The organism is Streptomyces corchorusii (assembly GCF_001514055.1).
Taxonomy (GTDB): domain Bacteria; phylum Actinomycetota; class Actinomycetes; order Streptomycetales; family Streptomycetaceae; genus Streptomyces; species Streptomyces olivaceoviridis.
Window position 1 is genome coordinate 1 of the sequence record NZ_KQ948363.1, and the last position, 55,851, is coordinate 55,851.

Consider the following 55,851-nt stretch of genomic DNA (forward strand, 5'->3'; position numbering starts at 1 on the left):
GGCCCCGTCCGCCCAGGCCTCGTGGGACGTCCATGCGAGCAACGCGCGGGTGCTGGTGAACGTGTGTTCCGTGCCGGTGACCGGGTCGGTGAACTCCAGCCTGCGGGCGAGCAGTTGCAAGGGGCGGCGGAAGTCGCCGGCCGGTACCGGGGCGGTCACCTCGGGGTACAGCGGGTCGCCGAGGATGGGCACGCCCAGTGCGGTCAGGTGCACCCGGAGCTGGTGGGTCTGCCCGGTGGTCGGCACGAGCCGGTAGCGGCCGAGCCCGGCCCGGTGCCCGGCCAGTTCCACCCGGGTCTCCGCGTTCGGCTCGCCCGGCACCTCCCGCGCGGCCGGCACCCCGCGCTCCTTCACGATCCTGCTGCGCACGGTCCGGGGCAGGACGAGCGCCGGATCGTACGGCGCCACCGCCTCGTACTCCTTGCGCACCCGCCGGTCCCGGAAGAGCGACTGGTACGCGCCCCGCTCCTCGGGCCGCACGGTGAACAGCACCAGCCCGGCGGTCAGCCGGTCCAGCCGGTGCGCCGCCGTCAGCGCCGGAATGCCCAGCTCACGCCGGAGCCGGGCCAGCGCGGTCTCGGCGACGTGCGCACCGCGCGGGGTCGTGGCCAGGAAGTGCGGCTTGTCGGCCACCACGATGTGCTCATCCCGGTACACCACCTCCACCGGGAACGGCACCGGCGCCTCGGCGGGCAGCTCGCGGTGGAACCAGACGAACATCCCCGGCCGGTACGGCGCGTCCGGCGCCACGGCCCGCCCGTCGGCCCCGACCACCAGCCCGGCGGCGAACATCGACTCGACCACCCCGGCCGGGGCTCCCGTCAGCCGCTCCACCAGATGCTCCCGCACGGTGGCCCACGCCCCGTCCACGGGCAGCCGGACGCGCACGGGGTCCACGCCCTCGCGCTGGGGGAGCGGGGCGGGCGGGGGCGGGGTACGGCGTCTCATCGCCGTCAAGGGTACGGGGGCACGGTCACCCCGGTGGCCGCCGGGAAGAGGCGGTGCGCCGGTCCCGCACTCGGCAGGATGGGCAGCATGCCGTTTCTCACCAGCCCCGTCCTGACCCCCGGCGCCCTCGCCCGTGTCCCGCAGCCCGCCCTCCCCGCCGCCGGCGGCACGCTCCTGCGCCCGTGGCGGCCCGAGGACGCGCCCGCCGTGCACGCCGCCTTCGAGGACCCGGTGCTGCGCCAGTGGCACGGCCGGTCCTGCGAGTCCGCGGAAGAGGCCGCCGGGTGGATCGCGCAGTGGCGCGGGGGTGGGCGGACGAGCGCGACGCGCAGTGGGCCGTCGTGGACGAGGGCACGGACGAACTGCTGGGCCGGGTCGCGCTGCGCCGGATCGTGCTCGGCGACGGCGTCGCCGAGATCGCGTACTGGACGGTGGCGGGGGCGCGAGGCCGGGGCGTCGCCCTGCGCGCCGCGACGGCCCTGACCCACTGGGCCTTCGAGGAGATCGGCTTCCACCGCCTGGAACTCATGCACGCGCTCGCCAACCCCGCTTCCTGCCGGGTCGCCGGCAAGGCCGGCTTCGCCCTGGAGGGCACCAAGCGCAGCGCCTACCTCCACCAGGACGGCTGGCACGACATGCACCTGCACGCGCGCGTACGGGGCGACTGACCCGGCGGGGCTCCGCGGGAGCGGGGGGAACCGGGCGTACGGAAGCGGCGGCACCCTGTCGGATGCCGCCGCCCTCCGCTCGCTCAGGCAGCCGCCGCCGGGCCGCCCTCCTGCTCCGCCTCGATCCGGGCGTTCCACTCCCGCTTGGACGCCTGCCAGCCGTCCTCGTTGTGGCCGAGCCGCCAGTAACCGGAGATCGACAGGTCCTCGCGCGGGATCTGGCGCTCGACCCGCAGCATCCGGCGCAACTCCTTCACGAAGCTCGCCTCGCCGTGCACGAACGCGTGCGGCCGGCCCTCCGGGAACTCCAGCCCGCGTACGGCCTCCAGCAGGGCCTCGCCGACCGGCCGGTCCCCGCGGTGCAGCCAGACGACCGGCACCTCGGTGTCGATCTTCTGCTCCTCCTCGGGGCCGGAGACCTCGACGAACGCGTGCGCACGGGCACCGGCGGGCAGCGTCTCCAGGGCGCGGGCGATGGCGGGCAGGGCGCTCTCGTCCCCGGCGAGCAGGTGCCAGTCGGCATCGAGGTCGGGCGCGTACGCGCCGCCGGGGCCCATGAAGCGCACGGTGTCGCCGGGCCGCGCGCGCAGCGCCCAGGGGCCGGCCAGGCCCTCGTCGCCGTGGATCACGAAGTCCAGGGTCAGCTCGCGCTGTCCGGGGTCCCAGGCGCGCACGGTGTAGGTCCGGGTCACCGGCCACTGCTCGCGCGGGAACTCGGCGCGGATCCGCTCCAGGTCGAAGGGCTCCGGGTAGGTGACACCGGCGGCGCCGAACAGCAGCTTCACATAGTGGTCGGTGCAGGTGTCCGCGGCGAATCCGGCCAGGCCCTCACCGCCGAGCACCACGCGCTGCATGTGCGGGGTCAGCCGCTCGGTGCGCACCACCTGGGCGGTATGGGGCTTGCGCGGCTTTCGTCCCGGACGCTCTGCCATCACGGCCTCCTGCGGAGTCGGTTAGGGTTACCTAAGTTAGCACCTCGCGCCGCTTCACCACCTCTTCGATGAGCGTTCGATGAGATCCCTTTGCCGGAACATGGGTCTGCCTCACTCCCCGATATGAGCCGGCCTCACTCCGCGAGCGTGGTCAGCAGCCGCTGCAAGGAGCCGCCGAGGCCCCACCGGTGCGTCAGCGCCTCCAGTGCCGCCGGGTCGCGCGGGGCGTGCGGCAGGGCCGTGTCGACGTCCGGCAGCGGCACGTCGTCGGCGACCCGCACCACCTTCGGCGCGACCGCGAGGTACGGCCGGGCCTCGGTGAGCCGCTTGCGCTGCGACGGCGTGAGCTTCGCCCGCGGGTCGTCGACCGCCGCCATGATCCCGGCCAGGTCGCCGAACTCGGCGAGCAGCTTCGCGGCCGTCTTCTCGCCGATGCCGGCCACGCCCGGCAGTCCGTCGCTCGGATCGCCGCGCAGCAGCGCCAGATCCGCGTACCCCCGCCCGTCGACGCCATACTTCTCGCGCAGCGCCGCCTCGTCGGTCAGCTGGAGCGTGCCGACGCCCTTCACCGGATACAGCACCCGGACCCCGCGCTCGTCGTCCACGAGCTGGTACAGGTCGCGGTCGCCGGTGACGATGTCCACCGGGCCCGCGGCCCGCGCGGTGAACGTGCCGATCACATCGTCCGCCTCGTACCCCGCGACCCCGACGCGGGCGATCCCGACCGCGTCCAGCACGTCCTCGATCACCGGCACCTGCGGGGCGAGGGTGTCCGGCACCTCCTCCGCGTCCGGCGCCCCCTCGTGCTCCTCGGCGACCCGGTGCGCCTTGTAGGTGGGGATGAGGTCCACCCGCCACTGCGGGCGCCAGTCGGCGTCCATGCAGGCCACCAGGTGCTCCGGGCGGTGGTCCTTGACCAGCCGGTCGATGAAGTCCAGCAGCCCGCGCACCGCGTTGACGGGCGTGCCGTCCGGCGCCTTCACGGAGTCCGGGACGCCGAAGTAGGCGCGGAAGTACAGCGAGGCGGTGTCGAGAAGCATGAGTCGTCCGGTCACGCACGCATCATGCCGCACGGCACCGACAGCGGCCCCGCCCCCGGAACGCGTTGCGTCACGCGCATCGCCGTGAACCCGGCCACTCGCGCGTTTGCCCCGGCCCGGTCTGGGGAGGCGCGGCCTCTGTCCTGTCCCCGAAGACGAGAGGTCCGCGTGTCAGCCAGGCTTGAGGTGGAGCACCTGTACAAGGTGTTCGGCAGACGACCCGACGAAGCTGTGGAACGCCTCCGCGAGGGCGCCGACCGGACGGAGCTGCGCGCCGACGGCACGACCGCCGCCGTGATCGACGCGTCCTTCCGTATCGAGGCCGGCGAGATCTTCGTCGTCATGGGGCTGTCGGGCTCCGGCAAGTCCACTCTGCTGCGCACGCTCAACGGGCTGCTGGAGCCGACCGCGGGCACCGTGCGCTTCGACGGCCAGGACCTGACCGCGCTCACCGGCCGGGCGCTGCGCGAACTGCGCTCCAGGAAGATCAGCATGGTCTTCCAGCACTTCGCGCTGTTCCCGCACCGCAGCGTCCGCGACAACGCCGCCTACGGCCTGGAAGTGCAGGGCGTGCCCCGCGCCGAGCGCGAGCGCCGCGCCGACGAGGCGCTCGCCCTGTGCGGCCTGGCCGGCTGGGAGACGTCCTGGCCCGACGAGCTGTCCGGCGGCATGCAGCAGCGCGTCGGCCTCGCCCGCGCCCTCGCCACCGACGCCGACGTGCTGCTGATGGACGAGTCCTTCAGCGCCCTGGACCCGCTGATCCGCCGGGACATGCAGGACCAGCTGCTGGAGCTCCAGAAGACCCTGAAGAAGACCATCGTCTTCATCACCCACGACCTCAACGAGGCCATGCGGCTCGGCGACCGCATCGCCGTGATGCGCGACGGCCGCATCGTCCAGACCGGCACCGCCGAGGACATCCTGCTGCGCCCCGCGAACGACTACGTCGCCTCCTTCATCCAGGACGTCGACCGGTCCCGGGTGCTGACGGCGGGTGCCCTCATGGACACCTCGGTCACGGCCGACGCCCCGCTGTGCGGCTGTGAGACCGCGACCCGCGAGACCCCGTTCACCGAGCTGTGCGCGATCAGCGCCCGGTTGTCCCACCGCGTCTCGGTCGTGGACGAGGCGCACCGAGTCGTCGGTGTCGTCCCCCGGCAGCGCCTGGTCGGCTTCCTCGGCGAGGAGACGGCCGGTCCCGCGCCCTGTGACAACCCGCGGGGGGAGCTGATCGGCCGTGCCTAGGATCCACCTCGGCGACTGGGTCGACTCCGGTGTGAACTGGCTGGTCGACCACCTCTCCTGGCTCTTCGACGCCATCAGGGCGGTCATGGAGGGCATGTACGACGGCATCGACGCCGTGCTCGCCGCCCCGGCGCCGCTGCTGATGGCCGGCATCCTCGCCGTGCTCGCCTGGTGGCTGCGCGGCCTGCTCGCCGGTGTCCTCGCCTTCGCCGGGTTCGCGCTGGTCGACTCGCTGGACCTGTGGGACCGGGCCATGTCCACCCTCGCCCTGGTCCTCGTGGCGACCGTGATCGCCCTGGTGATCTCGGTCCCGCTGGGCATCTGGGCCGCCCGGTCCAGGGCGGTCGGCGCCGCCGTACGGCCGGTCCTGGACCTGCTCCAGACCATGCCGTCGATGGTGCTGCTCATCCCGGCCATGCTCTTCTTCGGCCTGGGCACCGCCGCCGGTGTCGTCGCCACCCTGATCTTCGCGCTCGCCCCCGGCGTCCGCATGACCGAACTGGGCATCCGCCAGGTCGACGCCGAACTCGTCGAGGCCGCCGAGGCGTTCGGCACCAGCCCGCGCGACATCCTGTGGCGCGTCCAGCTCCCGCTCGCGCTGCCGACCATCATGGCCGGCGTCAACCAGGTGATCATGCTGGGCCTGTCCATGGTCGTCATCGCGGGCATGGTCGGCACCGGTGGCCTCGGCGGCGCCGTGAACGAGGCGATCGGCCAGCTCGACATCGGCTACGGCTTCGAGGCGGGCGTCGCCATCGTCGTCCTCGCCATCTACCTGGACCGCGTCACCGGCGCGCTCGGCACCCAGCTCTCCCCGCTGGGCCGCAGGGCCGCCGCGAAGGCCCGCACGCGCGCGTGGTCGTACCGCCCGCGCCCGGCGGTCGCCGTCGTCGGCGTGGTCGTCCTCGCCCTGGTCGCGGGCGGGCTCGGGATCTTCGGCTCCTCCGCCGGCACCTCCGAGGCCTCCGGTGCGGACATCGGCAAGGGCAAGGAGATCCGGATCGGCTACATCCCGTGGGACGAGGGCATCGCCTCCACCTTCCTCTGGAAGGAGCTGCTGGAGGAGCGCGGCTTCAAGGTGACCACCACGCAGTACGCGGCCGGCCCGCTCTACACCGGCCTCGCCACCGGCCAGCTCGACTTCCAGACCGACTCCTGGCTGCCCACCACCCACGCCGAGTACTGGGCGAAGTACGGCAAGCGGCTGGACGACCTCGGCAAGTGGTACGGCCCCACGTCCCTGGAACTGACCGTCCCGTCGTACGTGAAGGACGTGAACTCCCTGGCGGACCTGAAGGACCACGCGTCCGAGTTCCAGGGGAAGATCATCGGCATCGAGCCCAGCGCCGGGATGATGGGCCTGCTGAAGAGCAAGGTGCTGAAGGAGTACGGCCTCCAGGGCGGCTACGACGTGGTCGACGGCTCCACGCCCGCCATGCTCGCCGAACTGAAGCGCGCCTACGCCAGGAAGCAGCCGGTCGTCGTCACCCTGTGGTCACCGCACTGGGCGTACAGCGACTACGACCTGAAGAAGCTCAAGGACCCCCGGGGCGCCTGGGGCGAGGGCGACGGCGTGCACACCCTCGCCCGCAAGGGCTTCGCCGCCGACAACCCGCAGGTCGGCCGGTGGCTGAAGGACTTCTCGATGACCGAGGAGCAGCTGACCGGCCTGGAGGCGCGGATCCAGAAGGCCGGCAAGGGCAACGAGCAGGACGCCGTCCGCGCCTGGCTGCGGCAGCACCCCGGCCTCGTCGACAGGTGGGCCCCGGTCGCCAAGGAGGACGCCACGAGCCAGGCGGCCGGGTGACCTGACCGTCCCGGACCGCCTCCCGAGGGGCGGGCGCCGCCGGACGCCGACCCGCGTCCGGTGCCGCCCGCCCCTCGCGGTCTTCCCGGGTCGCCCCTGGCGGCCTGTGCCCTACGGGATGGTTCAGGCCAATCACTCACCGTGAGGAGGGAGGGCCCGTGCCCGGACACCCGGCCCAGCTGGACGGCGTGTTCATCCTCCAGGGTGACCGGGTCCCGGAGCGCCCCCGGGCCCCGAGCGCTGGCGCGAACCGTGGGGGTCGGGGATCACGGAAGTGTCAGGGATGTGACAGGCACGTGAAACGGTTTGCCGAACATGCGTAGGGTGCAGAGAAGTCATCGGAAGAGGTGTGCCCCACAGCGGGCACCCGGAGAGCGGCACGACGAGCGAGGGAGGGAGCCGGAGCGATGGGCGACCACAAAGAGCAGCAGCCCGTGCGGGTGGGCGCGGCCGTCCGGCGGCGCCGTCGTGCGCTGGAACTGACCCTCGCCGTCGTGGCCGAGCGCAGCGGCCTCTCGGTGCCCTTCCTCAGCCAGGTCGAGAACGACCGGGCCCGCCCGAGCCGCACCTCGCTGGAGAAGCTGGCCGACGCCCTGCGCACCACGGCCGTCGAACTCCTCGCCGCCGCCGACCCGGCCGCCAGCGTGGACGTCGTCCGCGCCGAGGCCGTCGCCGACGGCGACTTCGACCCGCGCACCCGCTCCCTCGTGCGCGGCCACCACCAGCTGCACGCCTCCGAGTTCACCGGCGACCACGACGCCGGCCGCGAGTTCCAGCACCGCAACGACGAGCTGATGTACGTCGCCGACGGCGCGGTGGAGATCGAGGCCGAGGGGCGCGCGTACCGACTCGGGCGCGGCGACACGCTGTACCTGACGGGCGGGGTACGGCACCGGTGGCGGGCGACGGTGCCGGACACGCGGGTGATCGTGGTGGCGGTGGCCGAGCACATCGAGGCGGTGCAGGATCGCACACGCTGAGCGCCCACCGGACGGGCCCGTGCCGGACCACCGGCGTCCGCGCGTCCGTCGTGGCCGGTCGCGCGGTTCCCCGCGCCCCCTCGGCGCACGCGTCGTCTCCCTCGTCCCCTCACTGACCGAGGCGGTGGCGCGGACGCTCCCCGGAGCCCTCGTCGGCGCCACCGGCTGGTGCAGTCGCCCGGAGGAGCTGGACGTCATCCGGATCGGCGGTACGAAGAACCCGGACGTGGAGCGGATCATCGCGCTCGCCCCCGACCTGGTGATCGCCAACGAGGAGGAGAACCGCGCGCCCGACCTCGACGCCCTGCGCGCGGCCGGACTGGACGTGCTGGTCACCGAGGTGCGCAGCGTGCCGCAGGCCGTCGCCGAACTGGACCGGGTGCTCATCGCGTGCGGCGCGGCCGGCCGGCCCGGCTGGCTGGCCGAGGCGGCGGAGACCTGGGCGGCCCTGCCCGAGCCGGCGGAGCGAAGGACAGCGGTCGTACCGGTCTGGCGGCGCCCCTGGATGGTCCTCGGCCGGGACACCTTCGCGGGTGACGTCCTCGCCCGCCTCGGCGTGGACCACGTGTACGCCCACCACCCCGAGCGCTATCCCCGCGTCCCCCTGGACGAACTGCGCGCCCGGGAGCCGGACCTGGTGGTCCTGCCCGACGAGCCGTACCGCTTCACCGCCGACGACGGCCCGGAGGCGTTCCCGGGGCTGCGCTGCGCCCTGGTCAGCGGACGGCATCTGACCTGGTACGGCCCGTCCCTGACGGAAGCGCCACGGGTGCTGGCCGGGGCGCTGCGGGCAGCGCGCCGCTGAGCAGACCGCGCACGGTGCCGCGCGCCGCCGTGAGCCAGGCCGCCACCAGGACGCCGTACAGGCCGACCGCCAGGGCGTCGTACACCATCAGACCGGTGTGCCGGGCGAGGGTCGCGGCGCCGGTGACACAGGTCCCCACCGGGAAGGTGAACGCCCACCAGGTCAGCGTGAAGCCCATGCCCCGCCGCCGGGCCCGCACCACGTGCGCGGTCGCGAGCGCCAGCCACAGCAGCGCGAACCCCGTCACGGGCACCCCGTACAGCACCGCGAAGACGGCGAGGCCGCGGTCGTAGGGGGCCGCCACGACGCCCGGAGCGGCGTCCGCGATCAGCCCGAGGGCGGTGGTGGACTGCCCGAGCGGGCCGAGGACCAGGAAGAGGGCCGGGGTCAGCGCGAGCGGCAGCGGCCCGGTGGTGATCAGCCGGGCGAAGACCAGCGGCAGCGTCAGCAGCACGGCCAGCAGGCTCAGCCCGAACAGCGCGAGGCAGGCCAGCAGCAGGGTCGCCCGGGGCTGCCCCGGCGGCAGGCAGGGCACCAGCGGCGGACCGGCCGAGGCCGACACCATGGGCGCGACCAGCGGCAGCAGCCACACCGGGGAGGCCTGGGCGGCATCGACGCGGTGCCGTACGGCCATCAGGTACGGCACGGCCACGGCCGCCCCGAGCCCGACCGCCGTACCGGCGGTGAACAGCACGGCGTCCAGGGCGACGGCCGTACGCGTGCCGATCAGCTCCCGGCCGGCCGTCAGGGCGCCGCCGCCCACCGCGAGCAGTGCCATGGCCAGGCAGCCGTAGAACGGGGCCATGGCCGGGTCGAGGAGATGGGCGCGGGCCTGGTCGCGGTGGCGGCTCCAGTGCAGGGCCCGGGCGATCAGCAGGGCCGTCAGCAGGAGCAGGGACAGCGCCCAGAAGCCCGCGAGGACAGCGCGCGCCCCGTGCGCCGGGCCGGGCAGCGCGGCACCGGCCGAACCGACGATCGCGGTGCCCATCACGGAGGCGTACCAGTTCGGGCCCAGGTGACGGAGCCGGGCGGTGCGGGGCAGGGGCAGGGGCTGGGCTGCGGTGACCATGCGTCCAAGATCCCGCCGGCCGGCCGCCCGGACCAGGGAGCAGGGGTCTATGAGGGCATAAGCTGGTCTTATGAGCGAGTCGGAGGGGCTACGCACGGAATCGCTGGCGCACCGGGTGCCGGACCTCGCCGCGCTGGAGCTGTTGCTCGCGGTGGCGCGGCTGGGCAGTCTCGGCGCGGCGGCGCGCGAGGTCGGCATCACCCAGCCGGCCGCCAGCAGCCGGATCCGCTCCATGGAACGGCAGCTGGGCGTGGCCCTCGTCGACCGCTCGCCGCGCGGCTCCCGGCTCACCGACGCCGGCGCCCTGGTCACGGACTGGGCCCGGCGGGTGGTGGAGGCGGCGGCGGCCTTCGACGCGGGCGCGCGGGCGCTGCGGGACCGGCGGGACTCACGGCTCCGGGTCGCCGCGAGCATGACCATCGCCGAGTACCTGCTGCCCGGCTGGCTCCTCGCGCTGCACGCCGAGCGGCCCGACACGGCGGTCTCGCTGCTCGCCGGGAACTCGGCGAAGGTCGCGGAACTCCTGCTGGCCGGCGAGGCGGACCTGGGCTTCGTGGAGGGGCTGACCGTGCCCACGGGCCTGGACTCCACGGTCATCGCCCGCGACCGGCTGATCGTCGTCACCGCGCCCGCCCACCCGTGGGCCCGCCGCCGGCGGCCCCTGACGGCGGCGGAACTGGCCGCGACCCCGCTCATCCTCCGCGAGCGGGGCTCCGGCACCCGTCAGGTCCTGGACGCGGCCCTCGGCGGCCTGGCCCGCCCGCTGATCGAGCTGTCCTCCACGACGGCGGTGAAGGCCTCCGCCGTCAGCGGCGCGGGCCCCTCCGTGCTCAGCGAACTCGCGGTGGGGGAGGAGCTGGGGATGCGGCGCCTGGTCAGCATCCCGGTGGAGGGCGTCTCCCTGCGCCGGGACCTGAGAGCGGTATGGCCGACGGGCCACCGCCCCACGGGCCCAGCCCGGGAACTGCTGTCCCTGACCCGCGGCTGAGGCGCCCCCGCGCGTGGGCGGACCCCGGCCACGAAGCCGCGGGGGGCGCGGCCGAAGGCCGGACGGCGCTCAGCCCGCCGCAGCGACCAGCGCCGCCATCACCCGCACGTCCTCGCCCATCTCCGGATGCCACTGCACCCCGAGCGCCCACCCCCGCTCCGCCGGCAGTTCGACGGCCTCCACCGTGCCGTCCGCCGCGTAGGCCGACGGGACCAGCCCCTCGCCGAGCCGTTCCACCGCCTGGTGGTGGTACGTCGGCACCGTCACCTCCTCCGGCACGATGCCGGCGTACACCGTCCCCGGCACCGGCTTCACCGGGTGCTCGCCGAACGCGCCGACCACCTCCGCGTGCCCGTCGAGGTGCTGGACGAGGGTGCCGCCGAGGGCCACGTTCAGCAACTGCATGCCCCGGCACACCCCGAGCAGCGGCACGCCCGCCGCCAGCGCCGCGTCGATCAGCGCCAGCTCCCAGGCGTCCCGCTCGGGCGCCGGCGGTCCGGTGCGCGGCGAGCGCTCGGCGCCGTACCGGGCCGGGTCGACGTCCGGGCCGCCCGCGACGACCAGCCCGTCGAGCCGGGCCACCGCCGCCGCGGCGTGTTCCGGCGCGTCCGGCGGCAGCAGCGCGGCCAGCCCGCCCGCCCGCTGCACCAGCCGCGGATAGCCGGCCGCCAGCAGCACCGCGTCCAGCTCCCACACCCCCCAGCGCACGCCGGACTCCAGATACGTGCTCACACCGATCAGCGGCCGTACGGTCATGCTGCCCTCCTCGACGTCAAAGGTTCAGCAGTACACCTTTCCAGGGCGGACTCACGCCAGGAAACCCCGCAGCAGCGCCGCCGTACCCGCGCAGTGCTCGCGCGCGATCTCCCGCGCCCCGTCCGCGTCCCCGTCCAGCACCGCCTCCACCAGCGCGGTGTGCTGGCGCTGGGAGTGCTCCAGGTTGCGCACCAGCAGCGGGATGCAGTCCAGCAGGTCGTTGACCGCGGCCCGCACCGCCGCGTACCGCGCGGTCAGCGACGGCGAACCGCACAGCTCGGCCAGCGTCAGGTGCAGCAGCGTGTCCGCCCGGCGGTAGTCCGTCAGCGGGGCCTCGTGCGTGCGCTCCAGCGCCTCCCGCAGCCGCTCCGCCTGCTCCGGTGCCAGCCCGTGCGCCGCGCACAGCCCGGCCGCGCCCACCTCCAGCACCTCGCGGAAGCGCAGCACGTCCTCGATGTCGACCTCGGCGGTCCGGCGCCGCAGTTCGTCCTCGCCGCCCGCGTCCGGGCGCGGCAGCACAAACGTTCCGCCGTACCGCCCGCGCCGCGCCTCCACCAGGCCCTGGTCCTGGAGCACCTTCAGCACCTCGCGCAGCGTCACCCGGCTGATCCCCAGCCGCTCCGCCAGCTCCCGCTCGGCCGGGAGCCGCTCGCCGGCCGGCACCAGACCGAGCCGTACGACCTGGAGCACCTGCTCCAGCGCCTCCTCGAAGCCGTTGCCCGCCCGCACCGGCCGCAGCACCGCGGCGAGCCGGTCGTCCACCGTTCGCGCGTCCGCCTCCCGCGACATCCGGGCGCACCCCCTTCCCAAGCAATGGTTCGCGGCAATACCTTATGGCTCCCGGCCCGGCCGAAGAAGCGCGATGGCGCCGAAGGAGGCTCTCCCGTGGCAGACCGCACACCCCCGCTCAGCGTCGAGGAACTGCACGCCCTGGTCGCGAGCGGTGAGATCGACACTGTCGTCCTGGCCTTCCCCGACATGCAAGGGCGCCTCCAGGGCAAGCGGTTCGCCGCCCGCTTCTTCCTCGACGAGGTCCTGCACCACGGCACCGAGGGCTGCAACTACCTGCTCGCCGTGGACACCGAGATGAACACCGTCGACGGCTACGCGATGTCCTCCTGGGAGCGCGGCTACGGCGACTTCGCCATGCACCCGGACCTCTCCACCCTGCGCCGCGTCCCCTGGCACCCGGGCACCGCGCTCCTCCTCGCCGACCTCGCCTGGAACGACGGCTCCCCGGTCGCCGCCGCCCCCCGCCAGATCCTGCGGCGCCAGCTCCAGCGGCTCGCCGAGCACGGCTACACCGCCCAGGTCGGCACCGAGCTGGAGTTCATCGTCTTCAAGGACAGCTACGAGCGGGCCTGGGACGCGGGCTACCAGGGCCTGACCCCGGCCAACCAGTACAACATCGACTACTCCATCCTCGGCACCGGCCGCATCGAGCCCCTGCTGCGCCGCCTGCGCAACGACATGGCCGGCGCCGGTCTCACCGTCGAGTCCGCCAAGGGCGAGTGCAACCCCGGCCAGCACGAGATCGCCTTCCGCTACGACGAGGCCCTGCGCACCTGCGACCAGCACGCCCTCTACAAGACCGGCGCCAAGGAGATCGCCGCCCAGGAGGGCGTCTCGATCACCTTCATGGCCAAGTACAACGAGCGCGAGGGCAACTCCTGCCACATCCACCTCTCGCTCGCTGACGCCGACGGCACCAACGCGATGGCCGGACCCGACGGCATGTCCGAGGTGATGCGGCACTTCCTCGCCGGACAGCTCGCCGCGCTCCGCGACTTCTCCCTGCTGTACGCCCCCAACATCAACTCCTACAAGCGGTTCCAGCCGGGCTCCTTCGCCCCCACCGCCGTCGCCTGGGGCCACGACAACCGCACCTGCGCCCTGCGCGTCGTCGGCCACGGCCGCTCCCTGCGCTTCGAGAACCGCCTCCCCGGCGGGGACGTGAACCCCCACCTCGCCGTCGCGGGGCTCGTCGCGGCCGGTCTGTACGGCATCGAGCACAAGCTGGAGCTGCCCGAGCCCTGCGCCGGCAACGCCTACACCGCCGACCACGCGCGGGTGCCGACAACGCTGCGCGAGGCCGCCGGGCTGTGGGAGAACAGCCCGATCGCCAAGGCCGCCTTCGGGGACGAGGTCGTCGCCCACTACCGCAACATGGCGCGCGTCGAGCTGGAGGCCTTCGACGCCGCGGTCACCGACTGGGAGCTGCGCCGCTCCTTCGAACGCCTGTGAAAGGTCACCACGTGTCCGACCCGAACGAGCTGACCGTCCTCAACCCCGCCACCGAAGAGGTCGTCGCCACCGTCCCCGCCGCCACCGCCGAGGACGTGGACGCCGCCGTCGTACGCGCCGCCCGCGCCCAGACCCGGTGGGCCGCCCTCGCCCCCGCCGACCGGGCCCGGCTGCTGCGCCGCTTCGCCGACGTGGTCGACGCCCACACCGAGGAACTCGCCCAGCTGGAGGTCCGCGAGGCCGGCCACACCGTCGCGAACGCCCGCTGGGAGGCCGGCAACGCCCGCGACCTGCTCCTCTACGCCGCCGGCGGCGCCGAGCGCCTGGTCGGCCGGCAGATCCCGGTCCCCGGCGGCTGGGACGTCACCTTCCAGGAACCGCTGGGCGTCATCGGCGTCATCGCCCCCTGGAACTTCCCCATGCCGATCGCCGCCTGGGGCTCCTTCCCGGCGCTCGCGGCCGGGAACGCGGTCCTCCTCAAGCCCGCCGAGACCACCCCGCTCACCGCGCTCCGCCTCGCCGGGCTGGCGCTGGAGGCGGACCTGCCCGAGCACCTCTTCCAGGTGCTGCCCGGCCACGGCGGCACCGCCGGACGCGCCCTGGTCGACCACCCGGACGTCGCGAAGATCGTGTTCACCGGTTCCACCCGCACCGGCCGCGAGGTCATGGAACGCTGCGCCCGCCTGGTCAAACCGGTCACCCTCGAACTCGGCGGCAAGAGCCCCAACGTCGTCTTCGCCGACGCCGACCTCAAGGCCGCCCTCGACCCCTTCTCCTTCCTGGACAACGCCGGGCAGGACTGCTGCGCCCGCACCCGCGTCCTGGTCCAGGAGGCGGTGCTGGACGAGGCCCGCGCCTTCCTCGCCGACGCGCTGGCCGCCGTCGTCGTGGGCGACCCGGCCGACGAGAAGACCCAGATGGGCCCGCTCATCTCCGGCCGGCAACTGGAGCGCGTGCGGTCCTACGTCCCCGACAACGCCCCGGCCCTGCGCGGCAAGGCCCCCGACGGCCCCGGCTTCTGGTTCCCGCCGACCGTGCTCACCGGCGAGCGGCACGACAGCCCGGCGGCCCGCGAGGAGATCTTCGGCCCGGTCGCCGTCCTGCTGCCCTTCACCGACGAGCAGGACGCGATCCGCCTCGCCAACGACACCCCCTACGGCCTCTCCGGATCCATCTGGACCCGGGACGTGGGCCGCGCCCTGCGCGTGTCCCAGGCCGTCCGCGCGGGCAACCTGTCCGTCAACTCCCACTCCAGCGTCCGCTACTGGACCCCGTTCGGCGGCTACAAGCAGTCCGGCCTCGGCCGGGAACTCGGCCCCGACGCCCTGACCGCCTTCACCGAGACCAAGAACGTCTTCCTCAGCACGGAGGTCCCCGCACCGTGACCGACAACAGCGTGACCGACAACAGTGTCTGCCGCCGCCTGGTCGGCCGTACCGCCGTCGTGACCGGAGCCGGCAGCGGCATCGGACTCGCCAGTGCCCGCCGGCTCGCCTCCGAGGGCGCCCACGTCGTCTGCGCGGACGTCGACGAGGAGCGCGGCAAGGCCGCCGCCGACGAGGTCGGCGGGCTCTTCGTGAAGACCGACGTCACCGACCCCGAGCAGGTCGAGGCGCTGTTCAGGGCCGCGTACGACACCTACGGCAGCGTCGACATCGCCTTCAACAACGCCGGCATCTCCCCGCCCGACGACGACTCCATCCTGGAGACCGGGCTGGAGGCGTGGAAGCGCGTCCAGGAGGTCAACCTCACCTCCGTCTACCTGTGCTGCAAGGCCGCCCTCCCCTACATGCGCCGCCAGGGCAGGGGCTCCATCATCAACACCGCGTCGTTCGTGGCCCGGATGGGCGCGGCCACGTCCCAGATCTCCTACACGGCCTCCAAGGGCGGCGTCCTCGCCATGTCCCGCGAACTGGGCGTGCAGTTCGCCCGGGAGGGCATCCGGGTCAACGCGCTGTGCCCCGGCCCGGTCAACACCCCGCTGCTCCAGGAGCTGTTCGCCAAGGACCCGGAGCGGGCCGCGCGCCGGCTCGTCCACATCCCGGTCGGCCGGTTCGCCGAGGCCGAGGAGATCGCCGCCGCCGTCGCCTTCCTGGCCAGCGACGACTCCTCCTTCGTCAACGCCACCGACTTCCTGGTGGACGGCGGGATCGCCGGCGCCTACGTCACGCCCCTGTAGGGCGGCTCAGAGGAACGTACGCCCCTCACCCCGGTAGGTGGGCACGCAGGCCGTCACCGTGTCCCCCTCGACCAGGTGCAGGGTGTCGAACCGCTCGCACAGTTCGCCCGCCTTCGCGTGCCGGAACCACACCTTGTCGCCGATGAGCAGATCGTCGGCGGGCGAGCCGAGCAGCGGGGTCTGCACCTCGCCGGGGCCCTCCTGCGGGTCGTACCGCAGGCCCTCCGGCAGGTACGGCACCGGCAGCCGGTCGGGGCCGGCAGCGCCGGAGGCCGGGTAGCCGCCGCCGAGCACGGTGACGACGCCCACGCCGGGCCGCCGGACCACCGGTTGGGCGAAGAGCGCGGCCGGACGGCCGGAGAAGGACGTGTAGTTGTCGAACAGGCGCGGCACGTACAGCCCCGAGCCGGCCGCGATCTCGGTCACCGCGTCCTCGGCGGCGGTGTGCTGCACACTGCCGGTGCCGCCGCCGTTGACGAACTCCAGGTCCGGGGCGACCGCCCGGACCGCCCGGACGGCCGCGGCCCGCCGCTCCGCCAGCTCCCGCCGGGCGGTGGCCTGCATCAGCCGGATCGCCCGCGAGCGCAGGGGCCGCCCGGCGACCGCGTCCCCGACCCCGGCGACGTGCCCCTCATACGCCATGATCCCCACCAGCCGGAAGCCCGGCCGCCGGGACACGGACCGCGCCAGCTCGGCGAGTTGGGCGGGGGAGTGCAGCGGCGAACGCCGGGCCCCGACCCGGACCCGGCCGCCGAGCAGCCTCAGCGAGGTGTCCAACTCCAGGCAGACCCGCACCACTTCACGACCGCCGTCGCGGGCCGCGTCGATGAGGTCGAGGTGCGCCGGATCGTCGATCATCACGGTGACGGCACCGGCCAGCTTGGGATCGGCGGCCAGTTCCGCGAACCCGGCCCGGTCCGCCGACGGATAGGCCAGCAGGACGTCCTCGAACCCCGAACGCGCGAGCCACAGCGACTCGTCCAGGGTGAACGACATGATGCCCTGGAAGCCGTCCCTGGCCAGGACGCGTTCCAGCAGCGCCCGGCAGCGGACCGACTTGCTGGCGACCCGCACGGGCTTGCCCCCGGCGCGGCGGACCAGGTCGTCCGCGTTGGCGTCGAAGGCGTCCAGGTCCACGATCGCGAGAGGGGCGTCGAGATGGGCGGTGGCCCGGTCGTAACGGGCCCGGTCGGCGGCGCGCGCAGTCATGACGGAAGCCTGCCAGACAGGATTACCGCAGGGTAGGGGGACGTTCCGGGCAGATGCCCCTGGCGCGTGGACTGGTTCTCCTTCCCTCCCGGACAACCCGTAGAGTGACGCGCACGTACGGCGGAACGCGCCCGGCCACCATGTGAACGGGGATGCCGGTCCGGCCGTACGGGTATGCGTGCCCGGAAGGAGCTTCCACGCCGGGCGCGGCCGAGCAGCAGACCGGCCCGCGTACGAGGAGACGGCCCGGGCACGAGGAAACGGGGGGTGCATGAGCACGGGAGCCCGCCACGCCCCGGTACCGCGTCGCCCGTCGGCTCCCCCGGGGCCCCCGGCCCAGCGCCCGCCGCTCCCGGACGACGACCCCGACGAGGAGCCGTCGGTCTTCACCCCCCGTGGTGCACGGCCCGCACCCGACGCGGCCCCCCGCGCGCACCGCCCGCGCCCGTCGGCCGTGCCCGAGGCCCCCGCCCCCGCGAGCCCGCCCCCACCGCCGGCCTCGGCCCGGTTCCCCGACGCCCCGCCGGGTACGGGCTCCGCCGGCGCACCGGCCCCGACCGCTCCGACAGCTCCGACGGCCTCGGTGACCCCGGCGGAGACGGCCCCGGAGACCAGCACGGCCCGGCTCCGCCCGGACAGGGAGCCCGGGGCACAGGGCGCCCCGGCCGAGACCCCGTCGGAGACGACGGCGCGACTGCGCCCGATCCGCCCGGCCACCCCGCCCGCGCCGGTGTCCACGCCTGCGCCGGCTCCCTCGACTCCGCCGGTGTCCTCGCCCGCGCCGGTGTCCTCGCCTGCGCCGGATTCACCGCGTTCTCCGGCACCCGGCCTGCGGCACCCCGGTTCGGCCCCCACCGCGCCCACCGGCTCGGCTTCGGCCGGTTCCGAGGGAGCGCCGGGGGACCGCCGTACCGGTGGCGTGCCCGCGTCCGGGCAGGCGCGGGACCCCCTTGCCGGCGACCCCCGTACCGGTGGTGTGCCGGCGCCCGCGCGGGCGGAGGGCGGCCCGGCCGGTGTCGTCCCCGGGTCCGGGCGGACGAACGGCCGGGCCGGGGTCTGGAGTCCCCTGGCTCCCGCACCTCCCGTGCGTTCCGCGCCCGCCCCCGCTCACTCCTGGGGGGCCGGAACCGATGCGCGGCCCTTCGTGTCGTTCGGGGAGCCGGAGGGGTTCGGGGGGCGGACGCGTCCCCGTGCCGGGACGCGCACCGTCGCCGCCGCTGCCTGCCTCGTGCTCGGACTCGGGCTCATCGGCGGTGCCGCGACCGGGAGTTGGCTCACCGGGGACGGCGGGGCGGACGGCGCCGGGAACGCCTTCGGCACCGCCCGGACCCTGTGGCACAGCGTGCCCGTGGACGAACTGTTCCCGCCCACCGTCCAGGGCACGGGCGCCGGCCCCGGCGGCGCCGACCGCACCTGGACCCGGATCGCCGTCGCCCGGGACAGCGGCTGCGCCCACGCCTTCGACCCGCTGCTGCACAAGGTCCTCGCCCCGGTCGGCTGCCAGCGGCTGCTGCGCGCCACCTACACCGACGCCACCCAGACCTACGTCACCACCGTCGGCCTGCTCTTCACCAAGGCCGACCCCGCCGCGATGTCCGCGCTCGCCGCCCGCTTCCGCGACGAACACCTCGACAGCCGCGCCGACCTGATGCCCCGGCCGTACGCCGCCGCCAGCACGGCCGCCGCCGGGTTCGGGGACCGGCAGCGGGCCGCGTGGACCGTCGCCGTCCTCACCGACGCCCCCGTCGTCGCCTATGCCGTCTCCGGCTGGGCCGACGGCCGTACCGTCGACGCGCCCCAGCCCGCCGCGGACGCCGTCCGCTCCGGCGCCACCACGGCACCGGCCCAGGCCGGCCTCGGCAACGAGGCACAGGGCCTGGCCGACCGCATCGCACGGCGCCTGCGCAAGACCGTCGGCACGGCCACGGAGAAACCCTCATGACGCACGCGGCCCAGCACGCCGCCAAGGCGGCGGTGGGCCTGCTGCTCGCCGTCCCCCTCGCCCTGCTGCCGTCCGCCGCCCACGCCGACGGCATCCGCGCCCAGCAGTGGGGCCTCGGCGCCCTCCACCTGGACGAGGCCTGGCGGACCAGCAAGGGCCGGGGCGTCACCGTCGCCGTCCTGGACACCGGCGTCGAGGCCGACCACCCGGACCTCGACGGCAACGTCCTGCCCGACAAGGACATGATCGGTTTCGGCGCCGGACCCGGCGACCGCACCTGGGCCCGGCACGGCACCGCCATGGCCGGCATCATCGCCGGGCACGGCCACGGACCCGGCGGCTCCGACGGCGTCGTGGGCGTCGCCCCCGAGGCGAAGATCCTGCCGGTCCGGGTGATCCTGGAGGACGGCGACCCGGCCCGCGCCAAGGCCCGTACCACCCGCGGCAACGCCCTCGCCGACGGCATCCGCTGGGCCGCCGACCACGGCGCCGACGTCATCAACCTCTCCCTCGGCGACGACTCGAACTCCGCCCACCCCGAACCCGGCGAGGACGAGGCGGTGCAGTACGCCCTGAAGAAGGGCGTGGTCGTCGTCGCCTCCGCGGGCAACGGCGGAGACAAGGGCGACCACGTCTCCTACCCGGCCGCCTACCCGGGCGTCATCGCCGCGACCGCCGTGGACAAGTACGGCACCCGCGCCGCCTTCTCCACCCGCCGCTGGTACGCGGCCGTGAGCGCGCCCGGCGTCGACGTCGTCATCGCCGACCCCGACCACAAGTACTACGCGGGCTGGGGCACGAGTGCCGCCTCGGCCTTCGTCTCCGGCGCGGCGGCCCTGATCAAGGCCGCCCACCCCGGTCTTTCCCCGGCCCAGATCAAGAAGCTCCTGGAGGACACCGCGCGGGACGCCCCGGTCGGCGGCCGGGACGACTCCCGGGGCTTCGGCATGATCGACCCGGCGGCGGCCCTGAAGGCCGCCGCCCGGGTCGAACCCCGGAGCCTGAAACCCGCGTCCTACGGCGAGAAGTACTTCGGCACCGGCCCGGACACCCCCAGCGCCACGAGCGGCCCCTCCGACTGGGCGGCCCCGCTCGCGGGCGGCGCGGGCGGGGTCCTGCTGGTGGCCGGGGTGATGCTGTGGCGGGGCCGCAGGCACTCGGCCTGAGCCGCTACCCGGCGATGTACCCGATCTCCGGGTAACGCGGCGAAGCGCCGTCCAGCAGGTGCGCGGTGTCGGGACGGCCCCGCAGCCACACGTCGAAGAAGGCCCGCACCGTGGCCCGTACGGCCGCCACCGCCCGGTCGGCGGGGATCGTGCCGGCCTGCAACCGCTGCCGCACCGCCTCCGGGACCTGGGGTGCGACGGCCACGAGGTCCGTGTAGGAGTTGTGGTCGGCGTCCGCGAGCCGCAGGCAGCGGCGCCAGCCGCTCAGCCGCTCCCAGAACGGGTGCCAGGTCGGGTCCTGGTCCATGCCGTCGTGAACGACCGTGTCCATCAGCAGGAACGGCCGGTCGAGACCGTGCTCGACCACCGGCCCGTACAGCGCGCCGTCCAGGTCGATGCCGGCCCGCACCCGCTCGTCCAGGTACATGACGGCCGCCGACGCGGCACCGCCCCGGGAGTGCCCGAAGGCGCCGGTCCGCGTGAGGTCCAGGCTCCCGCACAGACCGCGGGGCAGCGGGCGCCGCTGTGCGTCGGGGTTGCCGCCCCGGTTCACGACGGCCAACTGGTCGAGCACGAACCGCAGGTCGTCGGCGCGCACCGCGACCGCCTCCGCCCGGCCGACCGGGTCCGGCTCGGGGCAGGTCACGACGCGGCCGTCGGGGAACTCCACCTCGCCCGAGTCGTACGGGTGGTCCACCGTGACCACCACGTACCCCCAGGACACCAGGTCCTCGACGACGAGGGTGTTGAACGTGCGGTCCGAGGTGTAGCCCGGCGAGTACAGCAGCACCGGCCGGCGGCCCGGCCTGGCCGGCGCCCGGTCCGCGCTGTGCGTCCACGGCAGCGCGTAGCCGTCCACCGCGCCGCCGAAGCGGGCCTTCACCGCCCGCTCGGCACCGGACGGCAGCCACGGCAGCGGTGCGTGACCCCGTACCTCCGTGGCCGGGTAGTGCACGGTCACCATCAGCTCACGCGGCGCTCCCGTGCCCGACCGGGGTTCGGTCCGCGACCGGTCGACCAGGTGCAGCTCCACGGCGCCCACCGGCGCGGGCCCGGTCGGACCGGCCAGCCGGATGGGGATGAGACCGGCCGCCGAGGCGTGTCCGGGGGCCGACAGGGGAACGGCGGCGGCTGCGACGGCTCCGAGGCCGCCGGCTATGAGGGATCGGCGAGTGGGGCGTACGGGAGGCACCGGGCTCCTTCCGCGGCCGGACGCCGGCTCGGCAAAGAAATCACCGGCCTCCGGCCTGCTCATCGTCAAGTTCCTTGCACGCTAGGTCATTCGGTTGACAGTCGCTCGATCTTTTACGGCCGAACGCGAGGGGTCATGTGTCGCCAAACACCCCTACCGCCGCCTTCGCCGCCGCCTCCACCAGCGAGATCCCCCGCGCCTGGCTCGCCGTGCCGTCCGACAGCACCGCCACCAGATAGTCGGTCCCGCCCGCCGTCACCCGGCCGATGCTGTTGACGTCCCACAGCCCCGTCGTGCTGCGCGGCAGCCACCCGTTCTTCAGCGCACAGGAGTCGCCCTCGGCGGCGGCCGACACCCCCCACCGCTGATCCGGCTCGACGGACTCCATCAACCCCTGGAGATACGTCCGGGAGGCTTCGCTCAGCTGCGAGTTCTCCCCGAACACCTGCTGGAGGAGGACCAGTTGGTCCGCCGCGGTGGTCCGGGTCAGCCCCCACAGCCCACCGTCCCCGCCGGAGGTGGCCGTCAGCCCGAAACGCTCGTTCGCCGCGTCCAGCCCGGCCGCCCGCCCGATCGTGTGCCACAGCGCCGTCGCGGAGGCGTTGTCGCTGTTCTCGATCATCTTCGTGGCGTACGCCCGCTCCTGCGCCGTCAGCCGCCGGCCCGCGTCCTGCGCCTGGAGCAGCAGCGCGGCCAGGATGCCGACCTTGACGATGCTCGCCGTGTCGAAGGAGGCGTCGCCGTACACGGCGCTCTCCCCGGACTCCGGCGCCAGCACCGCCGCCGACACCCGCGCGCCCGACGGCACCTCGACCTCCGCCATGGCGGCGCTCAGAACCGCTTCCCGGTCCACCGTCGCGGGCTCCCGCACGGACGCCTCCTCACCGGCCCCGGCCGAGGCGGTGACCGAGGGCGTCGCCGCCGACGATACGGCCACGGCCCCGGCGCGCGCCCGGCCCTTCACATAGACCGTGCCGGCGGCGGTGACCCCGCCCACGGCGGCGACGGCGAGCGCGGCGCACAGGAAGGCACGGCGCCGGGACGGGCGCGCGCGGCGGCCACGGCGGGCTCTGGAGGACTGCATGCCGCGATGCTCGGCGCGAGGGCTGTGCGCCCTGTGGGACGGAGCTGAGGGCCGGGTCAGGGAAGACCGGGATTCCTGTGAACGCGGTGCCGCCTGCGTTCCCGGCCCCGCACGAGCCCGGCGGCCCGCCCCCTATAGGGTCGGGGACCGTGGCGAACAAGAACATTCCCGACCCCGGCTTCTCCGACGACGACGGCTCCGCCGACCCCCGGCTGAGCGCGGCGCTGGCCGCCTGGGCCGAGGACCGCAGCGCCCTCGGGCCCGTCCTGGAGGCGCTCAGGGGCGCCCGCCTGCTGGTCCCCGTCGTCGCCGTGCTCGGCGAGGTGGAGGAGGACGAGAACGGCCTGCGCCGGGAGAAGACCAGCGACATGGCCGTGCCCACCTTGAAGGCCGGCGGCCGTACCGCGCTGCCCGCCTTCACCTCGACCGACTCCCTCGCCCGCTGGGACCCCGCGGCCCGCCCGGTCGCCGTACCCCTGCACCAGGCCCTCCAGGCCGCGGCGCACGAGCGGGCCGACACGGTCGTGCTCGACCTCGCCGGACCGGTGCCGTTCGAGCTGGCCGGCCCGGCGCTGCTCGCCCTCGCCGAGGGCCGCACCAGCACCGACCCGCTCGCCGACCCCGCCGTGGTGGGGGCCGTCCGTGCCGCGGTGGCGGCGGAGCCCGCCGTGCTGCGCGCCCACCTCGGGCCCGGACGGGCCGACGGCACCCTCGCCCTCGTCCTCGACCCGGCCGCGCCGCCCGCGGAGGCGGCCCGCGCGATCGCCGAGCGGCTGGCGGCCGACGAAACACTGCGGGCCCGCCTGGTGCGCGGTCTCGACCTGGCACTGCTGCCGGCCGGGACCACGCCTCCGGGCGAGCCCCTGTACGTGAAGGAAGAGGTCGGCCGTGCGGGAGCGGGTCAGCCGTAGACCGGGCCGGTGTACTTCTCGCCCGGTCCCTGGCCCGGCTCGTCCGGGACGATCGACGCCTCGCGGAACGCGAGCTGGAGCGACTTCAGGCCGTCGCGCAGCGGAGCCGCGTGGAAGGAGCTGATCTCGGTCGCGCTCGCGTCCAGCAGACCGGCGAGCCCGGTGATCAGCTTGCGGGCCTCGTCCAGGTCCTTGTACTTCTCGCCCTCCTCGCTCAGCCCGAGCTTCACGGCGGCGGCGCTCATCAGGTTGACGGCGACCGTCACGATCACCTCGACGGCGGGGACCTCGGCGATGTCCCGGGTCATCGCGTCGAAGTCGGGAGCCTGGGAAGGCTCGGCAGGGGTGTCACTCATGCCCCACACCATAGGTGGTCGCGCCCGGCGCCCCTGAATTCGCCCTTGTCAAGCGATCCTGCTAATCTGAAGGACGACCGGCTGGACCTGATTGTGTCCGGCCCACAAGTGGAGGCTCCGATCTCCCACCTGACCGTCCTCCGGGGCGGCGGGTCATCCGGTCAGGCGGCCGCCATCGTTCCGTACGGACGATGGAGTCGCCCGAAAGCGCGCCCCGCGGCATCGCGGCGGTGCTCCGGTTGTTTGGAGCCCCGCCTGTGATCGTCCGGGGCATTTTTTGTGCTTCGGCGCGGTTAGGTCTAACGAAAAGAGACGTTACGCGGCTGTCCGCCAGACCGCCGTGTGGTGCTACCGAGGAGGATCCATCAGCGCCGAGCCCCGCATCAACGACCGGATTCGCGTTCCCGAGGTGCGACTTGTCGGTCCCAGTGGCGAGCAGGTCGGCATCGTGCCGCTCGCGAAGGCACTGGAGCTTGCGCAGGAGTACGACCTGGACCTGGTCGAGGTCGCGGCGAACGCCCGTCCGCCCGTGTGCAAGCTCATGGACTACGGGAAGTTCAAGTACGAGTCGGCCATGAAGGCCCGTGAGGCGCGCAAGAACCAGGCGCACACGGTCATCAAGGAGATGAAGCTCCGGCCGAAGATCGACCCGCACGACTATGACACCAAGAAGGGTCACGTCGTCCGGTTCCTCAAGCAGGGCGACAAGGTCAAGATCACGATCATGTTCCGTGGTCGCGAGCAGTCCCGCCCCGAGCTGGGCTACCGACTGCTGCAGCGGCTCGCGGAGGACGTCCAGGACCTCGGTTTCGTGGAGTCGAACCCGAAGCAGGACGGCCGGAACATGATCATGGTCCTCGGTCCGCACAAGAAGAAGACCGAGGCGATGGCCGAGGCCCGCCAGGCGCAGGAGGCCCGCAAGGCCGACGCGAAGGCGAACCCCGGCAAGTCGCAGAACCCTGCCGAGGCCGAGGCACCGTCCGAGGAGCCGGCCGAGGCGTGATCCCGGGGGATGTACGTCTCCGTACGTCCCCGTGGATGTAACCGAAAGAAGAGAGCGACGCTCCGCCGTGCCCGGTTTCACGACCGGGCACCGGAGCGCCACCGACGAGGAGATAACGGCGCTATGCCGAAGAACAAGTCGCACAGCGGTGCCAGCAAGCGCTTCAAGGTCACCGGCTCCGGCAAGGTGCTCCGTGAGCGCGCCGGCAAGCGCCACCTGCTTGAGCACAAGTCGTCCCGCGTCACGCGTCGCCTCACCGGCAACGCCGAGATGGCCCCGGGCGACGCCGCGAAGATCAAGAAGCTTCTCGGCAAGTGACGCGGCGGCGCTCTGAGCGCCGTGCGTCGGGACCGGGACCGAATCGATTCCGGGTCGTGTGAGCACCACCACGACCCCGCTACAAGGAGTTAACAAGTGGCACGCGTCAAGCGGGCAGTCAACGCCCACAAGAAGCGCCGGGCGATCCTGGAGCAGGCCTCCGGCTACCGCGGTCAGCGCTCGCGCCTGTACCGCAAGGCCAAGGAGCAGGTCACCCACTCGCTGGTCTACAACTACAACGACCGCAAGAAGCGCAAGGGCGACTTCCGTCAGCTGTGGATCCAGCGCATCAACGCCGCTGCCCGCGCCAACGGCATCACCTACAACCGCTTCATCCAGGGTCTGAAGGCCGCGAACGTCGAGGTCGACCGCAAGATCCTGGCCGAGCTGGCCGTGAACGACGCGAGCGCCTTCGCGGCGCTCGTCGAGGTCGCGCAGAAGGCGCTGCCGTCGGACGTGAACGCCCCCAAGGCCGCGTGACGCCGCGCCGGCTCTGAGCCGACGCTCACCGTAGGACCCGCAGGCTGTATGGCTTGCGGGTCCTGTCGTTGCCGGGTCGGCCGTCGTTCGAGCGCGGGCAGTTCCCCGCGCCCCTGCGGGGCGCCTGATCCGCTGCACGTAGAAATTCGCTGAAGGTGACCTAGAGGATGCCCACCCCCGAGCTGATCTCCCCCCGTTCCACCCGTGTCTCCGCCGCCCGGCGGCTGGCCAAGCGGAACTTCCGGGGGAAGGACCGGCTGTTCCTCGCGGAGGGGCCGCAGGCCGTCCGGGAGGCGGCCGGGCACCGGGCCGACGGCGTCTCCACCCTCGTGGAGCTGTTCGCGACCGTGGAGGCCGCGGAGCGGTACGCGGACATCATCGGCGCGGCCCGCGACGCCGGTGCCCGGGTGCACCTCGCGTCCGAAGAGGTCATCGCCGACATCTCCACCACCGTCACCCCGCAGGGCCTGGTCGGCGTCTGCCGGTTCCTGGACACCCCGTTCGAGGACATCCTCGCCGCCCGGCCGAAGCTGGTCGCCGTCCTCGCCCACGTGCGGGACCCCGGCAACGCCGGCACCGTGCTGCGCTGCGCCGACGCCGCCGGCGCCGAGGCGGTGATCCTCACCGACGCCTCCGTGGACCTGTACAACCCCAAGGCCGTCCGGGCCTCCGTCGGCTCGCACTTCCACCTGCCCGTCGCCGTCGGCGTCCCCGTCGAGCGGGCCGTGGCCGGACTGAAGGAGGCCGGGGTGCGCGTCCTGGCCGCCGACGGGGCCGGCGACCGCGACCTGGACGAGGAGCTCGACAAGGGCACCATGGGCGGCCCCACCGCCTGGGTGTTCGGGAACGAGGCCTGGGGGCTGCCCGAGGAGACCCGCGCCCTCACCGACGCCGTCGTACGCGTCCCCATCCACGGGAAGGCCGAGAGCCTGAACCTCGCCACCGCCGCCGCCGTATGTCTCTACGCGTCGGCCCGTGCACAGCGCGCCTCCGGAGGGTGCCGCTCCGTCACCGAGAGCTAGTAGGGTGACCAGCGCGGGGCCCTGCGCCGTCTGAGAGGTGGGGTACGGGGATGAGTGTGGCCGGCACGAGCACCGCGCCGGAAGGACGGGACGCGCGGCGCGCGCCCGTGTCCCGGTGCGCCGGCTCCGGCGTCGATCCCGACCAGTTGCCCGACGGCCTCGTCGTCGCCGACGAACACGGCCGCGTGACCTGCTTCAACGCCGCCGCCGCGCGGATCACCGCGGTGCGGCCCGCCGACGCCCTCGGACAGTCCCTGGAGAAGGCGCTGCCCTTAGAGGACCTGGAGGGGCGCCGCTGGTGGCAGCTCACCGACCCGTACGGCGGGCTCGCCATCCGGGTGCGGCAGCCGGAGCGCAACCTGCTGCTGCCCGGCGGCCGGGAGGTCCTCGTCTCCGCCCGCTACGTGCGCGACGAGCCGCTGGGTCCGGTGCGCAGCGTGGTCGTCTCCCTCCGGGACACCGAGGCCCGCCGCCGCACCGAGCGCAGCCACGCCGAGCTGATCGCCACCGTCGCCCACGAGTTGCGCTCCCCGCTCACCTCCGTGAAGGGCTTCACCGCCACCCTGCTCGCCAAGTGGGAACGCTTCACCGACGACCAGAAGCGGCTCATGCTGGAGACCGTCGACGCCGACGCGGACCGCGTCACCCGCCTCATCGCCGAGCTGCTGGACATCTCGCGGATCGACTCCGGGCGGCTGGAGGTGCGCCGCCAGCCCGTCGACATCAAAGCCGCCGTCTCCCGGCACATCCAGGCCTACGTCGCCGCCGGCCAGCCCGCCGACCGCTTCCTGCTCCGCATCGAACAGCCGCTGCCCGCCCTGTGGGCCGATCCCGACAAGATCGACCAGGTGCTCAGCAACCTCATCGAAAATGCCGTGCGGCACGGCGAGGGAACCGTCACCATTGACGTCACGCCCACGCCGTCCCCGCGCGAGGGCGAGGAAATCGGCACGTCGGTCACCGTGAGCGACGAGGGGCCCGGCATCCCGGAGGAGTCCATGAACCGCGTCTTCACCCGTTTCTGGCGGGGCAGCAAGCGCGGCGGCACGGGCCTCGGGCTGTACATCGTCAAGGGCATCGTGGAGGCCCACGGCGGCACGATCACGGTCGGCCGGGCCGCCGACGGCGGCGCCGAGTTCCGATTTACGTTGCCCGTGAGCGCGCCGGCGTATCTCGCCTAGCGGCCCACGGGCCATTCGTCTACGTCCACCCCGTTAGACTCGGCCTTTGGCACCTTTGTGTCCTGCACGGCCCGCTACGCCGGTCACGGGGACCATCCGCCAGGGGGCACCCCCCAGCGTCAGCTGGGGGACAATCGGAAGCACGGGAAGAGATGTCGGCACCCAATAAGTCGTACGACCCTGTCGAGGTCGAGGCGTTGAAACCGGAAGAGATCGAGCGCATGCGGGACGAGGCGCTCGCCGCCTTCACCGCCGCGGACTCCCTCGACGCGCTGCACGAGGCCAAGGTCGCCCACACCGGCCCCGCCTCCCCGCTGGCCCTCGCCAACCGGGAGATCGGCGCCCTGCCCCCGCACGCCAAGGCCGAGGCCGGCAAGCGCGTCGGCATGGCCCGCGGCGCCGTGAACAAGGCCCTCGCCGCCCGCCAGGCCGAACTGGAGGCCGAGCGGGACGCCCGCGTGCTGGTCGAGGAGGACGTCGACGTCACCCTGCCGTACGACCGCGTCCCGGCCGGTGCCCGGCACCCGCTGACCACGCTCTCGGAGCGCATCGAGGACATCTTCGTGGCCATGGGCTACGAGGTCGCCGAGGGCCCGCAGGTCGAGGCGGAGTGGTTCAACTTCGACGCCCTGAACATCGGCCCGGACCACCCGGCGCGCGGCGAGGCCGACACCTTCTTCGTCCAGGGGCCCGACGGCGGCACCGAGTCCGGTGTCGTGCTGCGCACCCACACCTCGCCGGTCCAGATCCGCTCCCTGCTCGACCGCGAGCTGCCGGTCTACGTGATCTGCCCGGGCCGCGTCTACCGCACCGACGAGCTGGACGCCACGCACACGCCCGTCTTCCACCAGGTCGAGCTGCTCGCCGTGGACGAGGGCCTGACCATGGCCGACCTCAAGGGGACCCTGGACCACATGGTCCAGTCGCTGTTCGGCGAGGGCATGAAGACCCGGCTGCGGCCGAACTTCTTCCCCTTCACCGAGCCGAGCGCCGAGATGGACATGCTCTGCTACGTCTGCAAGGGCGAGTCCGTCGGCAACCCCGACCGGCCCTGCCGCACCTGCTCCAGCGAGGGCTGGATCGAGCTGGGCGGCTGCGGCATGGTCAACCCGCGGGTGCTCACCGCCTGCGGCGTCGACCCGGAGAAGTACAGCGGCTTCGCCTTCGGGTTCGGCATCGAGCGGATGTTGATGTTCCGCCACAACGTCGAAGACATGCGAGACATGGTCGAGGGTGACGTCCGGTTCACCCGGCCGTTCGGGATGGAGATCTGATGCGGGTCCCGCTTTCTTGGCTGCGGGAGTACGTCGACCTGCCGGCGACTGAGACCGGGCGCGACGTCCAGGCCAAGCTCATTTCGGCCGGTCTGGAGGTCGAGACGGTCGAGCAGCTCGGCGCCGACCTCAAGGGCCCCCTGGTCGTCGGCCAGGTGCTGACCATCGAGGAGCTGGAGGGCTTCAAGAAGCCGATCCGCTTCTGCACCGTCGACGTCGGCCAGGCCAACGGCACCGGTGAGCCCCAGGAGATCGTCTGCGGCGCCCGCAACTTCCAGGTCGGCGACAAGGTCGTCGTGGTCCTCCCCGGCGCCACGCTGCCCGGCGGTTTCTCCATCGCCGCCCGCAAGACCTACGGCAAGACCTCCCACGGCATGATCTGCTCCAGCGACGAGCTGGGCATGGGCGACGACGGCACCCACGGCATCATCGTGCTGCCGCCGGAGACCGAGGTCGGCAAGGACGCCATCGAGCTGCTGGAGCTGGTCGACGAGGTCCTGGACATCGCCGTCACCGCCAACCGCGGCGACTGCCTGTCCATCCGCGGTGTCGCGCGTGAGACCGCCATCGCCTACGGCCTGCCGCTGCGCGACCCCGCGCTGATCGACGTCCCCGCGCCGAACGCCTACGGCTACCCGGTCCAGGTCACCGACCCGTTCGGCTGCGACCGCTTCACCGCGCGCACGGTCACCGGCCTGCGCCCCGAGGCCCGCTCCCCGATCTGGCTCCAGCGCCGGCTCCAGAAGGTCGGTATGCGCCCGATCTCGCTGGCCGTCGACGTCACGAACTACGTGATGATGGAGCTGGGCCAGCCGCTGCACGCCTACGACCGGTCCCTGGTCCAGGGCACCATCGGGGTGCGCCGCGCGCAGGAGGGCGAGAAGCTCGTCACCCTCGACGGCGTCGAGCGCACGCTGCACGCCGAGGACCTGGTCATCACCGACGAGCGCGGCCCCATCGGCCTCGCCGGCGTGATGGGCGGCGCCAACACCGAGATCGCCGACCACGAGGTCACCGAGGACGGCGTCAACGGCACGAGCGACGTAGTCATCGAGGCCGCCCACTTCGACGCCGTCTCCATCGCCCGCACGGCCCGCCGCCACAAGCTGCTCTCCGAGGCGTCCCGACGCTTCGAGCGGGGCGTCGACCCGCAGGCCGCCGCTGCCGCCGCGCAGCGCACGGTGGACCTGCTGGTCCTCCTCGCGGGCGGTACGGCGGAGGCCGGCGTCACCGAGATCATCGCGCCCTCGGCCCCGCACACCATCACCCTCCCGGCCGGCCACCCGGACAAGGTCGCGGGCGTCGACTACGGCCGCGAGACGGTCGTACGCCGTCTCCAGCAGGTCGGCTGCGACGTCTACGGGCAGGACGAGCTGCTGGTCACCGTCCCGTCCTGGCGTCCCGACCTGGTCGACCCGAACGACCTGGCCGAAGAGGTCATCCGCCTGGAGGGCTACGAGAACCTGCCCTCCACGCTGCCCAAGCTGCCCTCGGGCCGCGGTCTGACCCACCGCCAGCGGCTGCACCGCCGGGTCGGCCGGGCGCTGGCCGGCGCCGGCTACGTCGAGGCGCCGAACTACCCGTTCGTCAGCGAGCAGGTCTTCGACCAGCTCGGCCTGGAGGCCGATGACCCGGCCCGCCGCGTCGTGAAGCTGGTCAACCCGCTCAGCGACGAGGAGCCGGCGCTGCGCACCACGCTGCTGCCGGGCCTGCTCGGCGCCCTGCGGCGCAACGACGGCCGGGGCTCGCACGACCTCGCCCTGTTCGAGACCGGGCTGGTCTTCCTGCCGCGCGAGGAATCGCACGGCGCCACGCACCTGCCCGTCGACCGGCGTCCCACCGACGAGGAGATCGCCGCGCTGAACGCCGCGCTGCCCGAGCAGCCCCGGCACGTGGCCGTCGTCCTCGCCGGCGCCCGTGAGCAGGCCGGCTGGTGGGGCAAGGGCCGTCCGGCCGACTGGGCCGACGCGGTCGAGGCGGCGCGTGCCGTCGCCCGGGAAGCCGGTGCCGAGCTGATCGTCCGCAAGGGCCAGTACGGTCCGTGGCACCCCGGCCGGTGTGCCGAGCTGGTGGTCGCCGCCGACGGCGCGGAGCGGGTCGTGGGCCATGCGGGAGAGCTGCACCCGCGCGTCCTCAAGGCCCTGGGGCTGCCCGAGCGCACGTGCGCGATGGAGCTGGACCTGGACGCCCTGGAGGCGGTGGGCGACGGCGTCCCGCAGGCGCCGGGCATCTCCACGTTCCCGGTCGCCACGCAGGACGTCGCCCTCGTCGTCGACAAGCCGGTGCCGGCCGTTCAGGTCGAGGCGGCGCTGCGCGAGGGTGCCGGTGAGCTGCTGGAGTCCATCCGGCTGTTCGACGTGTACGAGAACGCCGAGCAGCTCGGGGAGGGCCGGAAGTCGCTCGCGTACGCGCTCCGGTTCCGGGCCGCCGACCGCACGCTGACCGTGGACGAGGCGTCGGCCGCGCGGGACGCGGCGGTCGCCCTCGCGGGTGAGCGTACGGGTGCGGTACTGAGGGGCTAGCAGCAGTCGGGGTTCCCCGCGCCCCCCAGGGGCGCCCGACCCCGCTGTGGCCCGCATAAATGCACGTCGGCGCCGGGTCTCTCACTCATTCGGGTGGGAAGTGAGGGTGATCCTCCCCGCCCGGCTCATGCCGTCGACAGAATCGGACCGGCCTTTCGGGGCCGGTCCGATTCCTCTGTCAGGGCCCATATGGGGGACCAGAGGCATGATCCGCATCAAGGCACGGGCGCCCACCGGGCGGGTGGCAGTACTGCCCACGGTCTGGGGAGCCGTCGCGGTCGGCTACAAGTTCGGCTGTCCGCTCGCCCAGCAGAACGGGCTCGGGGCCCGCATCGTCACCAGTGCCGTGTTCTTCGCCGTCGGCACCGGCCTCATAGTCCATGTCCGCCGCTCCCTGCTGCGGGAGCTGCGGCTCGCCCGGCGGGCGGCGAACGCCGCGCAGAACGTGGTCCTGCGTCCGCTGCCGCCACGGCTCGACGGGATCGACGTCGCCGCCGCCCAGCTCTCGGCCGACCGGGGCGCGAGCGTCGGCGGCGATCTGTACGAGGCCGTCGCCACGGAACACGGGGTCCGGGTGGTGATGGGGGACGTACGGGGGCACGGTCTGGCCGCCCTCGGTACCGTCGCCGCCCTCCTCGGCAGCTTCCGCGAGGCCGCCCACGACGAGCCCGGACTCGACCGCGTGCTCCGCAGACTGGATCGCGCCCTCGCCCGCCACCTGCGCGAACGCGCCCGCGCCGAGCACCCCGCGAACGGCCCCGCCGACCTCGACCACCCGGTCGCCGAGGAGTTCGTCACCGTGCTCCTGCTGGAGATCGACGGGGACGGCGACCTGCGCGTCCTCAACTGCGGCCATCCCTGGCCGTACGCGCTGCGGGGGACCGGCGTCGAGCAGCTGACCGGCGGGGACCCCCTTCCGCCGCTGGGGCCGTTCCCGCTGCCGGCGGAACTGGAGGTGCTGTCCTGCGGCCGACTGCACCCGGGGGAGTCGCTGGTCCTCTTCACGGACGGGGCGGAGGACGCGCGGGACGCCCAGGGGCGGTTCTTCCCGCTGCCGGAAGCCTTGCGCGAGGCCGTACGCGACCACCCGGTCTCACCCCAGGCGGTCCTGCGCACCGTCTTCTCGGGTCTCCTGCGCCACACGGTCGGCAGACCGACGGACGACGTCGCGGTACTGGTCCTGCGCAACGGCCGAAGAGGGGCGGGCAACTCCCCGGGCGCGCGGGGCGAGGACGTCAGCGGCTCCGCCACGCGGACGCGCCCGGCCCCCACGCACCCGCGGCCGACGACGTGCCACTAGGTCCCGGCCGGGCCGTCGTCCAGGTCCCGGCCGGGCCGCCGTCGTCGAGGGGGAGCCGGCGGCCCGGCCGGCCTCTTGCGAGGCATCCCAGTCAACCGGATCGACACGCTCCGCAACAGCGCGCGTACGCAACGGATACGGGCACTGCGTTCACACCCCGTGTGAACGCGGAACCACTACGCTGACCGCACCAGGCCACTCGGGGGGCATCCCATGCAGCCCAACACCCTGCTCGACGCCATCCTGGACGAGGCGGGCATCTCGCACGCCGGTCTCGCCGCCCACGTCAACCAGGCGGGCCGCGCACGCGGACTCGCCCTGCGGTACGAACACACCGCCGTGGCGCGCTGGTTGAAGGGCCAGCGGCCCCGCGGCCAGGTGCCGGACCTGATCTGCGAAGTGCTCGCGGCGCGGCTGCGACGCCCCGTCACGCTCGACGACATCGGGCTCGGCGTGCCCGGTGAGCCCAGCACCCCGCACGCCGGTTCGTTGGGCGGGTTCGTGGAGCGGGCCACCGCCCTGTGGCGCTCGGACGAACAGCAGCGGCCCCATGTGCTGGGCGCCCCGGCCGTCACCGGGACCCCGGCGGTGATGCCGGTGTGGGAGTGGGAGAACCCGCCCGAGGACGTCGACGTCTCCCGGGGCGGCCGGCACCCGGTCACCACGGCCGACATCGAGATGCTGCGCGCCGCCCGGACGCACTACGAGCAGATGTACCGCAAGGCCGGTGGTGTCGCGACCCGGACGCGGATCGTCGGGTTCCTCAACGCCGAGGCCGCGCCGCTGCTGCGCGGCAGCTACACCGATGCCACCGGCCGTCAACTGCACCGGGCCACGGGCGGGTTGGTGGCGATCGCGGGCATCTGCGCGTACGACTCCGACGCGCACGGGCTCGCGCAGCGCTACTTCCACCAGGCGCTGCGGCTGGCGAAGGCCAGCGGGGACCGGGGTCTTGGGGCGTACGTCATCGCCCTGCTGGTCAACCAGTCGCTGTTCATGCGGGAGTACCGGCAGGCCGTCGCCTTCGCCGAGGCCGCGCTGCGCGCCGCCGGCCGGCACATCACCCCGGCGCTCGCCTCCGACCTGTACGCGATGCAGGCCAAGGCGTACGCGCACCTCGGGGACAGCGGCAGCGCGCTGTCCTGCATCCGGCGGGCGGAGACGGCGGCCGAGCGGATCCGGCGGGGCTACGAGCCCGACGAGACCGGGTACGTGCAGCCGGGGCTGGTCAACGTACAGGTGGCCGAGGCGCTGTTGAGCCTCGGGGAACTCGCCGCCGCCCGGGAGCACGCGGCGGCGGCCGTCGACAACCCGGCCCACGACCGGGGGCGGGTGCACCGGCTGGCCATGCTCAGCACCATCGAACTGCGCCAGGGCAACGCCGACAAGGCCGTGGCCACCGCCGTGCGGATGGCGGAGCAGGCACGGGGAATGGAGTCCCAGCGGCTGCGCGACAGACTGCGCGCGGTGCGCGAGCACTTGGTGCGTTGCGGCTCGGCCGGCACCGCCGAAGCCGCCGAACTCATCGACGGGGCACTGCGCGTACCGCTGTAGGCCCCCTGTGGGCACACCGTCCCTGCTGCGATATTGCCACTTACTCGGCGGAAGGTGGCAGAACCGTGCAGTGGACGAAACAAAGCGAGCAGACTGTGTATGAAAACCGCTGGTTCAGCGTCAATCTCGCAGATGTCGAGCTGCCGGACGGCCGGCACCTCGACCACTTCCTCATCCGGCTGCGCCCCGTGGCCGTGGCCACGGTGGTCAACGAGGCGAACGAGGTGCTGCTGCTGTGGCGGCACCGCTTCATCACCGACAGCTGGGGCTGGGAGCTGGCCGCGGGCGTCGTCGAGGACGGCGAGGACATCGCGAGCGCGGCGGCCCGGGAACTGGAGGAGGAGACCGGCTGGCGGCCGGGGCCCCTGCACCACCTGATGAGCGTGGAGCCGTCCAACGGCCTCACCGACGCCCGGCACCACATCTACTGGTCCGACCGGGGCGAGTACGTCGGGCACCCCGTGGACGACTTCGAGTCGGACCGGCGGGAATGGGTCCCCCTGAAGCTCGTCCCCGACCTCATCGCCCGTGGGGAGGTCCCGGCCGCCAACATGGCGGCCGCGTTACTCCTGCTGCACCACCTCAGGCTCGCCGAAGGCTAGGGAGCCGGCGGCTAGTGGGCCGCCAGCGCCTGCCAGACCGTCACCACGAGCGCACCGAGCGCGGTCAGCGCGGCGAGCGAGGGCAGCGGCCAGCGTGCGTGTTCCAGCGAGGCCATCCGGGTGTTCAGCTCGTCCAGCTCCTTGGCGGTCTCCTCGGTACGGTGACGCAGCAGCGCCAGTCCTCCCTCGACACGGGCGTAGGCCACGTCGAGGCGGCGCCGTAACTCTGCGAGTTCTCCATGGACCACGGGATGCTCCGGTTCGGCGGTCACAGGTCCGCTCCTTTCGGTGGTCGAAATGGGTGGTTCCGCATCCCTTGCATGCGCATGATGAGTCAACTCGCCTGGTGGGCGCGTGGGGAGCGTGTGTGGCGGGCATATGCGTGCCCGGCGCGCACACGGTGTGTGAAACGGACGGGCCCGGCACCGCGATCCGGTGCCGGGCCCGTAGGCGTCGCTCTTCGTAATCAGCCGTAGGTGTAGAAGCCGGAGCCGGTCTTCCGGCCGAGCCGGCCCGCCTCCACCATGCGCTGGAGCAGCGGGGGAGCGGCGTACAGCGGCTCCTTGTACTCGGCGTACATCGAGTTGGCGATGGAGACGATGGTGTCCAGGCCGATCAGGTCGGACAGCTTCAGCGGGCCCATCGGGTGGGCGCAGCCCATCTCCATGCCGTTGTCGATGTCCTCGCGGCTCGCGATGCCCGACTCGAACATCCGGATCGCGGACAGCAGGTACGGCACGAGCAGCGCGTTCACCACGAAGCCGGAGCGGTCCTGGGCGCGGATGGCGTGCTTGCCGAGCACCTTCTCGGCGAAGACCTGGGCGCGGCTGAGCGTGCCCTCGGAGGTGGTGAGCGCCGGGATCAGCTCGACCAGCTTCTGCACCGGGGCCGGGTTGAAGAAGTGGATGCCCACGACGTGGTCCGGGCGGGAGGTGGCGACCGCCAGCTTCACCAGCGGGATCGAGGAGGTGTTGGAGGCCAGGATCGCGTCCGGCCGGGCCACCACCTGGTCGAGCACCTGGAAGATCTCGGTCTTCACCTGCTCGTTCTCGACGACGGCCTCGATCACCAGGTCCCGGTCGGTGAACTCGCCGAGGTCGGTGGTGAAGCTCAGCCGCGCCTGGGTGGCGTCCCGCTCCTCCTCGCTGATCTTGCCGCGCTCGGCGGCCTTGGCCAGGGAGTTGTACAGCCGGGTACGGCCGATCTCCAGGGCCTCGCCGGTGGTCTCGGCGACCCTCACGTCCAGTCCCGCGCGGGCGCACACCTCGGCGATGCCCGCGCCCATCTGGCCGCAGCCCACGACTCCGACGCGCTCGATGTCGGTCACATCGTTCCCTTCGCTGAGTTCTCCGGCTCGCTGGCAGACCTCCGGGTTCGGCGCCTGCTCCGATCGTGCACGTTACCGCCAAGTATCGATGATCGATCGCCGGGGTGGGGGCATCCTGAACCGCGAAACGATCCGTCACGGAGCGGATCCGGAGCGTATGGGGGTGTGCCGATGGGGCGCATGTCGCGGCGGACCTTCGCCCTGGGCGCGCTGTCCACGCTGGCGACGGCACCGGCCGTGCCGCTCAGGGACGCGGCGGTCCCGGCACCGGGGCGGGCGGGTCCGGCTCCGCAGCCCACCGACCGCGCCGCGCGCGCGAGCGCCGGGATGCGGGGCGTCTGGATCGCCACCGTCGTCAACCGGGACTGGCCCTCGCGGACCGGCCTCACGGCGAGCGCGCAGCGCAAGGAACTGCTCGCGCACCTCGACCGCGCGGTCCGCGACCGGCTCAACACGGTGATCCTCCAGGTGCGGCCCACGGCCGACGCGCTGTGGCCGTCGCCGTACGAACCCTGGTCCGAGTACCTCACCGGCACCCAGGGCAGACACCCGGGCTGGGATCCGCTGGGCACGGCCGTGCGGGAGGCGCACGCCCGGGGCCTGGAACTGCACGCCTGGTTCAACCCGTACCGGATCGCCCAGCACACCGACCCGGGCCGGCTGACCGCCTCGCACCCGGCCCGCAGGCACCCCGACTGGGTGGTGCCCTACGACGGACGGCTCTACTACAACCCGGGCCTGCCCGAGGTCCGCGCCTTCGTGCGGCAGGCGATCCTCGACGCGGTCGCCCGCTACCCCGTCGACGCCGTCCACTTCGACGACTACTTCTACCCCTACCCGGCCGACGGGGAGACCTTCGACGACGACGACGCGTACGACCGCCACGGCGGCGCCTTCTCCTCGCGGGCCGCCTGGCGCCGGAACAACATCGACACGCTGGTGCGCGAGATGGCCGCCGGCATCAAGCGGGTCCGGCCCGGCACCCGGTTCGGCGTCAGCCCCTTCGGGGTGTGGCGCAACGCGTCGACCGACCCGCGCGGCTCCGACACTCAGGCGGGCGTGGAGACGTACGACGACCTGTACGCGGACACCCGCGCCTGGGTCCGCAACCACTGGATCGACTACATCGTCCCGCAGCTCTACTGGCACATCGGCTACTCCGCCGCCGACTACGCCCGGCTCCTGGCGTGGTGGGCGGAGGTCGCGAAGGGCACCAGGACCGATCTGTACATCGGCGAGGCCCTGTACCGGGCGGGCGCCGCCGGGGAGTCGTCGGCCTGGCGGGACCCGGTCGAGCTGTCCCGGCACCTGACCCTCGCCGCCCGGTACCCGCAGGTGCGCGGGCACGTGTTCTTCGCCGCGGCGGACCTGGCGGCCGATCCGATCGGGGCGATGGCACGGGTGGTCGCCGACCACTACCGGGGGCCGGCGGAACCACCGCGCTGACTACTGCTGTTGCTCGTCCCTGTGCTTGACCTGGCAGTCGGGTCCGGGGGACATGATCGCTTCGTGCCCGTCCTCGAAACGGACGCGGTACGGCGGGTTGCCCTCCTGCCCGAGCACTTCTACGACTTCCGAGACGTGGTCGTGCTGACCCACCACCCTGCCGTGCTGGACCAGCTTGTCGCCCTTGGACGCGCGCATCTACAGGCCCTCCTCACGATCACGACCGCTGGGTGACGGCGATGCACACGAGCACGGCGAGGGCGGTCAGGGGAGCGGCCACCGTGAAGTGCTCGCCCAGCAGCAGCGCCGACCACACCAGTGTGAGCAGGGGCTGAGCCAACTGCAACTGGCTGGCCCGGGGGATGCCGATGGCCGCCATCCCCCGGTACCAGACGACCAGGCCGAGGAACTGCGAACCGAGCGCCACCCACACCAGCCCGGCGACGCCGTGCGCGCTCAGGCGCACCGGCTCGTACGACAGCGCCAGCGCCGCGGCCGGCACGGTCAGCGGCAGGCACAGCACCAGCGCCCAGCCGATGACCTGCCAGCCCGGCATCACCCGGGCCAGCCGGCCGCCCTCGGTGTACCCGGCCGCGCACACCAGCAGCGCCCCGAAGAGATAGCCGTCGGCCGTGGTGAGCGCGCCGCCGCTCTGGCCGACGGTGAAGGCGAGCACGGCCGCCGCCCCCGCCACGGCCGCCAGCCAGAACCGGCGGGAGGGCCGGGCGCCGGTGCGCAGGGCGGAGAACACGGCGGTGGTCAGCGGCAGCAGGCCCACCACGACGGCCGCGTGGGCGGTGGTGGACGTCTGGAGCGCGAGCGTGGTCAGCGTCGGGAAGCCGAGCACCACTCCGGCGGCGACCACCGCGAGCCCGGCGAGGTGCCGCCGCGCCGGGAGCCGTACCCGCAGGGCCAGCAGACAGCCGCCGGCGACGAGTGCGGCCAGGACGCCGCGCACCGCCACCAGCGACCACGGGCCGAAGCTCTCCAGGCCCCAGGCGGTCGCGGGGAAGGTCAGGGAGAAGGCGACCACGCCGAGGGCGGCCTGGACGGTGCCGAGTCCCCGGAACTCCCGGGGAGCGCTGACTGCTATCGGACTCGCGGTAGTAGCGCTACTCTGTGCTCTCATGCATGAGCGTAGCAGTGTGGCCGAACTGGTGGAACAGCTGCGGAGGGAGCTCGACCGCTACTCTCCGGGTGGAAAGCTGCCGTCGAGCCGGGCTCTGGTCGAGCGGTTCCGGGTGAGCCCCGTGACCGTCTCCCGGGCGCTCGCCCAGCTCGCCGCCGAGGGCCTGGTGGTCACCCGGCCGGGCGCGGGCGCCTTCCGGGCCCGGCCGCACCGAAGCGAGGCCCCCGCCGGGGACACCTCCTGGCAGGAGGTCGCGCTGAGCGCCGACGGTGCCGCCGACCTCGTACCGCGCACCGTGGACGCCTCCGGCGTCACGGTCTCGCTCGCCGCGCCGCCCCCCGGGGTCCTGGAGCTCAGCGGCGGCTACCTGCACCCCTCGCTCCAGCCGGAGCGCGCCATGGCGGCGGCCCTGGCCCGGGCCGGGCGGCGGCCCGGCGCCTGGGGGAGACCGCCGCTGGAGGGGCTGCCGGAGCTGCGGGAGTGGTTCGCGCGCGGGATCGGCGGCGCCGTCACCGCGGCCGAGGTGCTGATCGCGGCGGGCGGCCAGGCCGCGCTGGCCACCGCCCTGCGCGCGCTCGCCCCGCCCGGCTCCCCGGTGCTCGTGGAGTCGCCGACCTACCCGGGCATGCTGGCCCTCGCCCGCGCGGCCGGACTGCGGCCCGTCCCGGTGCCCGTCGACCCCGACGGAGTGCGCCCGGACCTGCTCGCGGACGCCTTCCACGCCACCGGAGCCCGCGTCTTCGTCTGCCAGCCGCTGTTCCAGAACCCCACCGGCGCGGTGCTGGCTCCCACCCGGCGCACCGAGGTGCTGCGCATCGCCCGCGAGGCCGGCGCGTTCGTCGTCGAGGACGACTACGTCCGCCGGCTCGTGCACGCCGACGCCGCCCCGCTGCCCCGCCCGCTGGCCGCCGACGACCCGGACGGCGTGGTCGTCCACGTCGGCTCGCTGACCAAGGCCACCTCGCCCAGCTTCCGGGTGAGCGCCCTGGCCGCGCACGGGCCGGTGCTGGAACGGCTGCGCGCCATCCAGGTCGTGGACAGCTTCTTCGTCCCCCGGCCGCTCCAGGAGGCCGCCCTGGAACTCGTCGGCTCCCCGGCCTGGCCCCGCCACCTGCGGGCGCTGTCGGCCGAGCTGAAGACCCGCCGTGACGCCATGACCAGCGCGCTCGCCCGGCAGCTCCCCGACCTCGCCCTGCCGCACATCCCGTCCGGCGGCTACCACCTGTGGGTGCGCCTGCCCGACGGCGCCGTCGGCTCAGGGGCAGAGGCCGCGCTGACCGCGGCGGCCCTGCGCGCCGGCGTCGCCGTCACCCCGGGCCGCCCCTACTTCAGCGCCGAACCCCCCGCCGCCCACCTCCGCCTGAGCTTCGCGGCGGTCGCCGGCACCGGGGAGATCGCGGAGGGGGTGCGGCGGCTGCGGGCGGCGTACGACGAGGCCGTGCGAAATCCGCTCGTCAATGAGCGGCCGGGCCTGTGAGGATCACCGCATGAGCGATACACCTGACCTGCCCGAGGGATACGAGTTCTCCGCCGACTCCGCCCGGGTCGACGTGGACCGCGTGCACGGCTGGCTGTCGTCCGACGCGTACTGGGCGATCGGCCGCCCGCGCGAGAAGCACGAGCGGGCGATGGCGTCCTCGCTGAACTTCGGGGTGTACGACACGGCCTCGGGGGAGCAGGTGGCGTACGCGCGCGTGGTCACCGACCAGGCGCTCTTCGCCTGGCTGGCCGATGTGTACGTCGATCCGGCGGTGCGCGGCAAGGGTGTCGGCACGGCGTTCGTCGCCCGGATCCGCGCGCACCTGGAGCCGCTCGGCCTGCGCCGGCTGCTGCTGGCGACGCAGGACGCGCACGCGGTCTACGAGAAGCTGGGCTTCCGGCCGCTGGACCGTCCCGAGCTGTACATGGTGCACACCTTCGGGCAGCCGGCCGACGCCTGACCGCGCACCGTCTCTTGACCCGCTGCTCGCCGGGGCCCACCATCACCGCATGCCACTGAGGGTGACGTTCGTCGCCGCCGCGCGCGGTACCACGCTGCTCGCGGAGCGCTTCGAGGACGACCGGCCGCTGGACCAGGGCGGCTGGGACGAGGTGCAGCGCGTCGCCGGGACCCTGCTGCCGCTGGCCGCGGCCGAGCTGCGCTACTGCTCGCCGACGCCGCGCAGCCGGGCCACCGGCGCCGCCCTGGGGTACGCCCCGCTGGTCCAGCTCGCGCTGCGGGACTGTGACATGGGCCGCTGGCGGGGGCTGACGCCGGCCGAGGCGATGGCCCGGGAGCCGGAGGCGGTGGACGCCTGGCTCGCCGACCCGCGGTCCACCCCGCACGGCGGTGAGTCGTTGCCGGCGTTCATCTCCCGGGTCGGCGGCTGGCTGGACACCCGGCCGGCGGACGACGGCGGCCGGATCGTCGCGGTGGCCGAGCCGTCCGTGATCCGGGCGGCCCTGGTCTACGCCCTGAAGGCGCCTCCCCAGACCTACTGGAACATCGACGTCCGCCCGCTGTCCACGACGACGGTCACGGGCCGCGCCGGCCGCTGGAACCTCCGCTTCGACGGGGTCCCGGCCCAGGTCCCGCGCGGTTAGTAGGTCGCTCCTTCGCGCACGTAGTCGGTGGTGAGGACGAGGTCCTTCGCCGGTCCGCCGACCCGCCACACCGTGCGCCAGTGGTCGGCGTCCCGGACGGTGAACTCGCCGCGGTAGAGGTCGGCCGCGCAGGGGTGGTCGGCGACGTACCGGCCCGTGGTCAGGTCCAGCTCGTGGAACGGCCGCCCGTCCGCGAAGCGCACGTCGGCCCGGCCGGGCCCGGGCCCCGGCAGGAAGCGCAAGGTCCTGGTGGCCGGCCGCGCCACCCCCTGCCAGGTGAAGGTGCCGGACTCCTCGTGCAGCAGGCCGCCGCCGTCCAGCGCGGTGAAGACGGTCGTCCCCGTGAAGCGGCCCTCGTCCCCGCCCGCCAGGTCCCGCACGGCGCGCTCGACGCGCCACCGCCCGGCCAGATGGGCCAGCACGTCGGGCACCGGCCAGAACTCACCCATGCCCCGGAGCTTACGCGGCCCTCGCCTCGCACCGTCGACGCGCTGACGGACGGCGGTCGCCCCGCGGACGTCCACCTTCACGGGGGTCGCCGACCGGTTCACGTACGCCTTCCCGAGGATCAGGCAGCGTAGCGCCGGACCCGCCGGTCACGCCCCGAAGTACTGCTGAGCCGCTCGGACGCCGTCCACCAGGGCGTCCACCTCGTCCAGGGTGTTGTAGACGTAGAAGCTCGCCCGGGTGGTCGCCGGGATGCCGTAGCGGCGGACGAGCGGGCGGGCGCAGTGGTGGCCGACGCGGACGGCGACGCCCCGCTCGTCCAGTACCTGGCCGACGTCGTGCGGGTGGATGCCGTCGACCGTGAAGGAGACGGCCGAGCCGCGGTCGGTGAGGTCGGCGGGGCCGACCACCCGGACCCCGGGCACCTCGGCGAGCAGCTCCAGGGCGCGGGCGGTGAGCGCGTCCTCGTGCGCCGCCACCTCGGCCATGCCCAGCCGCTCCAGGTACTCCACCGCCGCCGCGAGCCCCACCGCCTGCGCGGTCATCGGCACACCCGCCTCGAAGCGCTGCGGCGGCGGCAGGAAGGTGGTGCGGTCCATCTCCACGATCTCGATCATCGAGCCGCCGGTGAGGAACGGCGGCAGCCCGGCGAGGAGCCCGGCGCGGCCCCACAGCACGCCGACGCCGTTCGGGCCGAGCATCTTGTGCCCGGAGAAGGCGAGGAAGTCCGCGCCCAGCTCGCCCACGTCGACCGGGCGGTGCGGGACGGACTGGGCGCCGTCCACGACCACGAGGGTGCCGTGTGCGTGCGCGCGGTCGGCGAGCGCGCGCACCGGGTTGAGCGTGCCGAGGACGTTGGACTGGTGGGTGAGGGCGAGCACCTTGGTGCGCTCGTCCAGCAGCTCCTCCGTCCGGGACAGGTCGAGGCGGCCGTCGTCGGTGAGGCCGAACCAGTCGAGCGTCGCGCCGGTCCGCTCGGCGAGCTGCTGCCAGGGGACCAGGTTCGCGTGGTGCTCCATCTCGGTCACCACGATCCGGTCGCCGGGGCCGAGCCGGCCGGCGTTGCCCAGCGCGTAGGCGACCAGGTTGATGCCCTCGGTGGTGTTCTTGGTGAAGACCACCTCGTCGTCGGCCGCGCCGATGAACCGGGCGACCGTGTGCCGGGCCCGCTCGTACGCCTCCGTCGCCTCGCCCGCCAGCTGGTGCGCCCCGCGGTGCACGGCGGCGTTGTGCGTGAGGTAGAAGTCCCGCTCGGCGTCCAGCACCTGGAGCGGCTTCTGGGTGGTCGCCCCGGAGTCCAGGTAGACGAGCGGCGCGCCGCTCGCCACCGTCCGCCGCAGGATCGGGAAGTCCTTGCGCAGCGCGTCCACGTCGAAACCCACGACGGCTCACCCCTCACGGTTTTGTACTCGCTTCTCCGTGAGACACGCTAGGACCTCCTCACGGAGAACCGCAAGGATTACCATGAGACCCGTGGAACACGAGGACCCTGTCTACCTGCGCCGGCCCGCCGTCCCCGGTGAGGACCGGTACGTCGCGCTGGCGCTGGTCAACACGCGGTTCACGGTCAGCCACGGCGAGGTCGACCTGCTCGACGGCACCGAGGCCGCGCACCTGTGGCTGGTCCGGCACGCGCTGCTGCCCGACCGGGTGAGCCTGAACGGCAGACAGTCCGGCCGGCTGCGGGCCCTGCGCGAGGCGCTGCGGGCCCTCTTCGCCGCCCGGGCCGCCGGGACACCGCCACCCGCCGACGCCCTCGACACCCTCAACGCCACCCTCGCCGCCGCCCCCGCCACCCCGCGGCTGGCCTGGACCGCCGACGGCCCCCGCCGCGCCGACGTCCCCGACTCCGGCAACCCGGCCGCCGCCGCGCTCTCCCAGGTCGCCGAGGACGCCACCGACCTGCTCACCGGCGCCGACGCGGACCTGCTCACCGAGTGCGCCGCCCCGGGGTGCGCCGGCTGGTTCCTGCGCTCCCACGGCGCCCGCCGCTGGTGCACCACCAAGTGCGGCAACCGGGTCCGGGCGGCCCGGGCCTACGCGGCCCGCAAGGCCGGTTCACCCTGAGAACACCTACCGGAAAGCGAAAGTTCTCCGGTAGGACATTTAATTCACGCGGTGTTTCCCGTACTCGGAAGATATCGCCTCACTTTTCGGTGACCGGGCAACCATCCGGAATCGCGCCCCGTCTAAGTCGGCGAATCAATGGGGCACACATTCCGTGAGGACCGCCGAAAATGCACCGCAAAACCCCGCACGGCGAAAGCGGCACAGCGCACGGGAACGCGCGGCGACACCCGGACGGGAACAGGGCGTGAAAGCGCTCTCCCGGCCGCGGCAGGCCGCCGCCCTGCTCGCCGCCGCCGTCACGGTCACCGCCTTCTGCGCCGGTGACGTGCTGGCGCGCAGCTATCCCTTCGGCCCCCGCACCCGCAGCGTCAACGACCTCGGCAACCAGTACGTGCCCTTCCACGCCCACCTGTGGGACCTGCTGCACGGCAGGGGCCACGGCGGCCTCCTCGTCAACTGGCAGTCCGGCTACGGCGCGAGCTTCCTGCCCGACCTCGGCACCTACCTCGGCAGCCCCTACGCCCTGCTCGTGGCCCTCTTCCCGCGCGACGAGATCGACCTCGCCGTCTACGCCGTCACCCTCCTGAAGACCGCCTCCGCCGCGGCGGCCATGGCCTGGCTGCTGCTCACCCTGCGGCCCGGCCGCTGGTGGGCGGCGGGCCTGCTCGGCGCCGCGTACGCGCTGTGCGGCTGGAGCACGGCCGACGCCTCCTACAACCCGATGTGGCTCGACGGCCTGATCGCCCTGCCGCTGCTGTGCCTGGTCGGCGAGTGGGCGCTCACCGGACGCCGCCGCCTGACCGGCGTCCTGCTCGTCGCCCTCGCCTGGACCGCCAACTTCTACACCGCCTGCATGGCCACCCTCGGCGCCGCCCTCGTCCTGCTGCTGCGCCTGCTGCTCGCCCGACCGCCGCGCCGGCAGGCGCTCGCCACGGCCGGCCGCGCCGTCCTCACCACCGCCCTCGGCATCGGCCTCGCCGCCCCGCTCGTGACGGTCGTCTACTTCGGCACGAAGCACGCCTACCCCGGCCGCGTACGCCAGTTCGCCCCCGTGCCCACCGAGGACGTGGCCGCCCGGCTGCTGCCCGCGACCTACGGCTTCGGCTCCCCGGCCCTCTACGTCGGCATCACCGCCCTGCTCCTCGCCCTCGCCCTGCCCTTCCACCGCGCGGTCCCGGTCCCGGTGCGCGCCGGCTGGACGGCGCTGGCGCTCGCGGTGGCCCTCTCCCTGCAGTGGGGCCCCACCCACCTGCTGTGGCACGCCTTCGCCACCCCGCAGGGCAGCTCCTACCGGCAGGCGTTCGTGCTGTGCGGCCTGCTCGTCGTCGCCGCCTGGCACGCCGTGGCGTACGGCCTGCCCGACCGGCGCGCCCTCGGTGCCGCGACCGCCCTGCTCGTGCTGGTCGTCGCCGTCGCGAGCCGCAGCACGCTGGTCCGGGCGTACACCTGGCCGGTGCTGCTGCTCGCCCTCGCGGGCGCCGTCGGCGGCCTGGTCCTGCTGGGCCGCGCCGGACACCGCACCCGGCTCGCCGGACTGGCCGTCGTCCTGCTCCTCGGTGCCCAGGTGGGCGAGACGGCCGCCACCTCGGCCGTGGCCACCCGGCTGCGCCTCGGGCACCTGGACGACTACGAGCCCTGGGGCGAGCGGCAGCGGACGCAGGCGGCGGCGATCGCCGGGGCCGACGACTGGCCGCGGTACCGCACCGACCCCGGCCGCGAGCAGACCGTCGGCAACGACCCGCTGCTGGTGGGCGGCGAGGGCGCCCAGTACTACAGCAGCCTGACCTCCGACGTCCTCAGCCGCACCCTCACCGCCCTCGGCGACGGCTGGACCTCGCGCGGCCGCAACGTGCAGAGCCTGGACAACGCCGTCACGGACGTCGTCTTCTCCGTCGGCGCCCGGGTGCACTCCCCGCCCGACCCGCACCAGAAGTACCTGTCCCCGTACCCCGCCCCGGTGACCGTCACCCGCCGGGACGTACCGCCCCTGGTCACCGTCCGGGCCGCGCCCGACCGGACACCGTTCGGACCGTCGCCGTACCGCAACCAGGAACTGCTGCTCGGCAGCCGCGTCTACACCGTGCCCCGCGTCACCGTGCACGACGACGGCGGGCGGGCGCTGCCGTCCCGCCGGGTCGGCACCGGGAACGCCCTGGCCCGGCCGACGATCACCGCCCGCTGCCCGGCCGGCACCCAGGTCCACCTGTGGGCCCCGCACTTCTCCGGCACCGCGCGGCTCGCCGGCGCCGGGCAGCCCGCCCGGTTCCGGTTCGAGTTCCCGCGCAACCGGGCCGCCATGGAACCGCTCGGCACCGCCCCCGCCTCGGGCGAGGTGCGGATCGAGCTGCGACCGGACCGGCCCGGCCGCATCCCGTCCGGCGCCGTCGGCTGCCTGGACACGGACCGGCTGGCCGGCGCCGCCGCCCGCCTGAAGGCGACCGGCGCCACCGAGGTGACCGTCTCCGGTGCCACGGTGCGGGCCGAGCTGCCCGCCGGCAGCAAGGGCATCGCGGTCGTCGGGGCCCCGCGGATCGCCGGCTGGCGCTGCGCCACCGGCGACGGACCCGAGCGGCCCGCCGATGCCTTCCACGGTCTGATCGCCGTGCCCCTCGACGGCACCGCCACCAGCCTGACCTGCACTTTCCACCCACCCGGCCTGCGGCTGGGCACGACCGTGGGCGCCGCCTCGCTGCTGACGCTCGTCCTGCTCACCGCCGTCACCGCCGTCCGCCGCCGGCGCGCCCCGGCGCCGCCCACGACCACATCACCGCGCGAGCGCGTGACCACCGCTTCCTGACCGCGCCCAGGGGGGACCGCATGCTGATATCGATCGTCGCGCCCTGCTACAACGAGGAAGACGTCCTCGCCCGCTTCCACGAGGAGGTCCAGAAGGTCGCCGAGGAACTGCTGCCCCTCGGCCACGACATGGAGTTCGTGTACGTCGACGACGGCAGCCGGGACCGTACGCTCGCGGTCCTCAAGGAGCTGGCGGACCTCGACTCCCGGGTGCGGTACGTCTCCTTCAGCCGCAACTTCGGCAAGGAGGCGGCCCTGCTCGCCGGCCTGCGGCACGCCTCGGGCGACTCGGTGATCGTCATGGACGCCGACCTCCAGCACCCGCCGGAGCTGATCAAGCGCATGGTCGAGCTGCGCGAACAGGGCCACGACCAGGTCATCGCCAAGCGCACCCGCACCGGCGACCGGTTCACCCGCACCGTCACCGCCCGGCTGTACTACCGGCTCGTCAACCGCCTGGTCGACGTCGAACTCGTCGACGGCGTGGGGGACTTCCGGCTGCTGTCGCGCCGGGTGGTGGACGCGGTGCTGGCGCTCACCGAGTCCAACCGGTTCTCCAAGGGCCTGTTCGCCTGGGTGGGCTTCCCGAGCACCACCTTCGAGTACCAGAACGCCGCGCGCGAGGCCGGCCGCAGCTCCTGGAACCTGCGCGGCCTGCTCAACTACGGCCTCGACGGGCTGCTGTCCTTCAACAACCGCCCGCTGCGCGCCGCGCTCTGGCTGGGTGTGGGCCTGCTGCTGTGCGCGGGCCTCTACACCGCCTGGATCGTGGGCGCCGCGCTCGTCCACGGTGTCCAGACCCCCGGCTATGTGACCATCATCACCGCCGTCACCGCCCTCGCGGGCGTCCAGATGGTCATGCTGGGAGTCATCGGGGAGTACACCGGCCGCATCTACTACGAGGTGAAGGGGCGCCCGCACTTCCTGGTGAAGGCGACCAACGTGGAACGGACGAAAGATCTCATCCCCTGATGCGGCAGATTCTGACCTTCGCGGCGGTCGGCGTCGTGAACACGGCGACCTACTACTGTCTTTACCTGCTGTTCCTGACCGCCCTCCCTTATCTGGCCGCGCACATCCTGGCATTTCTGCTCAGCATGATCGGGTCGTTCTTCCTGAACGCGCGCTTCACCTACCGCACGCGGCCCACCTGGCGGAAATTCCTGCTGTTCCCGCTGACGAACGCGACCAATTTCCTGATCACCACGGCGGGCGTCTACGTGATCGTCGACCTGCTGCACGCCGGCAGCCGCTTCGCCCCGCTGCTCGCCTCCGCCGCGGCGATCCCGGTCACCTTCGTCGTCTCGCGTTGGGTGATGCTGCCCCGATCGATTGCATAAACGTGCAGCGATACGTATAGTCATGCCATCCAGGAGGAGGATGGACATGGCGGTACGTGCGGCGGTGGCCGGAGCGAGCGGATACGCGGGCGGAGAGGTCCTGCGCCTGCTCCTCGCGCACCCCGGGATCGAGATCGGCGCCCTGACCGGGAACTCCAACGCCGGACAGCGGCTCGGCGCGCTCCAGCCGCATCTGCTGCCGCTGGCCGACCGCGTGCTGGCCGAGACCACCCCCGAGGCCCTCGCCGGGCACGACGTGGTCTTCCTCGCGCTGCCGCACGGGCAGTCCGCCGCCGTCGCCGAACAGCTCGGCCCCGACGTCCTCGTGATCGACATGGGCGCCGACTTCCGGCTCAAGGACCCGGCCGACTGGGAGAGGTTCTACGGCTCCCCGCACGCCGGCACCTGGCCCTACGGCCTCCCCGAACTTCCGGGTGCCCGCGCCGCGCTGGAGGGGTCCAAGCGCATCGCGGTGCCCGGTTGCTACCCGACCGCCGTCTCCCTCGCCCTGTACCCGGCCTACGCGGCCGGACTCGCCGAGCCCGAGGCGGTGATCGTCGCCGCGTCCGGCACCTCCGGCGCGGGCAAGGCCCCCAAGCCGCACCTGCTCGGCAGCGAGGTCATGGGCTCCATGTCGCCGTACGGCGTCGGCGGCGGCCACCGGCACACCCCCGAGATGATCCAGAACCTCAGCGCGGTGGCCGGGGACACCGTGAAGGTCTCCTTCACACCGACCCTCGCGCCGATGCCGCGCGGGATCCTCGCCACGTGCAGCGCGTCCGCCGCCGAGGGGGTCACGGCCGACGCGATGCGCGCCGCCTACGAGAAGGCCTACGCCGACGAGCCCTTCGTCCACCTGCTCCCCGAGGGCCAGTGGCCCGCGACGGCGTCCGTCCACGGTTCCAACGCCGTTCAGGTGCAGGTCGCGTACGACGCCGCCGTGGGCCGCATCATCGCGATCAGCGCCATCGACAACCTGACCAAGGGCACCGCGGGCGGTGCCGTCCAGAGCATGAACATCGCCTTGGGTCTTCCAGAGACCACCGGGCTTTCCACGATCGGAGTCGCACCGTGAGCGTCACGGCAGCCAAGGGATTCACGGCGGCGGGGATCGCCGCCGGGATCAAGGAGAACGGCAACCCCGACCTCGCCCTCGTGGTCAACAACGGGCCCCGCCGTGCCGCCGCGGGCGTCTTCACCTCCAACCGTGTGAAGGCCGCGCCGGTGCTCTGGTCCGAGCAGGTCCTCAAGGGCGGCCAGGTCTCGGTGGTCGTCCTCAACTCCGGCGGCGCCAACGCCTGTACCGGTCCCCAGGGCTTCCAGGACACCCACGCCACCGCCGAGAAGGCCGCCGAGGTGCTCGGCCGGGGCGCCATCGAGGTCGCCGTCTGCTCCACCGGCCTGATCGGCGTACCGCTCCCCATGGACAAGGTCCTGGGGGGTGTGGAGACGGCCGCCGCCTCCTTGAGCGAGCACGGCGGCGAGAAGGCCGCCATCGCCATCAAGACCACCGACACCGTCCACAAGACGTCCGTCGTCACCGGTGCGGGCGGCTGGACCGTCGGCGGCATGGCCAAGGGCGCCGGCATGCTCGCGCCGGGCCTCGCCACCATGCTCGTCGTCCTCACCACCGACGCCGACCTGGACGACGAGAGCCTGGACAAGGCCCTGCGCGCCGCGACCAGGGTCACCTTCGACCGCGTCGACTCCGACGGCTGCATGTCCACCAACGACACCGTCCTGCTGCTCGCCTCCGGCGCCTCCGGCGTCACCCCGGAGTACGAGGAGTTCGCCGAGGCCGTACGGCAGGTCTGCGCCGACCTCGGCCGGCAGCTCATCGGCGACGCCGAGGGCGCCAGCAAGGACATCAAGGTCGAGGTGATCAACGCGGCGAGCGAGGAGGACGCCGTCGAGGTGGGCCGCTCCATCGCCCGCAACAACCTCCTCAAGTGCGCGATCCACGGCGAGGACCCCAACTGGGGCCGCGTGCTCTCCGCGATCGGCACCACCCGGGCCGCCTTCGAGCCGGACCAGCTCAACGTCGCCATCAACGGCGTCTGGGTCTGCAAGAACGGCAGCGTCGGCGAGGACCGCGACCTGGTCGACATGCGCTACCGCGAGGTCCACATCGTGGCCGACCTCGCCGCCGGCGCCGAGACCGCGACCATCTGGACCAACGACCTGACCGCCGACTACGTCCACGAGAACAGCGCCTACTCCTCATGACCACGACGCGGAAACACACGGCACTGCCGAAAGCCCAGATCCTCATCGAGGCGCTGCCCTGGCTGACCCGGCACCACGGCAAGATCGTCGTCATCAAGTTCGGCGGCAACGCCATGGTGAACGAGGATCTGAAGGCCGCCTTCGCCCAGGACGTCGTCTTCCTCAGGCACGCCGGCCTCAAGCCGGTCGTCGTGCACGGCGGCGGCCCGCAGATCAGCGCCGCCCTCGACCGGCACGGCATCGTCAGCGAGTTCAAGGCGGGCCTGCGCGTCACCACCGAGGACGCCATGGACGTCGTACGGATGGTGCTGGCCGGGCAGGTGCAGCGCGAGCTGGTCGGCCTGCTCAACCAGCACGGCCCGCTCGCCGTCGGCCTGACCGGCGAGGACGCGCACACCATCACCGCCACCAAGCACACCCCCGAGATCGACGGCGAGCGGGTCGACATCGGCCGGGTCGGCGAGATCACGGCCCTCGACACGGGCGCCATCGAGGCCCTGCTCGCCGACGGCCGCATCCCGGTCGTCTCCTCGATCGCCCGCTCCCAGGACGACGGACATGTCTACAACGTCAATGCTGATACGGCGGCTGCGGCACTCGCTGCGGCACTGGGCGCCGAGACCCTCATGGTCCTCACCGACGTCGAGGGCCTCTACGAGGACTGGCCGAACTCCGACGAGGTGATCAGCCGGCTCACCGCTTCCCAGCTGGAGAAGCTGCTGCCGGAGCTGAGCAGCGGCATGGTGCCGAAGATGGAGGGCTGCCTGCACGCCGTGCGCAACGGCGTGACGACCGCCCGCGTCATCGACGGCCGGGTCCAGCACTCGATCCTGCTGGAGATCTTCACCGACGAGGGCATCGGCACCATGGTCGTGCCCGACGAGCTTGAGGGGGACGCGCAGTGACGGGCCACCAGGGCAACCAGGAGCTGACCGAGCGCTGGCAGGGCGCGCTCATGAACAACTACGGCACCCCGCGGCTGCCCCTCGTCCGCGGCGAGGGCACCAAGGTGTGGGACGCCGAGGGCCGGGAGTACCTCGACTTCGTCGGCGGCATCGCCACCAACGCGCTGGGCCACGCCCACCCCGCGATCGTCGAGGCCGTGACCCGGCAGATCGGCTCCCTCGGCCACATCTCCAACTTCTTCATGGCCGAGCCCACCGTCGCCCTCGCCGAACGGCTCCTGACGCTGTTCGGGCGGGAGGGCCGGGTCTTCTTCTGCAACTCCGGCGCCGAGGCCAACGAGGCCGCCTTCAAGATCGGCCGGCTCACCGGGCGCACCCACATGGTCGCCACCGACGGCGGCTTCCACGGCCGCACGATGGGCGCCCTCGCGCTCACCGGACAGCCCGCCAAGCAGGACCCGTTCCGACCGCTGCCCGGCGAGGTCACCCACGTCCCCTACGGCGACGCCCAGGCGCTGGCCGCCGCGGTCACCGAGGACACCGCCCTGGTGGTCATCGAGCCGATCCAGGGCGAGAGCGGCGTGGTCGTGCCCCCGGCCGGCTACCTCAAGGCGGCCCGCGCGATCACCGCCGCCACGGGTGCGCTGCTCGTCCTGGACGAGGTGCAGACCGGCATCGGGCGGACCGGCACCTGGTTCGAGTACCAGGCGCACGAAGGCGTACTGCCCGACGTCGTCACCCTCGCCAAGCAGCTCGGCGGCGGTCTGCCGCTCGGCGCGACCGTGGCCTTCGGCCGGGCCGCCGAACTGCTTCAGCCCGGCCAGCACGGCACCACCTTCGGCGGCAACCCGGTCGCCTGCGCCGCCGGACTCGCCGTGCTCGACACCATCGAGGGCGAGGGCCTGCTCGACCACGTCAAGCGGCAGAGCGAGAGGCTGCGGGACGGCGTCGAGGCCCTGAACCACCCGTTGGTCGATCATGTCCGGGGTGCGGGCCTGCTCCTGGGTATCGTGCTGACCGGGCCGCGCGCACCGCAGGTGCAGCAGGCGGCCCAGGAGGCCGGGTTCCTGGTGAACGCGCCCGCCCCCGACGTCGTACGGCTCATGCCGCCGCTGAATCTCCGCGACGACGAGGCGGGTGCGCTGCTCCGGGCGCTGCCCGGCATCCTCGACGCGGCGAGCCCCGTCGACGGGGACGGACGATCCGGAGAATGAGACGACGATGAGCGAGGCGCAGGACTATGAGGCGGGCAACGGTGCCGGTCCCGCCGTGCCGCAGACCCGCACCGCACGGCACCGCCGGATCGTGGACATCCTCAACCGGCAGCCGGTGCGGTCGCAGAGCCAGCTCGCGAAGCTGCTCGCCGACGACGGGCTGAGCGTCACGCAGGCGACGCTCAGCCGGGACCTCGACGAGCTGAACGCGGTGAAGATCCGCAACACCGACGGCGACCTGATCTACGCGGTGCCGAGCGAGGGCGGCTTCCGCACCCCGCGGGCTCCGCTGGGGGAGTCGGCCAAGGAGGAGCGGATGCGGCGGCTCTCCCAGGAGCTGCTGATCTCCGCGGAGGCCTCGGCGAACCTGGTGGTCCTGCGGACTCCTCCGGGGGCCGCGCAGTTCCTCGCCTCCGCCATCGACCAGGCGGAGCTGCACGACATCCTGGGGACGATCGCCGGTGACGACACGCTGCTGCTGATCAGCCGGGACCCCAGCGGGGGCCAGGCCCTGGCGGACCATCTGCTGCGGCTGGCGCAGAACGGGCACTGACCGCGTGCGGGGCCCGGCCGGCCGACGCAGAATGGGCGTGTGATCTTCCGCGGCGAGCGGCCAGCGGGACGGGCAATCCCCTGGCGGCCGTCGGACGTATACAGAGGTGTGTCGGGATATCGGTTCCCCGTCGGCCGCCTCCCGGACGAGGCTCTGCTGTCCGGGCTGGCCGCCGGAGACCCGGAGCTGGCCGTGGTCTTCGTCCGGAGGTTCCAGCACCGGGTCTTCGGTGTGGCCATGGCCGTCACCAGGGACCAGCAGCTCGCCGAGGACGTCGCCCAGCAGACCTTCGAGCGCGCGTGGCGCCATGCGCAGATCTACGATTCGCGCCGCGGCTCGGTCATGACCTGGCTGACGACCATCGCGCACAACCTGGCCGTCGACGCGGTCCGGGCCCGGCGGACGGAGCCGCTGGCACCCGAGGACCTCGAAGACCTGCTGGACGCCGTCACCGAGACCCCCGAGCGGTGGGCGCTGGCCGACGAGGCCTCCGCCCAGGTCCGGTCCGCCCTGGCACGGCTGCCACGGGAACAGGGCAGGGCGCTGATGATGGCCGGCATCTACGGCATGACGGCCCAGCAGATCGCCGACGCGGAGCGGATCCCGCTGGGTACCGCCAAGACGCGGATCAGAACGGCGATGGCACGGCTGCGTACCACCGTCGCTTCTCCGGAACGAGGCGACCATGTCCAGTGAAGCGAACTGCGAGAAGCTGCGGCAGACCGGTGCCGAGCTGGCGCTGGGCGTGCTGCCCGGCCGGGAGCGCGCCGAGGCGGTCGCCCATCTGGACCGGTGCGCGGACTGCCGGGAGTACGTCCGGCAACTCACCCTGGTCGGCGACCGGCTGGCCGGTCTGCTGCCGGACCGCGAGCCGCCGCCCGGCTTCGCCACCCGCGTGGCGCGCGGCCTCGCCCAGCCGACCACAGCACCCGAGGGCCGGCGGCCGGCGGGCGTCCTGCGCCGCTCGCGCCGGGGCCTGCGCCCCGGCGCCCGGCGGCCCCGGGTCCGGCTCGCCGCGGTCGGTGCCGCCCTCACCGTCGCCGTCGGATTCGCCGGCTGGGCGGTCGGCACCGCCGTCGAGGAGGTCACCGCCTCGCCGCCGCCCGCCGTCGAGTCCGAGCCGGTGCTCGTCGGGGACATGACCCCGGCCGGGCACGGCGGGCAGCCGGTCGGCGAGCTCTACGCCCACCCCGGCACCCCCGGCTGGCTCTTCGTGTCCGTCGCCCTCACCCGCCCCGGCACCCGGTACACCGGAACGGCCACCTGTTTCCTGGAGCGCGCCGACGGCACCAGCGTCCGCGTCGGCGACTTCCCCGTCCGCGACGGCCACGGCAACTGGGGCGTGGCGGTCCCCGTCGACCTCACCCGGTACTCCGGTGCCCGTCTGACGTCGCCCGACGGCACCGTCCTCGCCACCACGCAGCTGCGGGAGGGCCAGGTCGTCACCCCGAAGACGTGAACCGTCCCGCTCGGCCGCCGCGGGGCGGGACGCGATCGGCGTCCGCCCCGGTGGTGACGGTCATGACCGGGCCGCTTCCGGTGTGCGGCCGGTGCGGCCGGGCGTACGTGCCGTCGCGCGCGAGCAGGTCGTCGTGGGTGCCGGACGGTGGACCGGGGCCCGGCCGCGCTCAGCCCAGCCGTGCCGCCAGCCCCGCGGTGCACCGCACCTCGTCGCCGGCGGTGATCAGCAGGGCCTCCACGTCCGGCAGGGACTCCAGCCAGGCCAGTCCCGCCCGCGAACCCATCGCGAACGCGGCCGTGGCCCAGCAGTCGACGAAGGTCAGACGTGGCCCCACCACCGTGACCGCCACCAGGTCCGTCACCGCGGACCGACCGGTGCGCGGATCCACGATGTGCGCCCCCCGCTCCGCCGTACCGGACGTCGCCACCGCCAGCTCGTCCGTGCCCGCCGCCGAGACCACCGCCGCCAGCCCGCCGGGCCGGAGCGGATCGGAGACCCCCACCCGCCAGGCACGCCGCGGCTCCGGCGCGCCCAGCAACTGCACGTCCCCGCCCCCGTTGACGCTCACCCCCCGCACCCCGGCCACCGCCGCCAGCACCCGCGCCGCCCGCTCGGCCGCCCAGCCCTTGACGATGCCGGTGGGGTCCAGCGAGCCCCGGTAGCGCGTGCTGAACCACCCCTCGCTCACCCGCTCCGCCTCGGCCGCCAGGTCCAGCACCTCGGCCACCTCGGGAGCGCACCGCGAGACGTCCAGCTCGCCCCGGGCCAGCCGCGACACCTCGCTGTCCTCGCGGTAGGTGCTGAAGAGCGCGTCCGCCCGGTGCAGCCCGGCGACGGCCTCGGCGAGCGCCGCCCGTACCGCGTCCGGTTCCCCGCCGCGGACGTCGAAGGAGAAGACCGTCCCCATGACCTCCTCCGCGTGACGCACCGCGGCGGGTGCCTTCGCCGGCTCGGCCACCGTGTCAGCCACCGGCCTGGTCCAGAGCCGACTGGAGGGACTGCCGGTAGCCGGTGCTGGTGTAGGTGGCTCCCGAGACGGCGTCGATGTCCGCCGTTCCGGCGGCCACGGCCTCCTGGTTGAGTTTCGGGACGGCGAGCTGGGTCTTCTGGTCGCTCAGGCCCCCCTTGGGCGCCTGCACCGCCTCCGCCTCGGTGATCTTTCCGCCGGCGACCGTGATCCGCACCTGGACCGGTCCGTACGGGGTCCGCACGGCCTTCCCGGTGACGGTCCGCGCCCGCGCCGCGCCGGAGGAACCCGAGGCACCGGACGGGGCCTGCTCCATCTTGTCCAGCGCGGACTGCAACGACTTCCGGTAGCCCTCGCTCGTGTAGGTCGCCCCGGAGACGGCGTCGATGTCCGCCGTTCCCGCCGCCACGGCCTCCTGGTTGAGCTTCGGGACGGCGAGCTGGGTCTTCTGGTCGCTCAGGCCCCCCTTGGGCGCCTGCACCGCCTCCGCCTTCGTGATCCTGCCGCCTGCGACGGTCAGCCGTACCTGCACGGGCCCGTACTGCGTCCGCACCGCGTCACCGGTCACCGTGCCGGAGCCGGCCGGGGCCGCGCCCCGCGACCCGCCCT

General features: G+C 73.6%; 54 protein-coding genes and 1 pseudogene (1 of these 55 only partly in view). 37 read left to right on the forward strand and 18 right to left on the reverse strand.

What is annotated here, in order from left to right; translation table 11 throughout:
- Nucleotides 1-948 (reverse strand): RluA family pseudouridine synthase (locus AQJ11_RS30160; protein WP_059265411.1); only part of this gene is annotated, 948 nt, incomplete at its 3' end.
- Between the two features lie 87 nt (nucleotides 949-1,035).
- Between AQJ11_RS30160 and AQJ11_RS30165 the strand changes: the two are divergent.
- Nucleotides 1,036-1,616: pseudogene (locus AQJ11_RS30165) on the forward strand (GNAT family N-acetyltransferase).
- An 83-nt stretch (nucleotides 1,617-1,699) separates the two neighbouring features.
- On the opposite strand, the gene AQJ11_RS30170 reads toward AQJ11_RS30165, so the two are convergent.
- Nucleotides 1,700-2,548: a siderophore-interacting protein gene (locus AQJ11_RS30170; protein WP_059265306.1), complete on the reverse strand. Its 849-nt coding sequence runs from the start codon at nucleotides 2,546-2,548 to the stop codon at nucleotides 1,700-1,702.
- Nucleotides 2,549-2,682: 134 nt separating this feature from the next.
- Entirely contained in the window at nucleotides 2,683-3,603 is a 921-nt protein-coding gene (locus AQJ11_RS30175) for a 5'-3' exonuclease (RefSeq protein WP_014671665.1), read from the reverse strand.
- A gap of 153 nt (nucleotides 3,604-3,756) precedes the next feature.
- On the opposite strand from AQJ11_RS30175, the gene AQJ11_RS30180 reads away from it, so the two are divergent.
- The 4 genes from AQJ11_RS30180 to AQJ11_RS30195 all read left to right on the forward strand — a co-directional run bounded on the left by AQJ11_RS30180 (nucleotide 3,757) and on the right by AQJ11_RS30195 (nucleotide 8,425).
- Entirely contained in the window at nucleotides 3,757-4,833 is a 1,077-nt protein-coding gene (locus AQJ11_RS30180) for a quaternary amine ABC transporter ATP-binding protein (RefSeq protein WP_208616649.1), read from the forward strand.
- Entirely contained in the window at nucleotides 4,826-6,640 is a 1,815-nt protein-coding gene (locus tag AQJ11_RS30185) for an ABC transporter permease/substrate binding protein (protein ID WP_059265308.1), read from the forward strand. The genes AQJ11_RS30180 and AQJ11_RS30185 overlap by 8 nt, the downstream gene beginning before the upstream one ends.
- A gap of 407 nt (nucleotides 6,641-7,047) precedes the next feature.
- Nucleotides 7,048-7,620, forward strand: coding sequence for a helix-turn-helix domain-containing protein (locus AQJ11_RS30190; RefSeq protein WP_014671662.1), 573 nt, complete (start codon nucleotides 7,048-7,050; stop codon nucleotides 7,618-7,620).
- A 112-nt stretch (nucleotides 7,621-7,732) separates the two neighbouring features.
- Nucleotides 7,733-8,425 (forward strand): helical backbone metal receptor, encoded by a 693-nt coding sequence (locus AQJ11_RS30195; RefSeq protein ID WP_059265412.1) that lies wholly within the window; start codon nucleotides 7,733-7,735, stop codon nucleotides 8,423-8,425.
- Here the strand turns inward: AQJ11_RS30195 and AQJ11_RS30200 are convergent.
- Nucleotides 8,337-9,494, reverse strand: a complete 1,158-nt coding sequence (locus AQJ11_RS30200) for a TDT family transporter (protein WP_059265309.1) — start codon at nucleotides 9,492-9,494, stop codon at nucleotides 8,337-8,339. The two genes, AQJ11_RS30195 and AQJ11_RS30200, sit on opposite strands and share 89 nt — an antisense overlap.
- A 70-nt stretch (nucleotides 9,495-9,564) precedes the next feature.
- Here AQJ11_RS30200 and AQJ11_RS30205 point away from each other — a divergent pair, with 70 nt between their 5' ends.
- A complete protein-coding gene (locus AQJ11_RS30205) occupies nucleotides 9,565-10,482 on the forward strand; it encodes a LysR family transcriptional regulator (RefSeq protein WP_014671660.1) in 918 nt (305 codons plus the stop codon).
- 69 nt (nucleotides 10,483-10,551) lie between these two features.
- On the opposite strand, the gene AQJ11_RS30210 is transcribed toward AQJ11_RS30205, so the two are convergent.
- Nucleotides 10,552-11,238 (reverse strand): gamma-glutamyl-gamma-aminobutyrate hydrolase family protein, encoded by a 687-nt coding sequence (locus AQJ11_RS30210; RefSeq protein ID WP_014671659.1) that lies wholly within the window; start codon nucleotides 11,236-11,238, stop codon nucleotides 10,552-10,554.
- A gap of 51 nt (nucleotides 11,239-11,289) precedes the next feature.
- Nucleotides 11,290-12,027 (reverse strand): FadR/GntR family transcriptional regulator, encoded by a 738-nt coding sequence (locus AQJ11_RS30215; RefSeq protein WP_041665039.1) that lies wholly within the window; start codon nucleotides 12,025-12,027, stop codon nucleotides 11,290-11,292.
- A gap of 96 nt (nucleotides 12,028-12,123) precedes the next feature.
- Here AQJ11_RS30215 and AQJ11_RS30220 point away from each other — a divergent pair, with 96 nt between their 5' ends.
- The 3 genes from AQJ11_RS30220 to AQJ11_RS30230 are packed head-to-tail and all read left to right on the forward strand — an operon-like array spanning nucleotide 12,124 to nucleotide 15,661.
- Nucleotides 12,124-13,482 (forward strand): glutamine synthetase family protein, encoded by a 1,359-nt coding sequence (locus tag AQJ11_RS30220; protein WP_059265310.1) that lies wholly within the window; start codon nucleotides 12,124-12,126, stop codon nucleotides 13,480-13,482.
- Between the two features lie 11 nt (nucleotides 13,483-13,493).
- A complete protein-coding gene (locus AQJ11_RS30225; protein WP_059265311.1) occupies nucleotides 13,494-14,867 on the forward strand; it encodes an aldehyde dehydrogenase family protein in 1,374 nt (457 codons plus the stop codon).
- An 11-nt stretch (nucleotides 14,868-14,878) separates the two neighbouring features.
- Complete coding sequence (locus AQJ11_RS30230; RefSeq protein WP_041665899.1) at nucleotides 14,879-15,661, forward strand: 3-oxoacyl-ACP reductase; 783 nt, start codon at nucleotides 14,879-14,881, stop codon at nucleotides 15,659-15,661.
- Between the two features lie 6 nt (nucleotides 15,662-15,667).
- Here the strand turns inward: AQJ11_RS30230 and AQJ11_RS30235 are convergent, their stop codons facing one another.
- Nucleotides 15,668-16,870: an amino acid deaminase/aldolase gene (locus tag AQJ11_RS30235; protein ID WP_059265312.1), complete on the reverse strand. Its 1,203-nt coding sequence runs from the start codon at nucleotides 16,868-16,870 to the stop codon at nucleotides 15,668-15,670.
- 1,228 nt (nucleotides 16,871-18,098) lie between these two features.
- On the opposite strand from AQJ11_RS30235, the gene AQJ11_RS30240 reads away from it, so the two are divergent.
- Nucleotides 18,099-18,812 (forward strand): hypothetical protein, encoded by a 714-nt coding sequence (locus AQJ11_RS30240; protein ID WP_059265413.1) that lies wholly within the window; start codon nucleotides 18,099-18,101, stop codon nucleotides 18,810-18,812.
- A complete protein-coding gene (gene mycP / locus AQJ11_RS30245) occupies nucleotides 18,809-19,978 on the forward strand; it encodes a type VII secretion-associated serine protease mycosin (protein ID WP_059265313.1) in 1,170 nt (389 codons plus the stop codon). Before AQJ11_RS30240 ends, mycP begins: the two co-directional genes overlap by 4 nt.
- A 4-nt stretch (nucleotides 19,979-19,982) precedes the next feature.
- On the opposite strand, the gene AQJ11_RS30250 is transcribed toward mycP, so the two are convergent.
- Together AQJ11_RS30250 and AQJ11_RS30255 are read right to left on the reverse strand one after the other, a co-directional pair.
- The gene (locus AQJ11_RS30250) at nucleotides 19,983-21,170 is read right to left on the reverse strand and encodes an alpha/beta hydrolase family protein (RefSeq protein WP_244218424.1); all 1,188 of its coding nucleotides are present in this window, start codon (nucleotides 21,168-21,170) and stop codon (nucleotides 19,983-19,985) included.
- 133 nt (nucleotides 21,171-21,303) lie between these two features.
- On the reverse strand, nucleotides 21,304-22,254 hold the full coding sequence (locus AQJ11_RS30255; protein ID WP_059265314.1) for a serine hydrolase: 951 nt from the start codon (nucleotides 22,252-22,254) through the stop codon (nucleotides 21,304-21,306).
- Nucleotides 22,255-22,403: 149 nt separating this feature from the next.
- On the opposite strand from AQJ11_RS30255, the gene AQJ11_RS30260 reads away from it, so the two are divergent.
- Nucleotides 22,404-23,165: an SseB family protein gene (locus AQJ11_RS30260; protein ID WP_059265315.1), complete on the forward strand. Its 762-nt coding sequence runs from the start codon at nucleotides 22,404-22,406 to the stop codon at nucleotides 23,163-23,165.
- On the opposite strand, the gene AQJ11_RS30265 is transcribed toward AQJ11_RS30260, so the two are convergent.
- The gene (locus AQJ11_RS30265; protein ID WP_041665038.1) at nucleotides 23,156-23,521 is read right to left on the reverse strand and encodes a DUF1844 domain-containing protein; all 366 of its coding nucleotides are present in this window, start codon (nucleotides 23,519-23,521) and stop codon (nucleotides 23,156-23,158) included. The two genes, AQJ11_RS30260 and AQJ11_RS30265, sit on opposite strands and share 10 nt — an antisense overlap.
- Nucleotides 23,522-23,861: 340 nt before the next feature.
- Between AQJ11_RS30265 and infC the strand changes: the two genes are divergently transcribed.
- The 10 genes from infC (at nucleotide 23,862) to AQJ11_RS30315 (ending at nucleotide 34,777) form a co-directional block, all read left to right on the forward strand.
- Nucleotides 23,862-24,524, forward strand: a complete 663-nt coding sequence (gene infC / locus AQJ11_RS30270) for a translation initiation factor IF-3 (RefSeq protein WP_041667362.1) — start codon at nucleotides 23,862-23,864, stop codon at nucleotides 24,522-24,524.
- A gap of 123 nt (nucleotides 24,525-24,647) precedes the next feature.
- The gene (gene rpmI, locus AQJ11_RS30275; RefSeq protein ID WP_004933563.1) at nucleotides 24,648-24,842 is read left to right on the forward strand and encodes a 50S ribosomal protein L35; all 195 of its coding nucleotides are present in this window, start codon (nucleotides 24,648-24,650) and stop codon (nucleotides 24,840-24,842) included.
- A gap of 96 nt (nucleotides 24,843-24,938) precedes the next feature.
- On the forward strand, nucleotides 24,939-25,322 hold the full coding sequence (gene rplT, locus AQJ11_RS30280; RefSeq protein WP_014671645.1) for a 50S ribosomal protein L20: 384 nt from the start codon (nucleotides 24,939-24,941) through the stop codon (nucleotides 25,320-25,322).
- 167 nt (nucleotides 25,323-25,489) lie between these two features.
- Nucleotides 25,490-26,344 (forward strand): TrmH family RNA methyltransferase, encoded by an 855-nt coding sequence (locus AQJ11_RS30285; protein WP_014671644.1) that lies wholly within the window; start codon nucleotides 25,490-25,492, stop codon nucleotides 26,342-26,344.
- A 50-nt stretch (nucleotides 26,345-26,394) separates the two neighbouring features.
- Nucleotides 26,395-27,525, forward strand: a complete 1,131-nt coding sequence (locus AQJ11_RS30290; protein ID WP_059265316.1) for a sensor histidine kinase — start codon at nucleotides 26,395-26,397, stop codon at nucleotides 27,523-27,525.
- Between the two features lie 152 nt (nucleotides 27,526-27,677).
- Nucleotides 27,678-28,799 (forward strand): phenylalanine--tRNA ligase subunit alpha, encoded by a 1,122-nt coding sequence (gene pheS, locus AQJ11_RS30295; protein WP_014671642.1) that lies wholly within the window; start codon nucleotides 27,678-27,680, stop codon nucleotides 28,797-28,799.
- Nucleotides 28,799-31,321, forward strand: coding sequence for a phenylalanine--tRNA ligase subunit beta (gene pheT, locus AQJ11_RS30300; protein ID WP_059265317.1), 2,523 nt, complete (start codon nucleotides 28,799-28,801; stop codon nucleotides 31,319-31,321). Before pheS ends, pheT begins: the two co-directional genes overlap by 1 nt.
- 205 nt (nucleotides 31,322-31,526) lie before the next feature.
- Entirely contained in the window at nucleotides 31,527-32,621 is a 1,095-nt protein-coding gene (locus AQJ11_RS30305; RefSeq protein WP_059265318.1) for a PP2C family protein-serine/threonine phosphatase, read from the forward strand.
- 213 nt (nucleotides 32,622-32,834) lie between these two features.
- On the forward strand, nucleotides 32,835-34,175 hold the full coding sequence (locus AQJ11_RS30310; protein ID WP_014671639.1) for an NsdA family TPR-like regulatory protein: 1,341 nt from the start codon (nucleotides 32,835-32,837) through the stop codon (nucleotides 34,173-34,175).
- A 65-nt stretch (nucleotides 34,176-34,240) separates the two neighbouring features.
- Nucleotides 34,241-34,777 carry an NUDIX hydrolase gene (locus AQJ11_RS30315; protein WP_078611712.1) on the forward strand — a complete coding sequence of 179 codons (537 nt, stop codon included), beginning with the start codon at nucleotides 34,241-34,243 and terminating at the stop codon, nucleotides 34,775-34,777.
- Nucleotides 34,778-34,788: 11 nt separating this feature from the next.
- Here the strand turns inward: AQJ11_RS30315 and AQJ11_RS30320 are convergent, their stop codons facing one another.
- Nucleotides 34,789-35,049 carry a hypothetical protein gene (locus AQJ11_RS30320; RefSeq protein WP_014671637.1) on the reverse strand — a complete coding sequence of 87 codons (261 nt, stop codon included), beginning with the start codon at nucleotides 35,047-35,049 and terminating at the stop codon, nucleotides 34,789-34,791.
- 194 nt (nucleotides 35,050-35,243) lie between these two features.
- Nucleotides 35,244-36,104, reverse strand: coding sequence for a 3-hydroxybutyryl-CoA dehydrogenase (locus AQJ11_RS30325; protein ID WP_059265319.1), 861 nt, complete (start codon nucleotides 36,102-36,104; stop codon nucleotides 35,244-35,246).
- Between the two features lie 171 nt (nucleotides 36,105-36,275).
- On the opposite strand from AQJ11_RS30325, the gene AQJ11_RS30330 reads away from it, so the two are divergent.
- Nucleotides 36,276-37,550 (forward strand): glycoside hydrolase family 10-like protein, encoded by a 1,275-nt coding sequence (locus AQJ11_RS30330; RefSeq protein WP_208616650.1) that lies wholly within the window; start codon nucleotides 36,276-36,278, stop codon nucleotides 37,548-37,550.
- Here AQJ11_RS30330 and AQJ11_RS30335 read toward each other — a convergent pair whose 3' ends face one another.
- A complete protein-coding gene (locus tag AQJ11_RS30335) occupies nucleotides 37,551-37,748 on the reverse strand; it encodes a DUF1918 domain-containing protein (RefSeq protein ID WP_014671634.1) in 198 nt (65 codons plus the stop codon).
- Nucleotides 37,749-37,767: 19 nt separating this feature from the next.
- The gene (locus AQJ11_RS30340) at nucleotides 37,768-38,679 is read right to left on the reverse strand and encodes a DMT family transporter (protein ID WP_175252098.1); all 912 of its coding nucleotides are present in this window, start codon (nucleotides 38,677-38,679) and stop codon (nucleotides 37,768-37,770) included.
- Here AQJ11_RS30340 and AQJ11_RS30345 point away from each other — a divergent pair.
- Genes AQJ11_RS30345 through AQJ11_RS30355 form a run of 3 tightly spaced genes read left to right on the forward strand, consistent with a single transcriptional unit; the run spans nucleotide 38,678 to nucleotide 41,262 of the window.
- Nucleotides 38,678-40,156 (forward strand): aminotransferase-like domain-containing protein, encoded by a 1,479-nt coding sequence (locus AQJ11_RS30345; protein WP_208616651.1) that lies wholly within the window; start codon nucleotides 38,678-38,680, stop codon nucleotides 40,154-40,156. The genes AQJ11_RS30340 and AQJ11_RS30345 overlap by 2 nt on opposite strands.
- A gap of 10 nt (nucleotides 40,157-40,166) precedes the next feature.
- Nucleotides 40,167-40,619: a GNAT family N-acetyltransferase gene (locus tag AQJ11_RS30350; protein ID WP_059265322.1), complete on the forward strand. Its 453-nt coding sequence runs from the start codon at nucleotides 40,167-40,169 to the stop codon at nucleotides 40,617-40,619.
- Nucleotides 40,620-40,668: 49 nt separating this feature from the next.
- Complete coding sequence (locus tag AQJ11_RS30355; RefSeq protein WP_059265323.1) at nucleotides 40,669-41,262, forward strand: histidine phosphatase family protein; 594 nt, start codon at nucleotides 40,669-40,671, stop codon at nucleotides 41,260-41,262.
- Here AQJ11_RS30355 and AQJ11_RS30360 read toward each other — a convergent pair.
- Entirely contained in the window at nucleotides 41,259-41,711 is a 453-nt protein-coding gene (locus tag AQJ11_RS30360) for a DUF6314 family protein (RefSeq protein ID WP_059265415.1), read from the reverse strand. The two genes, AQJ11_RS30355 and AQJ11_RS30360, sit on opposite strands and share 4 nt — an antisense overlap.
- 147 nt (nucleotides 41,712-41,858) lie before the next feature.
- Nucleotides 41,859-43,091, reverse strand: coding sequence for a cysteine desulfurase (locus AQJ11_RS30365; protein ID WP_058079887.1), 1,233 nt, complete (start codon nucleotides 43,089-43,091; stop codon nucleotides 41,859-41,861).
- 82 nt (nucleotides 43,092-43,173) lie between these two features.
- On the opposite strand from AQJ11_RS30365, the gene AQJ11_RS30370 reads away from it, so the two are divergent.
- The 11 genes from AQJ11_RS30370 to AQJ11_RS30420 all read left to right on the forward strand — a co-directional run bounded on the left by AQJ11_RS30370 (nucleotide 43,174) and on the right by AQJ11_RS30420 (nucleotide 54,272).
- Complete coding sequence (locus tag AQJ11_RS30370; protein ID WP_244218426.1) at nucleotides 43,174-43,776, forward strand: CGNR zinc finger domain-containing protein; 603 nt, start codon at nucleotides 43,174-43,176, stop codon at nucleotides 43,774-43,776.
- A gap of 247 nt (nucleotides 43,777-44,023) precedes the next feature.
- The gene (locus AQJ11_RS30375) at nucleotides 44,024-46,576 is read left to right on the forward strand and encodes a YfhO family protein (protein WP_059265325.1); all 2,553 of its coding nucleotides are present in this window, start codon (nucleotides 44,024-44,026) and stop codon (nucleotides 46,574-46,576) included.
- A 20-nt stretch (nucleotides 46,577-46,596) separates the two neighbouring features.
- Entirely contained in the window at nucleotides 46,597-47,547 is a 951-nt protein-coding gene (locus AQJ11_RS30380) for a glycosyltransferase family 2 protein (protein ID WP_059265326.1), read from the forward strand.
- Entirely contained in the window at nucleotides 47,547-47,915 is a 369-nt protein-coding gene (locus AQJ11_RS30385) for a GtrA family protein (RefSeq protein WP_014671622.1), read from the forward strand. Before AQJ11_RS30380 ends, AQJ11_RS30385 begins: the two co-directional genes overlap by 1 nt.
- 46 nt (nucleotides 47,916-47,961) lie before the next feature.
- On the forward strand, nucleotides 47,962-48,990 hold the full coding sequence (gene argC / locus AQJ11_RS30390; RefSeq protein WP_059265327.1) for an N-acetyl-gamma-glutamyl-phosphate reductase: 1,029 nt from the start codon (nucleotides 47,962-47,964) through the stop codon (nucleotides 48,988-48,990).
- Nucleotides 48,987-50,141, forward strand: a complete 1,155-nt coding sequence (argJ, locus tag AQJ11_RS30395) for a bifunctional glutamate N-acetyltransferase/amino-acid acetyltransferase ArgJ (protein WP_014671620.1) — start codon at nucleotides 48,987-48,989, stop codon at nucleotides 50,139-50,141. The genes argC and argJ overlap by 4 nt, the downstream gene beginning before the upstream one ends.
- The gene (gene argB / locus AQJ11_RS30400; RefSeq protein ID WP_014671619.1) at nucleotides 50,138-51,046 is read left to right on the forward strand and encodes an acetylglutamate kinase; all 909 of its coding nucleotides are present in this window, start codon (nucleotides 50,138-50,140) and stop codon (nucleotides 51,044-51,046) included. The genes argJ and argB overlap by 4 nt, the downstream gene beginning before the upstream one ends.
- Nucleotides 51,043-52,260: an acetylornithine transaminase gene (locus AQJ11_RS30405; RefSeq protein ID WP_079082476.1), complete on the forward strand. Its 1,218-nt coding sequence runs from the start codon at nucleotides 51,043-51,045 to the stop codon at nucleotides 52,258-52,260. Before argB ends, AQJ11_RS30405 begins: the two co-directional genes overlap by 4 nt.
- A 7-nt stretch (nucleotides 52,261-52,267) precedes the next feature.
- Nucleotides 52,268-52,813 carry an arginine repressor gene (locus tag AQJ11_RS30410; RefSeq protein ID WP_014671617.1) on the forward strand — a complete coding sequence of 182 codons (546 nt, stop codon included), beginning with the start codon at nucleotides 52,268-52,270 and terminating at the stop codon, nucleotides 52,811-52,813.
- Nucleotides 52,814-52,921: 108 nt separating this feature from the next.
- Nucleotides 52,922-53,509, forward strand: coding sequence for an RNA polymerase sigma factor (locus AQJ11_RS30415; RefSeq protein WP_014671616.1), 588 nt, complete (start codon nucleotides 52,922-52,924; stop codon nucleotides 53,507-53,509).
- Nucleotides 53,499-54,272 (forward strand): hypothetical protein, encoded by a 774-nt coding sequence (locus AQJ11_RS30420; RefSeq protein WP_059265328.1) that lies wholly within the window; start codon nucleotides 53,499-53,501, stop codon nucleotides 54,270-54,272. Before AQJ11_RS30415 ends, AQJ11_RS30420 begins: the two co-directional genes overlap by 11 nt.
- 169 nt (nucleotides 54,273-54,441) lie before the next feature.
- On the opposite strand, the gene AQJ11_RS30425 is transcribed toward AQJ11_RS30420, so the two are convergent.
- Nucleotides 54,442-55,245, reverse strand: a complete 804-nt coding sequence (locus AQJ11_RS30425) for an FAD:protein FMN transferase (RefSeq protein ID WP_237280800.1) — start codon at nucleotides 55,243-55,245, stop codon at nucleotides 54,442-54,444.
- On the reverse strand, nucleotides 55,238-55,851 hold the 3' portion of the coding sequence (locus AQJ11_RS30430; protein WP_208616652.1) for an FMN-binding protein. The gene runs 160 nt beyond the window's last position; only the last 614 of its 774 coding nucleotides appear in the window; its start codon lies beyond the right edge, outside the window; it ends in the stop codon at nucleotides 55,238-55,240. The genes AQJ11_RS30425 and AQJ11_RS30430 overlap by 8 nt, the downstream gene beginning before the upstream one ends.

Excerpts from the sequence above, each read along its gene's own strand:
- AQJ11_RS30380 (WP_059265326.1), top strand. The coding sequence starts at position 46,597 with ATGCTGATATCGATCGTCGCGCCCTGCTACAACGAGGAAGACGTCCTC.
- AQJ11_RS30335 (WP_014671634.1), bottom strand. The coding sequence starts at position 37,748 with ATGCGCGCGTCCAAGGGCGACAAGCTGGTCCAGCACGGCAGGGTGGTG.
- AQJ11_RS30355 (WP_059265323.1), top strand. The coding sequence starts at position 40,669 with ATGCCACTGAGGGTGACGTTCGTCGCCGCCGCGCGCGGTACCACGCTG.
- AQJ11_RS30410 (WP_014671617.1), top strand. The coding sequence starts at position 52,268 with ATGAGCGAGGCGCAGGACTATGAGGCGGGCAACGGTGCCGGTCCCGCC.
- AQJ11_RS30265 (WP_041665038.1), bottom strand. The coding sequence starts at position 23,521 with ATGAGTGACACCCCTGCCGAGCCTTCCCAGGCTCCCGACTTCGACGCG.
- argB (WP_014671619.1), top strand. The coding sequence starts at position 50,138 with ATGACCACGACGCGGAAACACACGGCACTGCCGAAAGCCCAGATCCTC.
- AQJ11_RS30170 (WP_059265306.1), bottom strand. The coding sequence starts at position 2,548 with ATGGCAGAGCGTCCGGGACGAAAGCCGCGCAAGCCCCATACCGCCCAG.
- rpmI (WP_004933563.1), top strand. The coding sequence starts at position 24,648 with ATGCCGAAGAACAAGTCGCACAGCGGTGCCAGCAAGCGCTTCAAGGTC.
- mycP (WP_059265313.1), top strand. The coding sequence starts at position 18,809 with ATGACGCACGCGGCCCAGCACGCCGCCAAGGCGGCGGTGGGCCTGCTG.
- AQJ11_RS30420 (WP_059265328.1), top strand. The coding sequence starts at position 53,499 with ATGTCCAGTGAAGCGAACTGCGAGAAGCTGCGGCAGACCGGTGCCGAG.
- AQJ11_RS30210 (WP_014671659.1), bottom strand. The coding sequence starts at position 11,238 with ATGACCGTACGGCCGCTGATCGGTGTGAGCACGTATCTGGAGTCCGGC.
- AQJ11_RS30200 (WP_059265309.1), bottom strand. The coding sequence starts at position 9,494 with ATGGTCACCGCAGCCCAGCCCCTGCCCCTGCCCCGCACCGCCCGGCTC.
- AQJ11_RS30330 (WP_208616650.1), top strand. The coding sequence starts at position 36,276 with ATGGGGCGCATGTCGCGGCGGACCTTCGCCCTGGGCGCGCTGTCCACG.
- AQJ11_RS30340 (WP_175252098.1), bottom strand. The coding sequence starts at position 38,679 with ATGAGAGCACAGAGTAGCGCTACTACCGCGAGTCCGATAGCAGTCAGC.
- AQJ11_RS30305 (WP_059265318.1), top strand. The coding sequence starts at position 31,527 with ATGATCCGCATCAAGGCACGGGCGCCCACCGGGCGGGTGGCAGTACTG.
- AQJ11_RS30290 (WP_059265316.1), top strand. The coding sequence starts at position 26,395 with ATGAGTGTGGCCGGCACGAGCACCGCGCCGGAAGGACGGGACGCGCGG.
- AQJ11_RS30385 (WP_014671622.1), top strand. The coding sequence starts at position 47,547 with ATGCGGCAGATTCTGACCTTCGCGGCGGTCGGCGTCGTGAACACGGCG.
- AQJ11_RS30345 (WP_208616651.1), top strand. The coding sequence starts at position 38,678 with ATGCATGAGCGTAGCAGTGTGGCCGAACTGGTGGAACAGCTGCGGAGG.
- AQJ11_RS30285 (WP_014671644.1), top strand. The coding sequence starts at position 25,490 with ATGCCCACCCCCGAGCTGATCTCCCCCCGTTCCACCCGTGTCTCCGCC.
- AQJ11_RS30215 (WP_041665039.1), bottom strand. The coding sequence starts at position 12,027 with ATGTCGCGGGAGGCGGACGCGCGAACGGTGGACGACCGGCTCGCCGCG.
- AQJ11_RS30255 (WP_059265314.1), bottom strand. The coding sequence starts at position 22,254 with ATGCAGTCCTCCAGAGCCCGCCGTGGCCGCCGCGCGCGCCCGTCCCGG.
- argC (WP_059265327.1), top strand. The coding sequence starts at position 47,962 with ATGGCGGTACGTGCGGCGGTGGCCGGAGCGAGCGGATACGCGGGCGGA.
- AQJ11_RS30360 (WP_059265415.1), bottom strand. The coding sequence starts at position 41,711 with ATGGGTGAGTTCTGGCCGGTGCCCGACGTGCTGGCCCATCTGGCCGGG.
- AQJ11_RS30310 (WP_014671639.1), top strand. The coding sequence starts at position 32,835 with ATGCAGCCCAACACCCTGCTCGACGCCATCCTGGACGAGGCGGGCATC.
- pheT (WP_059265317.1), top strand. The coding sequence starts at position 28,799 with ATGCGGGTCCCGCTTTCTTGGCTGCGGGAGTACGTCGACCTGCCGGCG.
- AQJ11_RS30350 (WP_059265322.1), top strand. The coding sequence starts at position 40,167 with ATGAGCGATACACCTGACCTGCCCGAGGGATACGAGTTCTCCGCCGAC.
- AQJ11_RS30190 (WP_014671662.1), top strand. The coding sequence starts at position 7,048 with ATGGGCGACCACAAAGAGCAGCAGCCCGTGCGGGTGGGCGCGGCCGTC.
- AQJ11_RS30370 (WP_244218426.1), top strand. The coding sequence starts at position 43,174 with ATGAGACCCGTGGAACACGAGGACCCTGTCTACCTGCGCCGGCCCGCC.
- AQJ11_RS30205 (WP_014671660.1), top strand. The coding sequence starts at position 9,565 with ATGAGCGAGTCGGAGGGGCTACGCACGGAATCGCTGGCGCACCGGGTG.
- pheS (WP_014671642.1), top strand. The coding sequence starts at position 27,678 with ATGTCGGCACCCAATAAGTCGTACGACCCTGTCGAGGTCGAGGCGTTG.
- AQJ11_RS30235 (WP_059265312.1), bottom strand. The coding sequence starts at position 16,870 with ATGACTGCGCGCGCCGCCGACCGGGCCCGTTACGACCGGGCCACCGCC.